Annotated in this window: 50 protein-coding genes (2 of these 50 cut by a window edge); 30 read left to right on the top strand and 20 right to left on the bottom strand. The window is 55.1% G+C overall.

The genetic code is table 11. The annotated features are described in order from the left end of the window. Positions 1-35, bottom strand: partial view of a hypothetical protein gene (locus VOI14_RS02540; protein WP_323750460.1) — the 5' end (the start) only. The gene continues 307 nt to the left of window position 1, outside the view; 35 of the gene's 342 nt are visible here — the first part of the coding sequence; its start codon is at positions 33-35; its stop codon lies off the left edge, out of view. Between the two features lie 556 nt (positions 36-591). On the opposite strand from VOI14_RS02540, the gene VOI14_RS02535 reads away from it, so the two are divergent. The 11 genes from VOI14_RS02535 (at position 592) to VOI14_RS02485 (ending at position 14157) form a co-directional block, all read left to right on the top strand. Then, complete coding sequence (locus VOI14_RS02535) at positions 592-1023, top strand: MerR family transcriptional regulator (RefSeq protein ID WP_323750459.1); 432 nt, start codon at positions 592-594, stop codon at positions 1021-1023. Positions 1024-1026: 3 nt separating this feature from the next. Beyond that, a complete protein-coding gene (locus tag VOI14_RS02530; RefSeq protein ID WP_323750458.1) occupies positions 1027-3621 on the top strand; it encodes a heavy metal translocating P-type ATPase in 2595 nt (864 codons plus the stop codon). A 123-nt stretch (positions 3622-3744) separates the two neighbouring features. Then, positions 3745-4194, top strand: a complete 450-nt coding sequence (locus VOI14_RS02525) for a DUF411 domain-containing protein (RefSeq protein WP_323750457.1) — start codon at positions 3745-3747, stop codon at positions 4192-4194. A gap of 124 nt (positions 4195-4318) precedes the next feature. After that, entirely contained in the window at positions 4319-6046 is a 1728-nt protein-coding gene (locus VOI14_RS02520) for a diguanylate cyclase (RefSeq protein ID WP_323750456.1), read from the top strand. 63 nt (positions 6047-6109) lie between these two features. After that, positions 6110-8089, top strand: a complete 1980-nt coding sequence (locus VOI14_RS02515; protein ID WP_323750455.1) for a VacB/RNase II family 3'-5' exoribonuclease — start codon at positions 6110-6112, stop codon at positions 8087-8089. A gap of 255 nt (positions 8090-8344) precedes the next feature. Further along, the gene (locus tag VOI14_RS02510; protein ID WP_323750454.1) at positions 8345-9892 is read left to right on the top strand and encodes a carboxyl-terminal protease-like protein; all 1548 of its coding nucleotides are present in this window, start codon (positions 8345-8347) and stop codon (positions 9890-9892) included. Between the two features lie 18 nt (positions 9893-9910). Next, complete coding sequence (locus VOI14_RS02505; RefSeq protein WP_323750453.1) at positions 9911-10552, top strand: penicillin-binding protein activator LpoB; 642 nt, start codon at positions 9911-9913, stop codon at positions 10550-10552. Beyond that, positions 10536-11780 carry a hypothetical protein gene (locus VOI14_RS02500; protein WP_323750615.1) on the top strand — a complete coding sequence of 415 codons (1245 nt, stop codon included), beginning with the start codon at positions 10536-10538 and terminating at the stop codon, positions 11778-11780. The genes VOI14_RS02505 and VOI14_RS02500 overlap by 17 nt, the downstream gene beginning before the upstream one ends. Continuing rightward, positions 11777-12232, top strand: coding sequence for a YcfL family protein (locus VOI14_RS02495; RefSeq protein ID WP_323750452.1), 456 nt, complete (start codon positions 11777-11779; stop codon positions 12230-12232). Before VOI14_RS02500 ends, VOI14_RS02495 begins: the two co-directional genes overlap by 4 nt. Beyond that, positions 12232-13050 carry a hypothetical protein gene (locus tag VOI14_RS02490; RefSeq protein ID WP_323750451.1) on the top strand — a complete coding sequence of 273 codons (819 nt, stop codon included), beginning with the start codon at positions 12232-12234 and terminating at the stop codon, positions 13048-13050. Before VOI14_RS02495 ends, VOI14_RS02490 begins: the two co-directional genes overlap by 1 nt. Before the next feature lie 117 nt (positions 13051-13167). Further along, positions 13168-14157, top strand: a complete 990-nt coding sequence (locus VOI14_RS02485; protein ID WP_323750450.1) for a S41 family peptidase — start codon at positions 13168-13170, stop codon at positions 14155-14157. Here VOI14_RS02485 and VOI14_RS02480 read toward each other — a convergent pair. After that, entirely contained in the window at positions 14151-15065 is a 915-nt protein-coding gene (locus VOI14_RS02480) for an acyltransferase (protein WP_323750614.1), read from the bottom strand. The genes VOI14_RS02485 and VOI14_RS02480 overlap by 7 nt on opposite strands. A 182-nt stretch (positions 15066-15247) precedes the next feature. Between VOI14_RS02480 and VOI14_RS02475 the strand changes: the two genes are divergently transcribed. The 6 genes from VOI14_RS02475 (at position 15248) to VOI14_RS02450 (ending at position 21508) form a co-directional block, all read left to right on the top strand. Further along, positions 15248-16399 (top strand): alpha/beta fold hydrolase, encoded by a 1152-nt coding sequence (locus tag VOI14_RS02475; protein ID WP_323750449.1) that lies wholly within the window; start codon positions 15248-15250, stop codon positions 16397-16399. A gap of 69 nt (positions 16400-16468) precedes the next feature. Beyond that, positions 16469-17380: a LysR family transcriptional regulator gene (locus VOI14_RS02470; RefSeq protein WP_323750448.1), complete on the top strand. Its 912-nt coding sequence runs from the start codon at positions 16469-16471 to the stop codon at positions 17378-17380. Positions 17381-17531: 151 nt separating this feature from the next. Continuing rightward, positions 17532-18755, top strand: a complete 1224-nt coding sequence (locus VOI14_RS02465) for a Bcr/CflA family multidrug efflux MFS transporter (RefSeq protein ID WP_323750447.1) — start codon at positions 17532-17534, stop codon at positions 18753-18755. Between the two features lie 154 nt (positions 18756-18909). Continuing rightward, entirely contained in the window at positions 18910-19410 is a 501-nt protein-coding gene (gene tpx / locus VOI14_RS02460) for a thiol peroxidase (RefSeq protein ID WP_323750446.1), read from the top strand. Positions 19411-19672: 262 nt separating this feature from the next. Beyond that, complete coding sequence (locus VOI14_RS02455) at positions 19673-20989, top strand: MATE family efflux transporter (RefSeq protein ID WP_323750445.1); 1317 nt, start codon at positions 19673-19675, stop codon at positions 20987-20989. Positions 20990-21316: 327 nt separating this feature from the next. Next, positions 21317-21508: a CsbD family protein gene (locus VOI14_RS02450; RefSeq protein ID WP_323750444.1), complete on the top strand. Its 192-nt coding sequence runs from the start codon at positions 21317-21319 to the stop codon at positions 21506-21508. Between the two features lie 76 nt (positions 21509-21584). Here the strand turns inward: VOI14_RS02450 and VOI14_RS02445 are convergent, their stop codons facing one another. Then, positions 21585-22010, bottom strand: coding sequence for a thioesterase family protein (locus VOI14_RS02445; RefSeq protein ID WP_323750443.1), 426 nt, complete (start codon positions 22008-22010; stop codon positions 21585-21587). Positions 22011-22287: 277 nt separating this feature from the next. Between VOI14_RS02445 and VOI14_RS02440 the strand changes: the two genes are divergently transcribed. Beyond that, positions 22288-23928 carry an MBL fold metallo-hydrolase gene (locus VOI14_RS02440; RefSeq protein WP_323750442.1) on the top strand — a complete coding sequence of 547 codons (1641 nt, stop codon included), beginning with the start codon at positions 22288-22290 and terminating at the stop codon, positions 23926-23928. An 8-nt stretch (positions 23929-23936) separates the two neighbouring features. On the opposite strand, the gene VOI14_RS02435 is transcribed toward VOI14_RS02440, so the two are convergent. After that, a complete protein-coding gene (locus tag VOI14_RS02435) occupies positions 23937-24095 on the bottom strand; it encodes a YqaE/Pmp3 family membrane protein (RefSeq protein WP_091998138.1) in 159 nt (52 codons plus the stop codon). A gap of 184 nt (positions 24096-24279) precedes the next feature. Between VOI14_RS02435 and VOI14_RS02430 the strand changes: the two genes are divergently transcribed. Together VOI14_RS02430 and VOI14_RS02425 are read left to right on the top strand one after the other, a co-directional pair. Continuing rightward, positions 24280-25722 carry a succinylglutamate desuccinylase/aspartoacylase family protein gene (locus VOI14_RS02430; protein WP_323750441.1) on the top strand — a complete coding sequence of 481 codons (1443 nt, stop codon included), beginning with the start codon at positions 24280-24282 and terminating at the stop codon, positions 25720-25722. Between the two features lie 40 nt (positions 25723-25762). Then, a complete protein-coding gene (locus VOI14_RS02425; protein WP_323750440.1) occupies positions 25763-26692 on the top strand; it encodes a DMT family transporter in 930 nt (309 codons plus the stop codon). Positions 26693-26708: 16 nt separating this feature from the next. Here VOI14_RS02425 and VOI14_RS02420 read toward each other — a convergent pair whose 3' ends face one another. Beyond that, positions 26709-27884 (bottom strand): PatB family C-S lyase, encoded by a 1176-nt coding sequence (locus tag VOI14_RS02420; protein ID WP_323750439.1) that lies wholly within the window; start codon positions 27882-27884, stop codon positions 26709-26711. A 101-nt stretch (positions 27885-27985) separates the two neighbouring features. On the opposite strand from VOI14_RS02420, the gene VOI14_RS02415 reads away from it, so the two are divergent. After that, entirely contained in the window at positions 27986-28873 is an 888-nt protein-coding gene (locus VOI14_RS02415; protein ID WP_323750438.1) for an AEC family transporter, read from the top strand. 79 nt (positions 28874-28952) lie between these two features. Continuing rightward, positions 28953-31457, top strand: coding sequence for an acyl-CoA dehydrogenase (locus VOI14_RS02410; RefSeq protein ID WP_323750437.1), 2505 nt, complete (start codon positions 28953-28955; stop codon positions 31455-31457). An 18-nt stretch (positions 31458-31475) separates the two neighbouring features. On the opposite strand, the gene VOI14_RS02405 is transcribed toward VOI14_RS02410, so the two are convergent. Continuing rightward, positions 31476-32423: a LysR substrate-binding domain-containing protein gene (locus VOI14_RS02405; protein WP_323750436.1), complete on the bottom strand. Its 948-nt coding sequence runs from the start codon at positions 32421-32423 to the stop codon at positions 31476-31478. A gap of 137 nt (positions 32424-32560) precedes the next feature. Between VOI14_RS02405 and VOI14_RS02400 the strand changes: the two genes are divergently transcribed. After that, complete coding sequence (locus VOI14_RS02400) at positions 32561-33523, top strand: DMT family transporter (protein ID WP_323750435.1); 963 nt, start codon at positions 32561-32563, stop codon at positions 33521-33523. On the opposite strand, the gene VOI14_RS02395 is transcribed toward VOI14_RS02400, so the two are convergent. The 3 genes from VOI14_RS02395 to rluF form a co-directional block, all read right to left on the bottom strand. Beyond that, a complete protein-coding gene (locus VOI14_RS02395; protein ID WP_323750434.1) occupies positions 33469-34044 on the bottom strand; it encodes a gamma-glutamylcyclotransferase in 576 nt (191 codons plus the stop codon). The genes VOI14_RS02400 and VOI14_RS02395 overlap by 55 nt on opposite strands. Positions 34045-34059: 15 nt before the next feature. Continuing rightward, a complete protein-coding gene (locus VOI14_RS02390; protein WP_323750433.1) occupies positions 34060-34692 on the bottom strand; it encodes a MarC family protein in 633 nt (210 codons plus the stop codon). A 97-nt stretch (positions 34693-34789) separates the two neighbouring features. Next, a complete protein-coding gene (gene rluF / locus VOI14_RS02385; RefSeq protein ID WP_323750613.1) occupies positions 34790-35812 on the bottom strand; it encodes a 23S rRNA pseudouridine(2604) synthase RluF in 1023 nt (340 codons plus the stop codon). Positions 35813-36099: 287 nt separating this feature from the next. Here rluF and VOI14_RS02380 point away from each other — a divergent pair, with 287 nt between their 5' ends. After that, positions 36100-37611, top strand: coding sequence for an acetyl-CoA hydrolase/transferase family protein (locus VOI14_RS02380; RefSeq protein WP_323750432.1), 1512 nt, complete (start codon positions 36100-36102; stop codon positions 37609-37611). 81 nt (positions 37612-37692) lie between these two features. Here VOI14_RS02380 and VOI14_RS02375 read toward each other — a convergent pair whose 3' ends face one another. Further along, positions 37693-38805 carry an NADH:flavin oxidoreductase gene (locus tag VOI14_RS02375; RefSeq protein WP_323750431.1) on the bottom strand — a complete coding sequence of 371 codons (1113 nt, stop codon included), beginning with the start codon at positions 38803-38805 and terminating at the stop codon, positions 37693-37695. Positions 38806-38895: 90 nt separating this feature from the next. On the opposite strand from VOI14_RS02375, the gene VOI14_RS02370 reads away from it, so the two are divergent. Continuing rightward, the gene (locus tag VOI14_RS02370) at positions 38896-39360 is read left to right on the top strand and encodes a helix-turn-helix domain-containing protein (RefSeq protein WP_323750430.1); all 465 of its coding nucleotides are present in this window, start codon (positions 38896-38898) and stop codon (positions 39358-39360) included. A gap of 160 nt (positions 39361-39520) precedes the next feature. Then, positions 39521-40183, top strand: a complete 663-nt coding sequence (locus tag VOI14_RS02365) for an OmpW/AlkL family protein (protein ID WP_323750429.1) — start codon at positions 39521-39523, stop codon at positions 40181-40183. Positions 40184-40262: 79 nt separating this feature from the next. Here the strand turns inward: VOI14_RS02365 and VOI14_RS02360 are convergent, their stop codons facing one another. Further along, the gene (locus VOI14_RS02360) at positions 40263-41570 is read right to left on the bottom strand and encodes a DEAD/DEAH box helicase (RefSeq protein ID WP_323750428.1); all 1308 of its coding nucleotides are present in this window, start codon (positions 41568-41570) and stop codon (positions 40263-40265) included. A gap of 347 nt (positions 41571-41917) precedes the next feature. Here VOI14_RS02360 and VOI14_RS02355 point away from each other — a divergent pair, with 347 nt between their 5' ends. Beyond that, the gene (locus tag VOI14_RS02355) at positions 41918-42751 is read left to right on the top strand and encodes a TlpA disulfide reductase family protein (RefSeq protein WP_323750427.1); all 834 of its coding nucleotides are present in this window, start codon (positions 41918-41920) and stop codon (positions 42749-42751) included. Positions 42752-42846: 95 nt separating this feature from the next. Here the strand turns inward: VOI14_RS02355 and ahpF are convergent, their stop codons facing one another. The 4 genes from ahpF to VOI14_RS02335 form a co-directional block, all read right to left on the bottom strand. Next, the gene (gene ahpF, locus VOI14_RS02350) at positions 42847-44412 is read right to left on the bottom strand and encodes an alkyl hydroperoxide reductase subunit F (protein WP_323750426.1); all 1566 of its coding nucleotides are present in this window, start codon (positions 44410-44412) and stop codon (positions 42847-42849) included. Between the two features lie 229 nt (positions 44413-44641). Continuing rightward, complete coding sequence (gene ahpC, locus VOI14_RS02345) at positions 44642-45205, bottom strand: alkyl hydroperoxide reductase subunit C (RefSeq protein ID WP_323750425.1); 564 nt, start codon at positions 45203-45205, stop codon at positions 44642-44644. A gap of 220 nt (positions 45206-45425) precedes the next feature. Further along, entirely contained in the window at positions 45426-48221 is a 2796-nt protein-coding gene (locus tag VOI14_RS02340) for an EAL domain-containing protein (protein WP_323750424.1), read from the bottom strand. Further along, complete coding sequence (locus VOI14_RS02335; RefSeq protein WP_323750423.1) at positions 48218-49300, bottom strand: hypothetical protein; 1083 nt, start codon at positions 49298-49300, stop codon at positions 48218-48220. Before VOI14_RS02335 ends, VOI14_RS02340 begins: the two co-directional genes overlap by 4 nt. A 170-nt stretch (positions 49301-49470) precedes the next feature. Here VOI14_RS02335 and VOI14_RS02330 point away from each other — a divergent pair, with 170 nt between their 5' ends. Next, entirely contained in the window at positions 49471-50955 is a 1485-nt protein-coding gene (locus VOI14_RS02330) for a ShlB/FhaC/HecB family hemolysin secretion/activation protein (RefSeq protein ID WP_323750422.1), read from the top strand. Positions 50956-51036: 81 nt separating this feature from the next. Here the strand turns inward: VOI14_RS02330 and VOI14_RS02325 are convergent, their stop codons facing one another. Continuing rightward, positions 51037-52074, bottom strand: a complete 1038-nt coding sequence (locus VOI14_RS02325) for a nitronate monooxygenase (RefSeq protein ID WP_323750421.1) — start codon at positions 52072-52074, stop codon at positions 51037-51039. Continuing rightward, a complete protein-coding gene (locus tag VOI14_RS02320; protein ID WP_323750420.1) occupies positions 52071-52730 on the bottom strand; it encodes a glutathione S-transferase in 660 nt (219 codons plus the stop codon). Before VOI14_RS02320 ends, VOI14_RS02325 begins: the two co-directional genes overlap by 4 nt. Before the next feature lie 186 nt (positions 52731-52916). Here VOI14_RS02320 and VOI14_RS02315 point away from each other — a divergent pair, with 186 nt between their 5' ends. Then, positions 52917-54914, top strand: a complete 1998-nt coding sequence (locus VOI14_RS02315) for a bifunctional diguanylate cyclase/phosphodiesterase (protein WP_323750419.1) — start codon at positions 52917-52919, stop codon at positions 54912-54914. Positions 54915-54984: 70 nt separating this feature from the next. On the opposite strand, the gene VOI14_RS02310 is transcribed toward VOI14_RS02315, so the two are convergent. Further along, complete coding sequence (locus VOI14_RS02310; protein ID WP_323750418.1) at positions 54985-55863, bottom strand: DMT family transporter; 879 nt, start codon at positions 55861-55863, stop codon at positions 54985-54987. A 57-nt stretch (positions 55864-55920) separates the two neighbouring features. Next, a complete protein-coding gene (locus VOI14_RS02305; RefSeq protein ID WP_323750417.1) occupies positions 55921-56508 on the bottom strand; it encodes a TetR/AcrR family transcriptional regulator in 588 nt (195 codons plus the stop codon). Between the two features lie 112 nt (positions 56509-56620). Between VOI14_RS02305 and VOI14_RS02300 the strand changes: the two genes are divergently transcribed. Further along, positions 56621-57163 carry a carboxymuconolactone decarboxylase family protein gene (locus VOI14_RS02300; RefSeq protein ID WP_323750416.1) on the top strand — a complete coding sequence of 181 codons (543 nt, stop codon included), beginning with the start codon at positions 56621-56623 and terminating at the stop codon, positions 57161-57163. A 454-nt stretch (positions 57164-57617) separates the two neighbouring features. Here VOI14_RS02300 and VOI14_RS02295 read toward each other — a convergent pair whose 3' ends face one another. Beyond that, positions 57618-57671 carry the 3' end of a hypothetical protein gene (locus VOI14_RS02295; RefSeq protein WP_323750415.1) on the bottom strand. The gene runs 348 nt beyond the window's last position, so only the last 54 of its 402 coding nucleotides appear in the window; its start codon lies beyond the right edge, outside the window — the gene reads right to left on this strand; its stop codon occupies positions 57618-57620.

The raw sequence follows: 57671 nt of genomic DNA, 5'->3' as shown, positions 1-57671 counted from the left end.
AACTGAGTTTCGAAGATCTTTTCCTCAATGCCCATGTCAACTCCTCAGATTTTGATTAATCCCAAAAAGGTAGCAGGTCACTCATTTCCTGCTAAAAGTTACTGGCTAGCAGCCTCCCGAATGCGAGAAGCTCGGCCACCTCGTGATTACGGAAAATTATTGAACATGTGATTTGCCAAAATGCGATAAAACAATAGCGTAGCTGCGCATTTACTGCACTGTCACGCCATTATTTGCAGAGGTCTAGCTGCATCGACCGGCGCTACTCAAATAATCAAGATTTTTCTCGAGCTGAAATCCTCGATTACAGATTTTGGATCTCACCTTAGGTTGGTAACTTTGGGTTTAAGCTGTCCGTCATTCGGGTAAAAAACTTATAAATTCAAATAGATAACGCTACCAGACATGACGAGATCGAATATCAGTCTCGAATTGGATTGACATGCGTTCTAAAAACTCTTCTTCCTGAAACCTTTGACCTGTGAGTTGGTCACAGGTTTTAGTCTATCCTTCAAGTAGCGTGTTTTCCGTGCTGGCTTAATTCGTGGATTCACCTGAATCCTGCGGGTCATTGTTCACTGGGTGCCGCCTATGAAAGTCAAAGAACTCGCCACAGCTGCCGATGTCACCCCCGACACCGTTCGGTTTTACACCCGGGAAGGTTTGCTGCGGCCCAGCCGTAATCCGAACAACAATTACCAGTACTACGATGCTGAGGACCTGCGTCGATTGCGGTTTGCCCGCAAGGCTCGACAGTTGGGTTTTTCGTTGCCCGAGATTCGGCAGATTCTGGGCCAAGCGGATGAGCAGCATTCTCCGTGCCCGATGGTGCGGGATGTCTTTGAGCAGCGGCTGGCTGAGGTCGAGCGGGAACTTGCGGAGTTGCAGCAATTGCGCACGCGAATGGTAGCGGCGTTATCGGCCTGGCAGGAGATGCCGGATGGGACTCCGGACGGACATACGATTTGTCGTTTGATCGAGCATTGGGACGACCCCGCGACTTCTTCAAATAAGGAGCATTGAATCATGAGCGAAGCACCTGTTTTGAAAACGGCACTGAGTATTTCCGGAGCTTCGTGTCAGGGTTGTGTGAAAAAGATTCGTAACGCTCTGGAGCCGTTAACCGGAGATCCTGTGCTGGTTGAGGTGGATCTAGACAAGCAAACGGTCGCTCTGCCTGAAAACGTCGAAGTGGCAGAGGCTGCGAAGATCGTGACGGATATCGGGTATCCGGCAGAGCCGGTGACAGCGCCCGAGGAGAAAACAGCTGGCGGTTGTGCTTCGAAGGAAAAAGACTTCGGTGATAAAGGCGCAGATCTCCCGGGGCACGAAGAACCGGCTGACGATGCTCAGGCAAAGGCACCCGCGAGTTCCGACGGTGATCAGGTGCATTTATCGGTGACGGGCGCAACCTGCGCGTCCTGTGTAAATACCATCGAGAAGGCGCTGTTGTCCGTGCCCGGCGTTTCTCAAGCGCACATGAATCTGGCTGACAATACCGCAACCGCCACCGGCGCTTCTGACACCGCCCGTCTTATTCAAGCCATTGAGAGCGCGGGTTACGGAGCCAGTGAGATCGAGGACGAAGACGCCGCCGACGATCGCAAGCAAGAGCAAGACAAAAAGCAGTACAAAGCCCTGCTGGTCAAGATGGCCATCAGTCTGGGGTTAGGTATCATCTTGATGATTTGGGGAATGGGTTTTGGCTCGATGACGGTAACGGGTGAAAACCAGATTACCTGGCTCAATCTCGGCATCCTGACGCTGGGCGTGATGATTGCGACCGGGGGCCATTTTTATGCCGGCGCCTGGAAGGCGTTCAAGCATCACAACGCCAACATGGATACCCTGATTGCGCTTGGCACAGGCACCGCCTGGTTCTATTCCATGGTGGTGGTGAGCATTCCGGAGGCGCTGCCGGAGATGGCGCGGCATGTGTATTTTGAAGCGTCGGCAATGATCATTGGTTTGATCAATCTGGGTCAGGCACTGGAGCTGCGCGCCAAGGGCAAAACCTCCGAAGCGGTGCGACGGCTGTTGGATCTGCGGGCAAAAACCGCTCGGGTGATTAGGAACGGCGACGAGCAAGACATCCCGGTGGAAGACGTTCAAAAAGGCGATCGCATTCGGGTTCGCCCCGGGGAAAAGCTGCCGGTGGACGGTGTGATTGTTGAAGGCTCGACTCGCATCGACGAGAGCATGCTCACCGGTGAACCCATGCCGGTGAACAAAACCGATGGTGATGAAGTGTCTGCCGGCACCCTGAACACCCACGGTTCGGTTATTTACGAAGCCACCCGGGTGGGCAGCGAAACCGCGCTGGCGCAGATCATCAAACTGGTGAAGAAGGCTCAAGGCTCCAAGCCTGCCATCGGCCGACTGGCCGACAAAATTTCTTCGGTGTTCGTACCCTCGGTGATGCTGATCGCCGTGGTTTCGGCGCTGATCTGGTACAACGTTGGACCGGAACCGGCGGTGGTGCACATGATGGTAGCCGCCACCACGGTACTCATTATCGCTTGCCCTTGTGCGCTGGGTCTGGCCACCCCTATGTCGGTGATGGTGGGGGTTGGCAAAGCGGCGGAATACGGTGTCCTGATTCGCCAGGGCGATGCCCTGCAAACCGCCGGCAAGATTGATCTGGTGATTCTCGATAAAACCGGCACGATCACCGAAGGCCATCCGGCGGTGACCCGGGTTCACCCACTCGACAACAACGAGGACAAACTGCTGGCGCTCGCCGCGGGGCTGGAGCAGCACTCCGAGCACCCCCTGGCGGAAGCGATTGTCGCCAAGGCCAGGCACGAAGGCATTGCCCCTGACTCGGTAACCGGTTTCGAGGCCCTGAACGGCAAGGGGGTTCAGGGACAAGCTAATGGCCAGACCCTGCGCTTGGGCAACCGCCGCTGGCTGGAAGCCGAAGGATTGTCGGTTGACAACCTGTCCGACGCCGCGAAAGGCATTACCGATGAGGCCGGCACCCCACTCTATCTGGCACTCGGCACTGAGTTGCTCGGGGTGATCGGAGTGGCTGATGCCATCAAAGCCGATTCCAAGGCAGCCATTGAGCGCCTGCATGGAGCCGGCATTAAAGTCATGATGGTGACCGGTGACATCGAAGCCACCGCCCGGGCTATCTCGGGTTCTGCCGGTATTGACGATTTTCGCGCCGAGGTGCTGCCGGAAGACAAAGCCGATGTGGTCAATGAAATGCGCGATCAGGGCTATACCGTCGCCATGGTCGGTGACGGCATCAACGACGCGCCGGCGTTGGCGGCTTCCGATGTCGGCTTTGCCATTGGCACCGGCACCGATGTCGCCATCGAAAGCGCCTCAATCACCCTCATGCGCGGTTCGCTTCACGGTGTGCCTGATGCCATCGAAATCTCTCAGGCCACGGTCACCAACATTCGGCAGAACCTGTTCGGCGCTTTTGTCTACAACACCTTGGGTATCCCCGTCGCAGCAGGCCTGCTGTATCCGGTCTGGGGCGTTCTGATGAGCCCGATCCTGGCCGGCGCCGCCATGTCATTGTCGTCGGTCACCGTCGTGTCCAACGCTAACCGCCTGCGTTTCTTTAAAACCAGCCAACAACCCGAACAACACAAGGAATCGAACTGATGGCAACTTTTCTGGTCAATATCGGCGGAGTCACACTGATGGCCGCCATTGTGTGGTGGTTCTGGCTGTCCGGTTCGAACAAAAATTCTACAGACGACCAACATCAGCACTGAGGTAACCACTATGAAAAAACACTCTCTGGCCTTCAGCTTGATGGCTGCTCTGGGGTTCTCCACCACGGCTCTCGCCGGCGGCTCAGCTCCTGGCATTCACGTGTACAAATCCCCGACCTGTGGCTGCTGCGGCGATTGGATAGACCATCTGAAAGAAAACGGTTTTGATGTAACCGCTACCAACAGCAACGATATGGGCAGAATCAAAGCCGAAGCAGGCCTGATCCCGGGTTTAGGCAGCTGCCACACCGCAACCGTGAACGGCTACGTCATCGAAGGCCATGTGCCGGCTGATGACATCAAGCGCTTGCTCAGCGAAGCGCCCAAGGCCACCGGCCTGAGCGTACCGGGAATGCCGGTGGGCTCTCCGGGCATGGAAATGGGTGATCGAAAGGATCACTACAAGGTGATTCTGTTTAATGAGCAGGGCCAAACCCGGGTGTTTTCGGAACATCAGTGACCCCATCAATACGGTGCCGAGGTTCGGAAGTCCCGGCACAAACTGCCTATTTTTTCTACACTCAGGCAGCCTAGTGTTCTATGATTGAGGTTCACGCAGACAGACCAATAACAGGGACACGTTTTTGAGCCTCAAAACTCGGTTTCTAGGCATCGTAACGCTGCTGATCGTAATCGCGGCAACGGCATCTTGGTTGGCCTATCAACACTTATCTTCAAGCATTGTCGAGCGCTGGGGCAAACAAGTCGCCGAAATTCAGGTTCGCTACGACAGTGCTCGTCTTCTGCAATCTTTAGAACGGGAAATCGGCCTCGCCCGTCAAATGGCACAATCCTCAGCGATTGTCCGATGGGCAAAAAATCCCGAAGATGACCAAGCGAAAAAAATAGCCCTCAAACAATTGGAAAGCTTCAGGAATAACTTCCGGGGTAAGAGCTATTTTGCTGCACTCAGAAACAACGAACATTATTACTTCAACAACGCAGAAAACGAATATGCGGATAACCCGTTTCGTTATGTGCTCGATCCCAACAAACCCGATGACTCCTGGTTTTATCAGCTGATTGACGAGGGGCGAGACTTCCATATCAACATCAATCCGGATCAAGAGCTTGGTGTGACCATGCTCTGGATCGATGTGCTGATGCGCGATGAAAACAGCAATATCCTCGGCATGGTCGGTACCGGTCTGAATCTGGACAACTTTCTGGAAAACATCGTCGACCTGAACCAAGAGGGCATCACCACGCTGTTTGTGGATTACAGCGGCGCCATTCAGCTCTACCGAGACCGCAACTACATCGACTTTGCCAGCATCGTCAAACCCGAAGGCCAAAAAAATACCATCGATTTGCTGTTTGAAGCCTCCCAGGACAAGCAAAAGATTCTGGGCATGCTACAGATGCTCAAAAAACGCACACATGAAGATCGCCCGATTGAGAGTGGCTTCGTCACAATTGATGGAAAAAGGCACCTGGCTGGCGTCGCGTTTCTACCAGCCATCGGCTGGTTCGAGGTTACCCTGCTGGACTTAGATACACTTATCCCAACCAGTTTCCTCTGGCCGCTGATTGCTGTTTTTCTAGCCAGTCTGCTTATTACTTTGCTGGTTTTTCACCAAATTATTCAATCGCGCATCCTGAAGCCAGTGATGAGCTTGGAGCAAGGTGTTCAACGCTTAAAAGATGGCCGTTTCGATCTGCCGTACCTGTCTAAACCAGATAACGAGATCGGTCGGCTGGTCGATCATTTCGAAAAAATGACAACGGCCCTGCGGGACACCACCCACGATCTCGAAAGCAAGGTTATCCAACGCACAGAAGAGTTACACAAACTCGCACGTATCGATGCGCTCACAGGCTTGAAGAATCGCCGAGGCCTGGACGAGGCCATCAACTCCTCTATCCACAAATCCCGGCGTGAAGGCAAAGGCTTAGGTCTTATCTGGCTGGATATTGACCACTTCAAAACCATCAATGACACCGAGGGCCATCAAGCGGGGGACGAAGTCCTGCAGAATGTTGCTCGCTGGCTGGAAACCTCAGTACGCCCCTATGATCACCTCGGTCGCTGGGGCGGAGACGAATTTGTCGTCGTGCTGTCGCCATGCGATGAAGAGATACTGGAACAGATATCCCACCGCATACGAGCCTGTATTGAGCAGGAAAGTACTTACACCGGCATCCCGGTTACAGTGAGCGTGGGCGGCTATTTCTGCCAACCAGACGATAGTATGGACACCATCCTGCGCAATGCCGACAGTGCCCTGTATATCGCCAAGAATGAAGGTCGAAACCGGGTCTACATCCAGACCGGTATTGACGAAGAGATCCAGACCTCCCGACAAATCTGACTCACACTGGCAGAACCGTTATACTTCGCAGCATCATCCATTTTAAGCCCAGGTTACTTCTTCATGCTCAATGCCGACGCTCTCAATCAGTTGCGCCAGCTGAAAACCGATATCAAAGACAACAAGGTGGTTTTCCCCGGAACCGTTAAGTCCACCAACGGGCGTTTTGGGTTCGTAGCCCTCGATGAAGGCCGGGACGTATTCCTCCCGCCCGAGGAGATGCAGAAAGTACTCCCGGGCGATCGCGTGAACGTTGTTGAGCAGGAAGCCGACAAAGGCAAAACCCAAGGCGTTATCGACGAGCTTCTGGAAACCAACCTGACCACCTTTGTAGGCCGTTATCTGGTCAAAGGTAAAGGCCATTTTGTGGCACCGGAAACCCCGGGCATCAATCGCTGGATTTTCGTTCCGCCGAAAGAGCGCATGGGCGCTGAACCTGACGATTTTGTGTATTGCCAGATCCACCGCCACCCGATCAAGGACGGCAAAGGTCAGGCAAAGATCTTGCGCATTATCGGTAAAACTGGCGAACCGGGTATTGAACGCGCCTTCACCCTTGCCAACTTCGATCTGGCCGACGCTTGGCCCGAAGACGTGCAACAACAAGCCGACAAGCTGACGGAAGAGAGCATCACCGCTGTTACAGACAGCCGGGAAGATCGGACCGCCGAGCCTTACGTCACCATCGATAGCCCGGGCACTCAGGACATGGACGACGCCCTCAAGGCAACGCCAAACGCCACTGGCTGGACCCTGTCGATTGCCATCGCTGATCCCACAGCTTTGATCGAGCCAGACAGCCCAGCCGAGCAAGAAGCCTTTAAGCGGGCAACTGCGATCTACTTCCCCGGCGAGCCCCTGCCCATGCTGCCCGACAGCATCAGTACGCGCTTATGTTCACTGATGCCCGATGTGCCGCGACTGGTTGTGGTGTGCGACCTACAAGTCAACAACGATGGTAGCTTAGGCGATTACAGCTTCCATCAAGCCGTCATCCGCTCCAAAGGCAAACTCAGTTATGAACTGGTTGCCCACCTGATCGAAGGCCGGGAAGACGACGAGATCAACGCCCTTCCGGACGATGTTAGCAACAGCTTGGATCAACTCCACCAGGTAGCCACGGCCCTTCGCAAATGGCGCGCTGAACACGCACTGCTCAGCAGCGACCGCCCTGAGTTCCGTCTGCGACTGGATGAAAATCGTCGTATTCGCCTGATCGAGCCGTCGGTTCAGAACGAAGCCCACCGTTTGGTGGAAGAATGTATGGTCGCCGCCAACCGCTGTGCCGCCGACTTCCTGAGCCAGCAGAGCAAGGGCCTGTTCATCCAGCACCCGGGGCTGCGAGACGACCGTGCCGACAACATTCGTAAACTGCTGGAAGGCTATGCTCCGCAGATGGCGGATCTCGATGCCGGTACCGCAGATGGCTTCAAAGCGTTGATGAAACAATGCGAGCAACTGGAAGCGGAAGTCCCGGTGAAATCGATCTTGTCCCGACAGCTTGCTCGCGCTGAACTCAGCGCAGAGCCTGCGCCGCATCAGGGTATGGGGCTGACCGCCTACACCACGTTCACCTCGCCGCTGCGTAAGTTCTCCGATTACTACGTGCACCGGCTGATCAAAGCAGCGCTTTGGGATGCCCCCATCAAAGCGTTGAATAACACACAGCTGGAAACCCTGCAGACGACTCAGTTCAAGGCACGCCAAGCCGCCAACTCGCTGGAAACTTGGCTGAAGGCGGACTTTGCCAAGACGCTAACGGATGAACCGATGGAAGGCACCATCAGCCGCACCGTACCTCCCGGCTTCTTCGTACGCTTGGACTGCAACGGCCTGGAGGGCTTTGTCAGCTGCCGGGATCTGGAAGGAAAGTTCGGGTTTGACCCGATTACCCTGCGGTTAATTCACAACAAAAACGGTCGTATTTTCCAGCTCGAGCAACGGGTAAGCGTCAGTTTTGTGGGCGTGGACGACGAGCGAAGACAGATCAATTTCAAGCTGGTAAGTGCGAACGACGTGCCGACTGCCACTTCATCAACATGACCACACACCAGGCACGCTAACATAAAGTTACGAAACGAATCATTTAGACACAAAGTAAGCCCCTGTAGAAAAAGGGGCTTACTTTTAATAACTTACTCAACTAAATTAAAGCTCTACCCCCCCCCAATTCTGCCTAACAACATGCACTTGGCATCTTCGGCCTAACACCTTCATTAAAAGTTGGTTATAAAATCATCCTATTCATAATGGTTGGCCACGCTCTTTGGCTTCAATCTCTTAAATAGGATTTCAAGGATGACATCTCGTCCCGTTCATACCTCGTCCATGGCATCACGAACTTTCCTTCAGCGTGCCGGCAGGGCACTAATCGGTTTGAGCTTGATCGTTCTGCTCGCCGGTTGTCAGACCTTCAGTTTTGACCCCGACAGCGTTCAGGCTTCCACTCCAACAGCCCATGGGAACGCCCTGATTCCGTTTCATCTTATGGGAGATGATGAGCCGGACTGGCTAATCCCACCGGACAATGCAGCACCGTTAGTCACCATTACACGACAGAACAAGCTGGCCGAATATGACTTCAACGGGCTCAGTTTTTTATTTTACTTGGTCACGTTGACCTTAGTGCCCGCATACGAAGAACACACCTACATCGATAGCTATGAACTCAATTGGAAAGGCATGTCTTTAGTTAAAAGCGACATCGAGTACACCATAGATGGGTACTTTTCGGTTTACTTTCCGACCCCATTATTTTTAGGCAGCCTAAGTTCAGGCCCGGAATACCAAAAACAAATTGCCCAAGACTATTTATACGACTTTCATAAAAGCCACTTGCTGACGGCCATCGATCAGCAACGGGAGGAATTCGAGCGAATCGACCCTCAAACTCGGGAGGAACTAGCAGACTATTTGTTTGGACCGGGGCAAAGCTCGGTCTACCGCCCGTCGGCGCTCACACGTCTTGCGCAACTGGCTCCAAAAGACGAAGGGCTGGCGTACCACACCGAGCAGGCCTCTATACCAGGCTACATCGAGGTTCTTCCTGAATCAGAGCAGGCTTGGCTAATAGGCCCGGAAGGCCTGAAAGGTTTTGAGCTCAAGGCCAAACTGAATCAAGGCGCCGGCGCCGACGAATTGTTGGTTCAGGTGCTGAATGCCTATCCGGAGGACGAATACGCAATACCCGTTGTGGTAAACGGCCAGATAACCGATATCCGGGAATTCCCCTCCGGTTATTACAACGGCCTGACGGACAATCATCGCGAGATACTCAAAGCAGGTGGCCTGCCTGCTGGCTTGGTGGACCGTATGACTAATGAGGCGCCTGATCCACAACTGCTGGCTGCCGCCCGAAGTGGAAAACTCCGCGATGCCAACGGGAACATTCGCATTCCGACCGAAGACGAGCTGCTTGAACAGTTAGTGCGCCATGACAACCAGGGCCAATACATGAGCCCGTACACCAGTGACGACGTGCTCGCTGAGTGGGTCAATTCCGCCATCAACGCGAACATCGGCGCCACCGCGGGCACCGGCGTTGGCGCCGTCGCCGGCGCTTACCTGGGTGAGAAAGCGCTTGAGCAGATTCCGTTTGTGGGCGGCTTTTTGGGCGGCGCTGTTGGCGCAGAGATCGGCAAAAACGTAGGCCGCCAAACAGCCATCAGCGCATCAGGCGGCTGGGAAGCCATTCGCGCTTCCTCCGACCGCAGTTTTGATGACATTGCATCCATGGCGCGATATTTGAAAGCTAAATATGGCACAACGGAAAACTTCGCAGATGCCATGAACGCCACGCGACAAATCTACCCCGAACTGGCCGAAGTCCTCGCGCAAGTCCGCTAACATCCAATGGAGAACGAAATGTTTAGGAAAACCACGCTGAAAACGGTCTGCGCTCTGGCAACCGCCAGCCTTGTTCTGTCTGGCTGTGCCAGCAATATCGATAACGTTAAAGGCAAGCCTAGCGTTTACGAAGATGTGTCCACCACCGGCAGTGTGGGAGGGGTAGGCATCGAGAGTCAGGATGTGGTCGCCGTAACTGACAAAATGATGCGCGACATGCTGGCTAACCCTCTGCTGACCGGTCGTTCAACACCGCCACGCATTATTATCGACAACGAGTACATTAAAAACGAAAGCACGTCGGTCGTGAATACCAACATGCTCACCGATCGTCTGCGCATCGAACTAAACCGTGCTGCCAATGGCCGCATGATCTTCGTTGGTCGCCACTTCTCAGACATGGTCCAGAAAGAACGGGACCTGAAACGTGACGGCACCGTAGATGGCGGAACCATTCGCAAGACTGCGGCACAAGCCGGCGCAGATTTCCGTCTGGGTGGCCGGATTTCATCACTGGACGCCATCGACCGCAACACCGGTACCCAGTCCCGTTACAGTCAAATTAGCTTTGAAATGGTTGATCTTGAGCTCGGCACCATCGTGTGGAGCGGTCTCTATGAAATGAGAAAGGCAGCCCGTGACAATGTGGTCTATCGATAATCGTTTCTTGAAGCCTGCAATGGCCATGGCCATTGCAGGCACGTTGGTAGGCTGCGCAAGCGGCCCCAAGGTTTATGACCGCGCCGAGCTTGCTCCTTCGGAACAAGCTCTGGTGGCCAGCAAGCCGGCGCCGTTGCGTGCAGATTTTCAAAACCTGTTCGAAGAAGGCTCACGCAATAAAGTACTGAACCTGATGGAAATCGGTGTCAAAGCTTACCGGGCCGGCTACAAAAGCGAGGCTAAGAACACCCTCACTCAAGCTCGACTTGAAATCGAGAACGTTTACGCCGACACCGATTCCGCCAGAAAAGCACGAAGTATCTGGTACGAAGAAGCCGAGAAGGACTTTAAAGGCGAACCTTATGAACGGGCCATGGTGTACTTTTATCTTGGCCTGATTTATCTGGAGGAAGGCGACTACGGTAACGCCCGGGCAAGCTTTTTGGCTGGCCTGCTGCAAGATGCTTTCGCCGAAGAGGAACAGAACAGCGCCGATTTTGCTTTGTTACTGTACTTAGCGGGCTGGTCAGCACTGCAGATGGGTAGCGAGCAACTGGCCCAGCAACATTTCGAAGAGCTCAAGCTGTACCGCCCCGATGCCCCAATCCCGAACGCCACCGACAATGCCTTACTGATTGTTGAAACCGGCCACTCACCTCGAAAACTCGGCGATGGCGTCGGTCATTATCAGCTGGTGTACCGCCGAGGTAAGAATTTCAGAGATGTTGGCGCGGAGGTCCGCGATGGCGAACAGTGGTCTGCCGTATACCCTATGGAAGATATTTTCTTTCAGGCTTCAACCCGGGGTGGCCGGGCCATTGACCGAATTGTTGAAGGCCAAATTCAGTTCAAGGAAAACACCCGGGCTGTTGGCTCCGCACTCAGCACGATCAGCCAGGACAGCATGCTGGCTGGCGCTGGTGCCGCTGCCGGCGGGGTAATCGGCGCCGGTTTCGCTGCGGTAAGTCTGATCAGCGTAGCTGCTGACGGCCTCTCAGCCTCGGCCAATACCCGTGCTGACATACGTTATTGGGCCGGGTTGCCCGATACCGTACACGTACTGCCTGTCACCGCTACCGACGGACAATCCGTCACTGTCCGTTTTCTGGATAAGCACGGGCACCAAATCCCGGGGCTCAAGGACTCAACAGCGTTCACGTTTGATGGTCGCGGTGCAGGTTTGGCCTTTGCCACCTCGCGCCGACCAAGCCAAGGAGCAATACAATGAACTCTATCGTTAAGACATTTACCGCAGCCGTCATGGGGTTGGGCTTACTGGCGGGTTGCACCAACTTGCCTTCGGATAGCACCCGACTCACCGAACGCACCGCACCGATTACCATGAACTCCGTGGTGTTTAGCGACTACAACCTGAGCCGTACATGGGATGGCGGTATATTTGGCGATGGTGAACGCTACCGGCTCACCGTGACACAGCACGGCCAACGGGCAACAGCGACAGGCACCACCGAGGTTTATGCCGTGCTTCGTAACCACACCGACTATGACTATCAGGTCGAGGCACGCACGCAATTTTTCGATCAAGACGGTGTACCCGCCGACGTTAAACCGACCTGGCAACGTCTTACCGTTTCGGCGAACAGTCTTGCGACTTATCGTGAACTGTCCACCTCCACGCAACCCCTGCAATACCGCGTGGAAGTACGGGAGCTGAACTAATGAAACGTCTGGCCATGGCACTTTGTGTGCCACTGCTGGCGCCGGCTCTGAGTGTTGCAGCCAGCAACAGCCACGAGGCAGCGCCGATGATGGCGCCTGCCCAAAAACCCCTGACCGAGAGTGATCTGCAAGAAGAACTCTTCGCACCTCAACGGCAAGAAAGCGCAGAAGACATCCTCAAACGTTTCAGAGCCTCCTATGGCAGCAACATGCCAAGAGTGGCCGTGTTCTGGAACCGGGCTTTCGATGATCAGGTAAGTGACTGGAGTAGTAACAGCCGAAGCGTCGTATCGGCACGCGGCACTCTTAAAGGTGAAATCCCCGACGGCAAAGTCAATTTACAGAGCGCAAATCAGGCGGCGGCTCAATCAGAATACCGCTCAAACCGGAACAGGGGAGCTGCCAGCCCTGCCTTTGAGTTGCAAAGCGGTTTGGTCAGCCAGCTCACGGAGGCCGGCGTGACCGTCGTCGACCGCGATGCGATCATGAGGATTACTGATAACACACTGGAAACCGGTGATTTTTCTCGATTATCCCCGGATCAGCGCCGCCTTGAAATGCGAGCTCTCGGTGAACACGCAGATATGTTGATGGTCTTTAACCGCTTAACCGCGCGCGCGTTCGAAATTGAAGTACTGGAAGTTAGCAGCGGCGCCATTAAGGCCATGCTCAGTTCCAACGGAGTCCCTCCTGAAAAACAGAAGGCTTACCAATGGAAAGCAACCGATCACGGTTTCCAGAAAATAGAGCAAACCGTGACCCTGAGTGAAATCGGCGAGGAACTCGCGCTTCAGACGCTGGCAAAAGTAACTCGCTAAAGCTCTTTTTAACGGGAAAAAGGCTACATAACTTTGCAAATAAAACCTGTTTTATGGCTGCTTCCGTTAGCCGCTGCTTTGAGTGGTTGTGCGAGCGCTCCTTCGGACCCCGCGCTGATGAATTCATACCAGCGCACAGAAGCCAGGCTCACTCTTTGTATTCGACATACCCCTGTGGGTGAAAATATCCGGATTTACCCCAAAAAAGCAGCGGTAACCTATGTCCCCGATTCGTTCAATTACACTTGGTTGTGTCAAGACGAATGGCATGCCTTTATACACTCCGACGTCAGCAGCCATCCGATCGCCGAAGCAGATAAACCCGGCGACGGACTGATCGGAGCCTCTCTTAAAAAAACAGAGGAAGGGACCTTTATAACTTGGCTGGCACCGGATGGTCCTGCCCTTGCCAGTGGCGCACTGTCCGAGGGTGATCAGATCCTTGCCATGCGCCCCTCGCCAAACGAGCCAGTGCTCCCAGTGAACGACCTGGCGTTACGTGAGTTAGTTTGGATGATTCGCGGCGCCCCCGGCTCAGACGTTACGCTGACGATTCTACGCCCCGGCGAAGATTCACCCAAGGACGTCACGCTCACGCGAGCGCTAGGCACGGAAAAAAGCTATCTCGCTATGCAACAGCATCATGCTGAGATGAAACGTCAAGCGGAAGCTGAATCTCGTAAAGAGTTGGTCATCCAAAACAACACCGGCCAGTTCATGAGCCCATACACCAGTGACGGTGTCACCGCTGAGTGGGTCAACAAAGCAATAAATGCCAACATTGGCGCGACGACGGGCAGTGCCGTGGGAGCGGTAGCTGGCGCCTATGCGGCCAACAAAGTGCTGGAGTCCGTTCCCTTTGGCAGTTTCCTCGGCGGCATGATTGGTTCAAAAGTCGGCAAGGAAGTAGGGCGCAGTACTGCCATTGATAGCATTGGTGGCTGGGAGTACGTCCGATCAACATCCGACATGAGCTTCCGCTCACTTGCGGATATGGCTCGCTATCTTAAAGCGGAGCATGGCTCGGACCCCAACTTCGACGAAGTCATGAAGGCCACTAGTCAGATCTACCCCGAGTTCGCCCCACTTCTGGCCTACTCTCAATAATTAGCACCTTCGGAGCGACTGGCGAGCATCTTCGTCAGTCGCTTATCTTTCGCCTGCCAGATTTCGCCCAACCAAGTCTTCATGTTCTGACGGTGCTCGGCATCGTTGGTGTAATCCCGTCCGTTCAGATGTTCGGGGATATTCTGGGTTCGGATATCGATCCGGATTTCAGGCACCTGGCCGCACAGGAAACCCCAGAAAGTGGGCGCGCCGTTCGGATAGGCAATCGTCACATCCACCAACGTTTCGATGGAATCACCCATCGCATCCAGCACGAACGCGGCACCGCCGGCCTTAGGCGTCAGCAAGTACTGATAAGGTGAATTTTGCTTGTCGTGTTTGGCCTTGGTAAAGCGGGTGCCTTCGACAAAGTTCATCACGCTAACCGGGGTATACCGGAACTTCTCGCAAGCCTTACGAGTGGCCTTCAAATCCTCGCCACGCTTTTCCGGATGCTTGATCAGGTATTCCCGGGTGTACCGCTTCATAAACGGGAAATCGAGCCCCCACCAAGCCAGACCAATCACCGGCACCCAGATCAGCTGCTGTTTCAGGAAAAACTTCAGAAACGGTGCCCGACGATTAAACACGCGCTGCATGGCGAATATGTCTACCCAGCTCTGATGGTTACTGAGCACCAGATACCAGCTTTCCCGCTTCAGGTTGTCGGCGCCAATCACCTGCCAGTCAGTGCTTTGGGTCAGCTTCATCCAGCCCGTGTTACACGCCACCCAAGATTCGGAAATCCAGATAATCAGCTTGGTACACAGCACCCGGAAGCCTTTATGGGGAATCACCAGTTTTAGCAGTGCCGGGATATACAACAGCACACACCAGAACACCGTGTTGATCGCCAAAAGAATGGAGTTGATGACACCGATAAGAGGAGCAGGCAGAAAACTGAGCATGATGGTCCTGTTTTGATTCTTGTCGCCAAAAGAAACGCCATCATAGCAATCGACGGCGCCCTTGGGCAGTGGCTGGACGTGGCCATTTCGCCGGTACCGCATGACAACTTCGCCATGGACTGAATAATGATTCAGCCTTACGCTTGAGGTCATCCTGAATCTAGCGCACCAACGGACAACCTATGTTTAAGCCACTGAAGCTTGCCCTCAACACGGCATCGGACCTCTCCCGCCAAAGCCGCCACTACGCTGGCAACGCCTTCGATCGCGTTTTCAAGGCAGCCAGCCTGGTACAAGCCGGGCAGACACCGTTTGAAACCTTGTATACAAACGGACTCGTCAGCCTTCGTTATTACCCACCGCTGGAAGACGATTCGATTGAGTTAGAAGACACAATCGTCCCGGTCGAACGGACAACTCACAAAACCCCCATTGTCATCATTCCACCTCTGGCAGTGAACATGCTGATCTACGACCTGTTCCCGACGCGCAGCTTGGTACGCTTTCTCCGGGCCAAGGGCTTTGAGGTTTATTTGATCGATTGGGGCATACCTCAGCGGGAACATACCCACTACAATCTGCACACCTACGTGGCCGAACTACTACCCGACTATCTGAACCGCGTGCGCGAACACAGTGGCGAACAAGAACTATCGCTGCACGGTTGGAGTATGGGCGGCATGTTCACCATGTTTTATTCGGCCCTGAGCCGGGATCAGCACATTCGCAACGCCATTGTGGTCGGCCTCCCCATCGACAGCCATGCATCCGGCGTTCTCGGCATGATGTACCAGAAACTTGCCGATATTTCCGGCGCGGTATACCGGCACACCGGCTTCCACATCCACAAAGTAAAACCCCACTGGTTCCACACGCCGGGTTGGGCCAACACAATCGGTTTTAAACTCTCCAACCCCGTTGGCAGCGCGATGGGCTACTGGGAGTTGCTGGTACGCTTGGGAGACCGTGAGTTTGTCACCAACCACGCTACCACCTCAGCGTTCTTGGACAAAATGGTGGCCTACCCGGGCGGCGTCATTCAGGACACCCTGGTTCGGGTCTGGATCGATAACCAGCTGGCGAAGGGACAAATTCAAATCGGCGAAGACTTTGCACGTTTGGAGAATGTGAACGCCAATCTTCTGGCCATCGCTGGACAGAGCGATACCCTGGCGACACCCGGCGCGGCCAAGCGCATCATGGACCACGTCAGCTCCGGGGATAAAACCTTCCGGGTCGCGCCCGGCGGGCACATGGGCATTCTGGCCGGCAGCAAAGCCCCGAAAGCCAGTTGGCTGGAATTGGCGGACTGGCTGGCCGCCCGTTCTAACTGAGCCTTCGGCGCTGACCGCCATGAGCGGTGCCCCGTGACTTTCGGGGCACCCTCCCCTAAAATCCAATCGATGAAATCCGTTGATATATTAAATCTCGACCTGCGCTCGCTGGCCACCTTCATTGCCGTGCTGGACGAAAGTAGCGTATCCCGCGCTGCCGTTCGCTTAGGCGTCAGTCAGTCTGCGGTCAGCCACACCCTGGACCGCCTGCGCTTGGCTTTCGGCGACCCGTTGTTTGTTAAGTCAGGGCGAGGCATTGTGCCCACGGACTACGCACTGCGAACCGGCCCGCACATTCGCCATCTGCTGGATGACCTCCGTACCCTGCCCTCAGGCCCTCCCTTTGACCCGGCAACCGCCGAGTTCAGCTTCACAATTGCCGCCAACGACTACCAGCGGGATTTACTGCTTCCGGGCTTAGTGAAGATACTTCGTGAGCAGGCACCGGGCATTCATTTGCAAGTCATTCCCTCGGGCATCCCCAACCCCGACATGCTCAGAAAGGAAGCCTGTGATCTGGTGATCAGCCCGCACGCACCCGAAGCCACCGACATCATGCAACGCGGCTTGATGGCCGATCGCATCGTCGTGTTCTACGACCCGAACATACGCGAAGCCCCCGTAGGCATGGACGATTACGTTAAAGCCGACCACATCACCGTGCTGTTCTCCACCGGCGAAAAACCCGTTCTGGACAGCACTCTGGATACCCGGGGCGTTCAGCGCAGGAACACGGTGACGGTGTCTAATTTCTCGGGCTTGCCCGAACTGTTACGAGGCACCAGCATGCTCGCTTCGGCGCCCGAGCGTATGAGCACCCAGCTGATGCGTGATTTCGCCTACGTGCCGCTGCCGTTCGAATACAACCCCTTCACCCTGCTGATGCTTTGGCACCGCCGACACCAAACCGACCCCGCCCACCGCTGGCTTCGCAACCAGGTTAACTCCGTCGCCGCCACCATGAACGGCCTGAACGACTAATCAATCGATTTCATTCATATATCGAATGAAAATCTGACCGTTATTTTTTTTGGCGCATCCCCCTAGACTTCACCACCTCAGCAGATGGCAAGTGTGGGAGGTGTCCTTTCACGCTCGTCTCTCAAACATCAACGTGGCGCCTTGAATCGCAATGCTCGCACTGACAAGTATCTGGACAACTATATTACTGGCCGCTGCCGTTGCCCTCGCACCCATGGCAATCGACATGTATTTGCCCGCTTTCCCTCAAATCGGCAGCGACTTTGGTGCGGACACCGCTCAAGTACAGTTAACACTGAGCATTTACATCGCGGGCTTTGCCTTCGCCCAGTTAATCTGCGGCCCACTGGCGGACCGATTCGGACGCAAACCCATCATGATTGGCGGCATGTTGATATTCGCTCTGGCCAGCATTAGTTGTGCACTGGCGACAAATATCGAAATGCTGCAACTGTTCCGCTTTCTACAAGCCCTTGGTGGTTCCGCAGGGCCCGTACTCGCTCGCGCCATCGTAAGAGACGTTTACACCCCAAGAGACGCAGCAAAAATTCTCGCCATGCTGGCCGGCATGATGGCTCTGGCCCCCGCCATCGCCCCTACGCTGGGCGGCTCTATCGTTGCCATCTTCGATTGGCATTGGATCTTCATCGTCATGGCCGCCTACGCCCTGATCATGGTTGCCGTCATCGCCATCGGCATCCCCGAGCCCTTGCGACCGGAAAACCGCCAGCCGTTACGACTGTGCAGCCTGTTGCGCAACTACCGGCTGATCAGCACCGATCCAACCTTTATTGGTTACGCCCTGACCAGTGCAGCCATCTATGGCGGCCTATTCGCTTACCTATCCGGTTCTGCCTTCGTGCTGATTGACGTCTTCGGCGTAGCCCCGGAACACTTCGGCCTCTATAACGCGGCCACCGCTGCTGGCTACGTCATCGGTAACATTGCCTCCATCCGCCTGGCGAGCCGGTATACACCCGACCAAATCCTGAGGTACGGCCTGTTCGGCAGCCTTGCCGCGAGCGTTATTATGACTCTGCTGGCCTACGGGCAGGTCTATAACCCATGGGCCGTCATTCTGCCCCAAGCCGCCTTTATGGCTGCACTGGGCATGATTCTCCCCCAAAGCATGGCCGGGGCACTGGCCAACTTCCCGAAAATGGCCGGTTCCGCCTCGGCCCTGCTCGGCTTCACACAAATGGCCGCCGCTGCCACTGCAGGCGCTCTGGTCGGCCACCTGCACGACGGCACTCCCATAGTCATGGCCATCATCATCGCCGCCTGTGCCGCTTTGGGCTTATTGGCCTACCAGCTTCTCGTGCAGCGTTATCCTGCGCAGGACTTCGAGGCGCAGAGAGCAGGCTCACAAAACTGAGGGGATCCGCCGATCTAAAACACGTGTCTGTGCATAAGGTTTGATCAGGGTAGGCTTTTAATACCCCGTCTAGTAAACAACAAGGATGAAAACTCATCCGATTTAAGCTAAACAGGGTAAGTACACAACCTCAAAACCATAAAGGGAGCAACACATGCCAAACAACGTCACCCTCGACGGAAACCCCATCGAACTCAGCGGCACCTTCCCAAGTGCCGGCGACAACGCCGCCCCCTTCACCCTGACCAGCAGCGGTCTGGAAGAAGTAAAGCTCGAAAACTGGGCCGGCAAACGCAAAATCCTTAACATCATCCCGAGCATCGACACCGGTGTCTGCGCTGCCAGCACACGCAAGTTCAACGAAAAAGCCGGCAGCCTCGAGAACACCGTCGTCCTCGTCGTCTCCGCCGACCTTCCCTTCGCGGCTTCCCGCTTCTGCGGCGCAGAAGGCCTGAACAACGTAGAAACACTCTCAACGTTCCGCAACTACAGCTTCCAGCAAGACTACGGCGTAGGCATCCAAAACGGCCCCCTCGCTGGCCTTTGCGCCCGTGCGGTTGTGGTTCTGGACGAAAACGACAAAGTTATCCACAGCGAACTGGTGAGTGAAATCAAAGACGAGCCAGATTACGAGGCTGCGCTGAAAGTTCTCTAATCGATTGAAAACAGCTGCACCCTAGCTCGCGCACCGGGGAAATATACTCCGGTGCCGAAGCATCCGTGCAGGGAGGGCCTTCCAAAAATGTGCGCAGCCATGGATGGCGTCACAGGGACGTGCCGAAGGAGCGTTTTTTGGAAGGCCCTCCCTGCATGGCTGCATGCACCATTAGCACGACTGGCCCTAACCACTGGCATGCCCCCCAACAAGACCTGTTAGAATCGACCCCAAATCCAGATCCGAAGGCCCCAAAACCAACGTGCAACAAGCCCTGCAAAACGCCTCCCTAGGCCGCCAGCTCTACCACATGACCTGGCCCATGCTGTTCGGCGTCCTCTCACTGATGACATTCCAACTCACCGACAGCGCCTTCGTCGGCCAACTCGGCCGCGACCCACTCGCGGCTCTGGGCTTCACCGTCCCCATGCAACAACTCGTCAGCGGGATGTACGTCGGCCTGGGCATCGCCACCACCGCCATCATCTCCCGCACCTTGGGCCAAGGCGACAACCAACGCGCACAACGCCTGGGCGGCCTCGTGATCGCCATCGGCGCCGCCCTCGCACTGATCTTATGCATCTCAGTGTGGCTGCTACAAACCCTGATACTCGACCTGCTTGGTGCCGACGACACCCTGCGCCCGGTTATCCGTGAATACTGGGCACCCTGGCTCACCTCCGCCTGGGTCGGCGCCATGGTGTATTTCAGTTACTCCATCAGCCGCGCCAACGGCGACACCCGATTACCCGGCTACATGATGATCGCCACCAGTCTGCTCAACATCGCACTGGACGCCCTCTACATCTTCGTTTTCGGCTGGGGCCTGCCCGGTGCAGCCTGGGCCACCATCACCGCCTTCAGCATCGGCGGCCTGGTCATGTACCCGATGCTGCTTAAACGCCAGTGGCTCCGGTTTGACTTACTCCAACTGCAATTACTGAAAGCCACCAAACAACTGGGCGGCATCATGGCGCCCGCCATGGTCAGCCAACTCATGCCACCACTGGCCGCGATACTGGCCACCGCTCTGGTCGCCGGATTTGGTTCAGCCGCCGTAGCCGCTTGGGGGCTAGGCACCCGACTGGAGTTTTTCTCCATCGTAGTCGTGCTGGCACTCACCATGTCCATGCCCCCCATGGTCGGGCGCTTGCTGGGGGCCGGAGAAATCGACCAAATCCGCAAACTGGTGCGCATTGCCGTGCGGTTTATCATCGGCTGGCAGCTGTTCATCGGACTGGTCTGGCTTGGCGCTTCCGGCGTGGTGTCTACATTGTTCAGCTCGGACGCCAACGTACAAGAAGTACTGGTCAGCTACTTGCTCCGCGTACCGTTGAGCTACAGCGGTTTGGGCGTGTGCATACTGATGGTCTCCATCAACAACGCTTTGGGCATGTCGATGCGGGCATTGCTGATCTCGGTACTCCGGTTGTTCGCCTGCTACCTGCCCCTGCTCTGGCTAGGTTCACAGATCGGCGGACTACCCGGGCTGATGACCGGGGCGCTGATCGGCAACCTGCTCGCCGGCATCATGGCCTACAGCCTGTACCGCCAGGGTCAGAAAGCGCTGGCATGCTAACGCTTTCTGAACCGACCTTACAAGAAGCTAATAAAGCCGTAAGGAACAAAAATAATGACCGAATTTTAGTCAGTTACAAACAGTCCTTTTGAATAGCCGGAATCCACTCCGGGCTTGAGCATTGTCAGCTCATTACACCTATGCCAGCCTGATTACCGAGCTACATTGCTCGATAGCACAGCAACATTGTTTTACTTGGAGCTAGAGGCCGTGACCTTCTCAAAACGTCACTCCGAGAACCGACACGGACCAACGGTATAGGGTTAAGAAACACCTGCCCCTTTAGCTCAGAATTCATGCAATTATTTTCGAGACGAGGATAAGGTTATGAATAACGACATTCTGGAAGGCAACTGGAAACAGCTGAAAGGTAAAGTGCGCGAACAATGGGGTAAGCTGACCGACGATGACGTTGATGAGATCGGCGGCAAAAAAGACAACTTTATCGGCAAGCTTCAGGAAAAATATGGTCTGAAGAAAGACGAAGCCGAGCAAGAGTGGAACAAACTCTCCAACTGATCATTATCTCCGCTCCCAGATCCCGAACCGATGGTGCGCCCCGCGCCATCGGTTGCCCGCCCACTAAACCCTCTGATTACGCAAACCGCTCGCGAAAGCTCTCGGGCATTGGGGCGACTTCACGTGTTTTGTAGTTGAAGAACACAAAACCATATTTCGCCTTGGCAACGGGCTGATCACTATCCGCTTTGCTCACTCGGAACACGAAATCCCCACCGTATTTGTTGAAATCCATCAATCCTACTTCGAAGCGCAGCATGTCCGGGTAAAACGACTCGTTCTGGTACATGGTGGCGAGATCGGTGACGATGATGCCGATGCCACTTTGATCGGTTTCTGCAATGCCGCTATCCACCAGGAACTGCGCTCGGGCTTCGGACAGCATAGATATCAGGGCATCGTTGCCCAGATGGTTGGCACCGTTAATATCGCTGATTCTGACGGGAATTCGGGTTTCAAAGCTGAAGGCATCGTCTGGAAAATCCAGTTTGATTCTTGCCACGGTGGTTTCCTGTTTTAAGATCGTTTTAACGAGCGTGCATCATACCCTTGCGCATGTGACTTCTCATCCTGTACCTGTATCGGGTATCTTGGCTTCTGCTCCTGCGTCCTATCTCAGGAGTAGGTAGGGCTTGGGGGAAGGCTTTCCAAAAATGTGCGGAGCCACGGATGGCGGAGCAAAAGCGTCACATGGGTTCAGCCGAGCGCTTTTGGAAAGCCTTCCCCCAAGCCATACCGGTAACCTATGCACGTCCCGAAAATAACGAAAAGAGTGATCTATGAGCATTCGTCCTGCGGCCACTTTGGCTCTGACTCGTGATAGCGAGAACGGTATTGAAGTCCTCCTGCTGCAACGCACTTGGGAAGCGATTTTCCTGCCCGGTTATTTTGTCTTCCCCGGCGGCGCCGTAAACGAACAGGAGCCCGAATGCCGGGATCATGCCATCGGTGTGGAAGACTCTGCCATCAGCCAGACCATGAGCTTGGTTGAAGGCGGCGGCGTGGATTACATGCTGGCAGCGGTTCGGGAATGTTTTGAAGAATCCGGAATTCTGCTGGCGCTCGATAAAACCGGAAAACTGGTCGGTGCTGACCACCCTGTGCATGGGGATCGCGATGCGTTGTTTCAGGAAAGGATATGCCTGGCAGAGCTATGTCAGAAGCATGAGTTAACCTTGCCGCTGGACCACTTGGCGTACCTGAGCCATTGGGTGACACCACCGGGGCCGCCCCGTCGGTTTGATACCCGGTTTTTTATTGCCGCAGCGCCCGACGGGCAAATCGCCAGCCACGACGGCTCAGAAACCATCGATCATGTCTGGATTTCACCGGCGCAGGCATTGGCTGAACACAAAGCCGGGCAACGGTTGTTAGGACTACCGACCATACGAACCTTACGCGTGCTGTGTGACTTCAACACGACCTCCGAGTTGATGCGATACGCTCACGCCAATCCGCCAGAGCCCTTCCCGACCGACCCGTGGCCGGCGATTCGCAAGGGCCAGCCGGTACTTCTGGAGCCTAACGCTCCAGCCTACGAGGAGGCCGTGAAGCTGGACCCGGAAGGGGCCGGTACGGTGCAGGCCCAGATTACGCCGGGCGAACCGGTTGAGGTAGCCGCCGGAGTAATCAGGCTGACTGCGCCGAACCCGGGGATGATGACCGGGCCCGGCACCAACACATACATTCTGGGCTTTGAGCGCTTTACCGTGATCGACCCCGGGCCCGCCAATGCGGCTCACATCGAACGTATTCTCGAAGTTACCGGCGGTGCGGTGGATCAGGTGGTGGTCACCCATACTCACCACGACCACTCGCCCGGTACCCAACTGTTAAAAGAACACACCAATTGCCGGGTATTTGGTTGGTCGGCGCCAGAAAATGCCGGGCAAGACACCGCCTTCAGTCCGGATGACATCCCCGAGGATGGAGAACTGATTGCGACGGAAGCCGGTGTACTGAAAGTTCTGCACACCCCCGGCCACGCCTCGAATCACCTCTGTTATCTGCTGACGGATCAGGATTTGCTGTTTTCCGGTGACCACATCATGCAAGGCTCAACGGTGGTCATCAATCCACCGGACGGCGATATGAAAGCTTATGTGGAATCGCTGTACGAATTGCTGGAAGAGAAGGTTCAGTTCATTGCCCCGGCACACGGGTTTCTGATGGGACAACCCGAGTCGGTGGTGGATTATCTGATTACCCACCGCCTGTCACGGGAGCACAAGGTGTTCCGGGCACTGGAAGCGCTGGCTCCGGTTAACCTGAAAAATTTGACCGCGAAAGCCTATGACGATGTGCCTGCGGCAATTCACGGGCTGGCAGCCCGCTCGGCGTTGGCACATCTTCTAAAATTGGAAGCCGAGCACAGGGCATTCCAGAAAGAGGATCTCTGGCATACCGTAGGCCCGGCTTAACCGCCGGGCTATTTTTTAGCAATCACCCAGACCGCGTGAACAATGCCCGGAATGTAACCAAGAAGGGTCAGCAAGATGTTGATCCAAAAATGTTTTCCGATGCCTACCTGTAAAAATACGCCTAGTGGCGGTAACAAAATAGCAATCAAAATTCGCAAAAGATCCATACAGTTCTCTCCTTAGTCTCGGTATAACAGTATCTATGATCACAAGATAGTTCAGTTATACACAATCAGCTGTCTGAATGCGGCGCCGAATTATGAAAACGGCATTACAGCTTCTTCACAGCCGTATTCATTAGTCGCTGCGAGCCCTATCCTAGGGCCGTTTGGTCAAAGTACTCGAGGATTTATGCTGTTTCAACGTCATCACAACCGCACCACCCACACATGGTTCACCTGTTTTTTCCTGTCACTGACATCGGTGGGCGCGGTGGCTGATAGCCAACATGCACAGGCGGATTCCGAACCTCCGGCTGCTTTGGTTGCGCAGCTGGCCGAAGACGAAAGTGTTGAGGATGTCGTTCATTCCGAGCCCCGGCACGACACCCAGAAGGAGGCAGCGCCCAAAGCCAAAAAATCAGCCAAGCCCGAAACAACAAAGGCCGCTGAACCGGAAAATCAAAATAAGCCCACATCAGAACCCTCTGCTACCCAACCCAAGCAGCCGCGGAAAATTGCACCCAATGTGGACCTGAAAGAAGTCGCACCGATGCCCGAGCCCGAACCGGAGCCCGCGCAAGACGAGGCAGCAACAACCAAAACCGCAGAGCCTCAGGAGCAAGCTCCAACGCCGGAAAGCGAATCAGAGCTGGCTGAAGCCGAGCCCATTCCCTCGGAAACCTTTGCCATACTTGGCAAAGAAGTGCTGCCCGGTACCTCGACTCGTCTTGCCTGGTCTCCAAATATCCAAATAGCCGGCCTGTCCCAGATCACACCCGTTCTGGTGGTCAACGGCGCCCACGCCGGACCCACCCTGTGTCTGACCGGCGCGGTCCACGGTGACGAGTTAAACGGCATCGAAATCGTGCGTCGTGCCATGTACGACCTCGACCCCGCCAAACTGAGTGGCCAAGTCGTCGGCGTACCCATCGTGAATCTCACCGGTTTCCAGCAGGGCACCCGTTACCTGCCCGACCGCCGTGACCTGAACCGTTATTTCCCGGGTCGACCCGATGGCACCTTGGCCGACCGAATCGCCCATTCCCTGTTCAATAACGTCATCCGTCACTGCGACATGCTGGTGGACATTCACACCGGGTCGCTCAAGCGCACCAACCTGCCCCAACTGCGCGCCGACATGAACAATCCGGAAGTGGCTGAGTTTACCAAGGGTTTTGACCGCATGGCGGTGGTGCACAGTTCGGGCTCTGAAGGCATGTTACGAACGGCCGCGGTTAACGCGGGCATCCGTGCCGTGACGCTGGAAGCCGGGGAGTCTCTGCGCATTCAGGAGCACCAGATCAAAGCCGGTGTGAACAGCCTGAACAGCCTGATGGAAAAGCACGGCATGATCTCCCGGATGTTTGTCTGGGGTGATCCTCAACCGGTGTACTACGACTCCCTCTGGATTCGCACCCAGCACGGCGGCATTCTGTTCAGCGAAGTGGCTTTGGGCGATCGCATTTCCGAAGGCGAGATTCTCGGTTATGTGTCTGACCCCATCACCAACGAGCAGTACCCGATTCGCTCCAACGCTAACGGCCGTGTCATCGGGATGGCCGTCGACCAGGTGGTGATGGCGGGGTTTGCCGCCTACCACGTTGGTACCGAGGCAGAAGTTCCGGGAGAGTAGTATGCTAGGCGTTTAATGCAACGGGCCTGAAGGAATGGACGTGGCTGCAGAGAACGCCAGAATCGTGTCCCGAACACCGGGGCTGGCCTACATCGGTTTAGTACTGACGCCCCTGTTCTGGGCCGGTAACGCGGTGGTCGCTCGAGGAACGGTGGACAGCATTCCCCCGCTCTCCATGTCGTTCTGGCGCTGGATCATTGCCCTGTGCATTTTGCTGCCTTTGGGCCTGCCCGGCATCTGGCGCCACCGGCGGGTGATTCGCCAGCATCTCGGCTCCATGCTGGCGCTGGCCACCTTCAGCGTGGCCGCGTTCAACTCGTTGCTGTATTACGCCGCGTTGACCACCACCGCCACCAACATTGCTTTGATCAACGCCACCATACCCATTTTTGTGGCGCTGCTCGCCTGGTTGCTGCTGGGAGACAAAACCCGCCCTCTGCAGGCGTTGGGCATTGGCTTGGCCATTTTGGGCATTCTCACGGTGGTGGCCCAAGGTGATCCGGCCGTTCTGATCAACCTGCAAGCCCAACCCGGGGATTTGATTATGGTGGCGGCAGTGGCCAGTTGGGGGCTGTTTTCGGTACTGCTTCGGCGCCAGGCTGTACCGCTGCCACCGCTAACCTTTCTCACCACCCAGATTTTGCTGGGCAGCTGTGTGCTGTTTCCGTTCTATCTGATCGACTTATTGTTCTTTTCCGGCGGTTTCACCTGGTCTGGCAGCACCGCTTTACCGCTGCTGTACTTCGCCATCTTCCCCGGCATTCTGGCGTATGGCTTCTGGAATTACGGCGTGCAGCAGATTGGCCCCGCCAAAGCGGCTATTTTCATGTATCTGGTGCCGGTGTTTGCCTCGATTCTAGCCAGCATTTTTCTGGATGAAGCGCTGGGCGGCGCCCATCTGATTGGCGGTGCGCTGATTCTGTCCGGGCTGCTGCTGGCAACCCGGGTGGGCCGACGCCCCCCGGTTTAGCCGAGATAGCGCCACCTCAACGCTCCGCCAGGGCCACCTCCACACGGGCCAGCACCTGTTCCAGAACCACCCGCGCGCAGCCAATGTTCAGCCTCATAAAACCGCTGCCCGGCTCGCCAAAGGTAATACCAGGGTTCAAACCAACACCCGCCTGCTGCACAAAGAATCGTTTCAGCCCGGCATCGTCCATCCCCAGATCCCGGCAGTCCAACCACATCAGATACGTGCCTTCCGGCGCGGTCACTCGGATACCCGGCCAACGCGAAGCGACCTGCTCCAACACATAGTCCCGATTGGCTTGCAGATAACCCATCAGCTGATCCAGCCACGCTCCGCCATGGCGATAACCGGCTTCAAAGCCTGTCACACTGAACGGATTGCATTGCGGCAGGTGCAGGGAATCAAACACTGCCTTTATCGCTCGGCGACGCTCCGGGTCGGGAATCACCAGTGCCGACAACCCCAAACCGGGCATGTTGAAACTTTTGCTCGGAGCAATGGCGGTCACCAGAGCATCCCCCTCACCCGCCAGCCGGGCCAGCATGGTGTGAGCGGGTTTGTCCGGGTACACCAAATCACAATGGATCTCGTCGGTCAGCACCACCAACTCATGCCGGCGCGCGATCTCAAGAACCGCGTTCAGCTCGGCCTCAGACCACACCCGGCCAACCGGATTGTGAGGCGAGCAAAACATCAGAATACGAGCGTCCGGCCGAGCCGCGCATTGCTCAAGATGGTCCAGGTCCATGCGGTATTGGCCGGTCTCGGGGTCCTGAACCAACGGGTTCTCGATCACCGTTCGGCCGCTCTGCTGCACCGAGCTGAAAAAGGGTGGATACACCGGCGGCTGGATGATCACGCCTTCACCGGGCGCGGCATAGGCCATACAGGCGGCATGAAGCGACGGCACTACGCCCGGTGCCATCAGAATCCAATCTTTCTCGATACGCCAACCGTGGCGCTCGGAAAACCAGTCAATCATTGATTGGTAAAGGCTGTCCGGGAAAATCGTGTAACCGTAAACCGGATGCTCAGCCCGGGCCTTCAACGCCGCTGTCACCGCCTCGGGAGCGGCGAAATCCATATCCGCGACCCATACCGGAATCACGTCGTCACGGCCAAACACCGCCTTGCGCACATCAAACTTCACAGAAGCGGTGTTTTCCCGCTTTATCGGCTGATCAAAATCCATAGGCTCAGTCACTCTCCATTGACGCTACCAACAGCTACTTGTCGAAACCGGTCAGACTTGCGAACCTGCCTAATTTCAACACAGTCTGCACCGGAAATTTTATGATCGCCCAAATACTAGCCACTATGCTACCCGTATTCCTGATCGCCGGCTGCGGTGCATTGTACGGACGTTACCGGACCCCGGACATCCAGGGCCTGAACCTGCTCAACATGGAGCTTTTTGTGCCCATGCTGGTGTTCGCGGTATTAGCCGACCAGCAAGCGCCCTTGCAGGACTATGGCTGGCTGGCACTGGCAGCAACCGTGGTGGTGCTGGGTTCAGGCCTTATCCTGTACCCGTTAGCCCGGGTGCTGGAGCTGAACCTGAAAACCTTCCTGCCACCGATGATGTTCAACAACTCCGGCAACATGGGCATTCCGTTGCTGGTACTGGCCTTCGGCGAAGCGGCGCTGCCGGCGGCCATCGTGCTGTTCATTGTGGAAATGCTGCTGCATTTTTCCGTAGGCCTGTACATGCTGGACCGGCATACCTCCGTGCTGAAACGCCTGCGCCAACCCATCGTCTTTGCCAGCATCGCCGGCCTTGCGGTGAACCTCAGCGGCGTGGCCCTGCCCAGCTGGTTGCTTGAGGCCCTGAACATGCTGGGCGGCGTGTGCATTCCGCTGATGTTGTTTGCCTTAGGGGTGCGCATGCTGGACGTGGACTTCAGCGACTGGAAGCTGGGCATGATCGGCGCCGTCGCCTGCCCCCTCAGCGGCCTGGTGCTGGCGTGGCCGTTAATTGCCCTGCTCGACCTTCCGGGCTTGCAAGTAGCCGCATTCTGGGTGTTTGCAGCCCTGCCTCCGGCCGTTCTGAACTACATGGTGGCCGAACAGTATCGCCAAGAGCCTCACAAAGTGGCATCGCTGGTGCTCATCAGCAACCTCGGCAGTCTGGTGGTGATGCCTATCGTATTGGGACTGGTGTTTGCGGCTGGTTACCTTTAGGCAACTTGCAACAACGCTTTTTATGGCCGATGGTTAGAATTCAGTTTGCTGATTTCGTAACCGGTACGGAGGTCTTCCCTTGAGCGTTCTGCTTCTTGTTCTCAGTGCGTTGGTGCTGATTTACTTCAGTGTAGGCGGGAAAACCGCTGCGATCGTGATGTCCGTAGCCACCCTGGTCGGCGTAGCGCAAGACGATTGGCACATCCTCAGTTTTCTAATCGGCGGCCTGTTACTGGCACTGGCCTTGCTGATCGTAATCCCCAGCAAACTGCGCCGGGAAAAACTCAGCCGACCTCTACTCGGCTGGGTTCGAAGCCGCCTGCCCAAGCTTTCATCCACCGAAGAAGAAGCCCTGAAATCCGGTTCGGTAGACTGGGACGGCGAGCTGTTCTCCGGCAAACCGGAATGGAACAAGCTGTTGGACGCCGCACCGGCGCACCTCACGAGCGAAGAGCAAGCGTTCCTCGACGGCCCGGTGGAAGAACTGTGCAAGATGCTGGATGACTGGCAGATCACCCATGAAAATTATGATTTGCCCGACAAAGTCTGGTCGTTTATTCGAAAGAACGGCTTCTTTGGCTTGGTAATCCCCAAAGAAGACGGCGGCAAAGGCTTCTCCAATACCGCCCATTCCGAAATCGTCATGAAAATTTCCACCCGCAGTGTGTCGGCCGCGGTCACCGTGATGGTGCCTAACTCTTTAGGCCCGGGCGAGTTGCTGATGCACTACGGCACCGATAGCCAGAAACAACATTACCTGCCCCGCCTCGCCGGCGGCGAAGAGATTCCCTGCTTTGCCTTGACCTCACCGATCGCGGGCTCCGACGCCGGCGCCATCCCGGACAAAGGCATTGTCTGCAAAGGGGAATGGAACGGCGAGGAAGTGATGGGCCTGAAGGTGACTTGGAACAAGCGTTATATCACGCTGGCTCCGGTGGCCTCTCTGATAGGCCTCGCCATCAAGGTTTACGACCCGGAACACCTGCTCGGCGAACAAGACGAGATCGGCGTGACCTGTGTGCTGGTGCCCCGCGATACCGAGGGCGTGCACGCAGGCACTCGCCACCTACCAATGAACACCGTCTTTATGAACGGGCCCACTTGGGGAACCGAGGTGTTCATTCCTATGGATCAGGTCATTGGTGGACAGGACATGCTCGGCAAAGGCTGGACCATGTTGCTGGAATGCCTGTCCATCGGCCGGTCAATCTCACTGCCCGCGCTGGGCACTGGCGCCGGCAAACTGGCCAGTCTGGCCACCGGCTCTTACGCGTTCACCCGGGAGCAGTTTGGCCGCACCATCAGTCAGTTCGAAGGGGTTCAGGAAGCTCTGGAGCCCATCGCTGGCTACACCTACATGATGGATGCCGCCCGCTTGCTCACCGTGGGTATGCTCGACCGGGGTGTTCGCCCAGCGGTGCCTTCGGCGGTCTTGAAGTACCGCAACACCGACCTGATGCGCGAAGTCATCAACCACGCCATGGACATTGTGGCGGGCCGTGGTGTCATCACCGGCCCTCGCAACTTCCTGGCCCGGGCCTACCAAGCCGTGCCCATTGGCATCACCGTGGAAGGCGCCAACATTCTGACCCGCAGCCTGATGATCTTTGGGCAAGGCTCCATTCGCTGCCATCCGTTCATCGTTGATGAAATCGAAGCGGCCGGTATGGAAGATGAGGAAGCCGCGAGCGAGAAATTCGACAACATTTTCTACACCCACCTGGCCCACACCACCCGAAACTCTTTGCGTGCGTTCGTACTGGGGTTAAGTAAGGGCTGCTTGGAAACGGCCCCCAGACAAGGTGAGATCCAACGCTATTATCGCCAGCTCGGGCGCTTTTCCGCCGCCTTCGCCATGATGACCGACGTGACGCTACTGACCGTAGGCGGAGGCTTGAAAGCCCGGCAGCGGCTGTCCGGCCGCATGGCTGACTGTCTGGTGCAGCTGTACTACGCGACCGCCGTTATCAAACAGTGGCACGAAGAAGGGTATCCGGAGGATCAACGCGACTTGGTGGAATGGAGCCTGCAAACCTGCCTGCATGACCTGCAAAATTCCATGCGCGAAGCCATCATCAACTTCCCGGTCCCCGCACTTCGCTGGCCTTTGCGAATCCTGGTCTTCCCGCTCGGCGCGACGGGCCTGAATGGCCCGAACGACAAGCTGGGCGCGAAAGTGGCTGCGACCATCGTGGACGACACGCCCGTTCGTGAACGGGTGAGCCGCGGCACCTTCACCACTCAAGACCCAGACGACCCGTTAGGGCGTGTGCTGAATGCCTACCGACTGGCCAACGAAACACACGAGATGCGCCAGCGTCTGCACGAAGCCATTCGCAACCGCGATGAGGATGAATTGGATGGCATTGCCCTGCTCATGGGCCACCAGCGCAAAGAACTGGTGGACTGGGCCTGCGCTCAGGGCATTGTGACGGCCGACGAGTGCCCGAAACTGGAAGAGGCCCTGACCGCGCTGTACGACGTGATTCGAGTCGATGCGTTTGAGGCCGATGGCCTGAAGTCTCTGGCTAAAACTGCCAAGGGCAAACGAAAAGTGGTAGAAAGGCCCAAGAGAAAGCACTAACCCTTGATTGAGGGGCGTTCACTCGCCCCTCAAGCCACCCCGGATAGCCTCATCCACCAACCAGCGCCGCAAGGTCTGGATTCCCCGCTCCCGCCGACGACTGGTCTTCCAGGCGAAATAGAACTTGTCCCCGGTTACCACCGCATGAGCCGGCAGCCGAACAAAATCCTCTGAGTCCTTACGGGTACTGAGCATGTAGTCGTTGGTCAGAGCGATGCCCTGATTGAAGCGCGCCGCCTCCAGCGCCAGCAACATATGACTGAAGTGCTGAACACGAGTACCGCTCGGCAACGACTGATCCACCGCACGGAACCAGGCGTCCCAATCACCGGCCTGCTTGTCGAAAATGCTGTGGGTCGATAACAGCGGAAACCGGGCTATCTGTTCGGGCAAAATTGCCAGCTCGCCACGGGCGTCGGGCTCCGTGTCCCAGCCCATTTCCCGCCGTATCCGCTGCCAATAATCCTGACTGCACACCGGGAACAAGCGTTCGGTGTACAGATGTTCGTAACTGTATGCCGGAGCCGAGGTGAAAATGGTGATGAAGCAATCCGCCACCCGGTCTGACAACACCGGATTCTGACTGCTCATCTCCAGTGCCAGATCAATCTGCGGGTGCAAACGCTGCAACTCGGGCAAGCGGGGCACCAGCCAGCGCACGGCAAAAGAGCTGAACACCGACAACCGCAACCGCGATTCTTCATGCCCCAACAACTGCTCACTGGCCCGCTCAATCTGCAACAAGGCCGAACCAATGGCATCAAAATACTGACGGCCTTCATCAGTCAAAGTCACCATGCGCCCCGAACGCCAGAACAACGACTCACCGAGATAGCTTTCCAGCTGCTTGATCTGATGACTGACGGCACTTTGGGTAATCGACAGCTCATCGGCTGCGGCGGAAAAACTGGTCAACCTGGCAACAGCTTCAAACACCGGCAGGGCTTTCAGGGGCGGAAGTCTCATCTATCTAATTTTCTAATAGCTAGTGAATAATGATCATTTTATCGGATAGTAAATCATAGATAGGCTTATGTTCACAGGTCACCGGGGGATTCAGCCCCTTTTCACGATTCAACGAATTAACATCAAGGGAGGATTGGATGTCAGGTAAAACCGTCAATAGCGCTATCTTGTTACTGGTCATGGGCAACGCTATGGCGATCCTCTCGGATATTTTCATCAAAACGTTGGAGCCGGGCGGGTCTGTTTTTCAGTTCGCTTTTTTGCGCATCGTTATCACGTTCGTGTTCTTACTGCCGTTGATGCGCAAGCTGAATCGTGACCACCTGTTCAGCGGTTTCCGCATCCACGCCATCCGTGCCCACGTGCATCTGGCCGGCATACTGGTGATGGTCATCGCGCTGACCAACCTGCCTCTGGCCACCGCGAACGCGCTGTTTTATGCCGCGCCCATCATGGTCATGGCGTTGTCTGCCGTGTTGTTCAAGGAAAAGCTCACCGGCTTGAGTATGGCCGCCGTGATCAGCGGCTTTGCCGGCATCATCATTATCCTGAGGCCGGTCGAATTCAACTGGGCCGCCATCGCGGCACTGGTGTCCGCGCTGACACTGGCCATCAACGCCGTGCTGGTGAGAAAGTTGCCGCAAGAACAAAGCACCGTACACAAGCTGTTTTTGAACTATCTGTTGATCATACCGGCAGCGGGTGCGCTGGCCCTTTGGGAAGGCGCCGAATGGCACCCGGAAATGTTGATCAGCGCCGCAGGATCAGCGTTCTTCATTCTGGGCTACAACATTGCCGTGTTATTGGCATACCATCAGGTCGACGCCAATCAGGTGACCAGCGCCGAATACACCGGACTGATCTGGGCGGTGGCGATTGGCTGGATGTGGTTTGGCGAAGTGCCCGATTTGTGGTTCATTGTGGGCAGCCTGATGATCATCGTGCCGTTGCTTCTGATCGGTCTGCGCAACCGCAAGCGTTCACCGGCGCGGGGCTTTAACCCCGCACCGCGAGACCCTGAGCACTCGGCCAGTTCCCAGGCACATCAACGCTCTGAAGAGAATTGTTCTTTCAAGCAGGATTCAATCGCAAAGGTGTGATCGCAGTCGTCACCCAGTGCACGGAGTGACTCGGCGAGTCGAAGAAGGTAATCGGTGTTGGGGCCACTGGGCCCCAATGCTTGGGCAATCTGCCGGGCAATGTCTTCTGCCGGGGCTTCGCCCAGAAACGCGTCGTTATCTTCCGTGGCGATGTACACCAACCCTTCGGTCTGACCGCCATCATCAAAGGTCATGGTGGTGCTGAAGCGCAGGTAGCCATTCTTTTCCCGCACGTCGAGATGTTCGAACACCTTCGGCGCTACCCGAAAGGCCATGCCCTTGCACACCGCCCCGGGCTGCTCAATCAACGTCACCACCCGACCCGGCGCCTCCGGGGTGCCGCGATGATCGTGGGAGCCTTGCCAGAAACGCCTTACCCAACCGCGAATGGTCGCAGGCTTCTGCTCCAGAAACGGGAAATCAACCTTGTAGATCAACGAACCATAACCAAACAGCCACACCGATTCGATACCATCAAAATTCTGGCGGGTCCGATTATGGTCAATGGTATTGGCGGGCATGCTTATCCTCGTGTCTCAGGCTGCCTGGGTGCTGGCAATAAAGCCCGCAATGCCGGTCAGGACAATTTCCGCCGCCATGGCGGACAGGATCAAACCACTGATTTTCGACATGATGTTCAAGCCGGTTTTCCCCAACACCTTCTCCAGGTAGCTCGACAACCTCAGTAAAATACCCAGAATAACCAAACTGGATACCAGCCCCAACAGGCCACCGGCTACCTCTGGCACCGCTTTTAGCTCGGCACCGTATACCAGAATCGCACCAATGGTCGCCGGGCCAATCATCACCGGAATCGCCAAGGGGACTACCGCGACGTCTTCACGCTCTTCGTCTGGCAGACTGGTTGCGTGATTACGCGTACCACTGGTCACCAGACTGATGGCGGTCAAGAACAGCAAAGCGCCGGCACCAATCCGAAAGGAGTTCAGGGTAATACCAATCGCACTGAACAGCAGCGGGCCCGCAAAGAACAAGATAAGGCCGAGGATTAGCGCAGACACACAGGCTCGGCGAATAATCGATGCCTTCTCCGAAGCGGGCAAGCCCCGGGTCAGCGCCAGGAACATGGTCACCACGAAAAACGGTGCAATCAGGAATAAAAAACGGATGGTGCTGCTGATGTAAGTGGAAAGAAAGGTTTCAAGCATCCAAAGAAATCCGGCAGAGAATTGGTGCCGATAAGGATAGCGCCTGCCACGTCATTCTGCCGTAAGGAAGAGAACCTATTTCCAGCCCATCAAGGACTTAACGCTTGATGGACGGCTTACGCGGTTTTTTCGGTTTTGCTGGCCGCCCCTTCGGACCCGCAGGATTGCGCCCGCCCGCTTTCGGGCCATCACCCGGCTTGCCACCGGGTCTGCCCGGCCGTTTTCCGGGCCCCGGGCCTTTACCTCGACCTTTGCCGGGCGCTCCACCCGCGCCCTTTCCGCCTCGCCCAGCCGCCGGCTTGCCTCCGGGCTTGGCACCCGCTCGTGCCGGTTTTACGCCAGCCCCCGAACGGGCAGGTTTCTTCTTCGGCTTGCTTGCGGCAGGCTCGGCTGCCTCGGATGAGGAGTCCCGCACAGCATCCAGCAAAGAGGTCAATTCTTTTTCGGTCAGATCACGCCATGCGCCGACGGGCAAACCGCTGAGGTTCACGTTCATGATCCTCACCCGCTCCAACCGGGTGACTTCGAACCCGAAGTGCTCAGCCATACGCCGAATCTGGCGGTTTAACCCTTGTACCAGAGTGATGCGAAAGACAAACCGAGAGACTCTTTCCACCGGACAAGGCTTGGTGACTGTGCCGAGAATCGGCACACCACTGCTCATCCCCTTAATAAATTCTTTCGTCACCGGCTTATCAACGGTAACGATGTATTCCTTGGAATGGTTGTTACCTGCACGCAGGATCTTGTTCACCAGATCGCCGTTACTGGTCAAAAAGATCAGGCCTTGGGAATCTTTGTCGAGCCGGCCGATCGGGAAAATCCGTTCACTGTGACCAACAAATCGGACAATGTTGTCTCGTTCGGCGCTGTCGGTGGTGCTCACCACACCCACGGGCTTGTTCAGCGCAATGAATATCAGGTCTTCTTCATCTCGCGGCTCCACCACCTGTCCGTTCACCTTCACGGTATCGCCCGGCATCACTTGATCACCGACCTGCGCCCGGCGCCCGTTGATGTGGACGTTGCCTTGCTCAATGTAACGATCCGCATCCCGTCGGGAGCACATCCCGCTCTCGCTGATGTATTTGTTCAAACGGGTGGATGTTTTGGTGGCCATGAAGTCCTGCCGGAGATGGTGGTTGAAGTAAGTTGCAAGAGCGCAGTCCGCACAGAGGGCATCATCCCATCGAGATGCAGACACGGCAACCGCCTGCCCGAACGATAAAGCCCAAGATATAGAAGATCCCCCATATTAAGACTAATTGATTACGTACTTTCCCCATGATTTTAACGATGGCTTACCAATTCGCTGCTAAAATAGAGCGCTTTTGTATTTCTCGTGCATAGCCGGCATCTCTTTCGCGATACCCCTACATAGCCGTTTGCCAAAACGTGAGGTCGATCATGTCCACCGAATCCCGAATTCGTTGTCCGAAACTCCGCCAACGCATCATGAGCGCTGAGGACGCAGCCGCCCTGATTCCCTCCGGCGTCAATGTCGGCATGAGCGGATTTACCGGCGCCGGCTACCCAAAAGCGGTACCCGGGGCGTTGGCGGAACACATTCGGGCAGCGCGAGCACGGGATGAGAACTTCCGGATCAGCGTGTGGACTGGCGCTTCCACCGCACCAGAGTTGGACGGTGCGCTGGCCGAGGTCGACGGCATTCAAATGCGCCTGCCGTACCAAAGCGACCCGTTATGCCGACAGAAGATCAATGATGGTCAGATGGAATACATGGACATTCATCTGTCCCATGTGGCTCAGCATGCCTGGTCCGGCTTCTACGGCAAGCTGGACATCGCGGTCATCGAGGTGGTCGGCGTTACGGAAGATGGCCGATTGATCCCCTCCTCCTCGGTCGGGAACAATAAGACCTGGATCGATCAGGCTGACAAGGTCATCCTCGAAGTAAACCAAGGCCAAAGTGCCGGCCTGGAAGGCATGCATGACATCTACTACGGTACGGCCCTGCCGCCACGCCGGAAACCGATTCCCCTGACCCGGCCAGAAGAACGCTTCGGCGAGAAATATCTGATGTGTCCTCCCGAGAAGGTCATTGCGGTCGTAGAAACCAACGCACCGGACCGCAATTCCCGGTTCAGCCCTCCGGACGAGAACTCACAACGGATCGCCAACCACCTGTTGGAATTTTTCGCCCACGAAGTGGAAGCGAAGCGCCTGCCACCCGAATTACTGCCGCTGCAGTCCGGCGTTGGTAACATAGCCAATGCGGTGATGGCCGGGTTGAACGAAGGCCCATTCAATAACCTGACCGCTTTCACTGAAGTACTGCAGGACGGCATGTTGGCTATGCTGAAATCCGGCAAGCTGGCCAAAGCATCCGCCACCGCGTTCTCCCTAAGCCCAGAGGCGAACGAAGAACTGGCTAAAAACATCGATTTCTACCGCGACCGCATCGTTCTGCGCGCACAGGAAATCAGCAACCATCCGGAAGTGATTCGGCGTCTGGGCGTGATCGCGTTGAATGGCATGATTGAAGCCGACATCTACGGCAACGTGAATTCCACCCACGTGATGGCGTCACGCATCATGAACGGCATTGGTGGCTCGGGTGACTTTGCTCGTAACGGTTATCTATCCGTATTCATGACCCCTTCCACCGCCAAAGACGGCAGCATTTCCACCATCGTGCCCATGGTGTCGCACGTTGACCACACCGAACACGATGTGCAAATTGTCGTCACCGAACAGGGTCTGGCAGACTTGCGCGGCCTACCACCCCGCCAGCGAGCATTGAACATTATCGAAAACTGCGCACATCCGGATTTCCGGCCCCAGTTGCGCGACTACTTTGAACGCGCCTGCAACAGCAAGCGGGGCATGCACACTCCGCACCTGCTGGACGAAGCCCTGAGCTGGCACCACAGGTACGAAACCTGTGGACACATGTAAGTGAACGGTTAAACCAGCCAAAAAAAAGCCGCGGGCCCGAAGGCGCGCGGCTAAGTACGATCGCAGAATCGAAGGGAGCGATCAGTAAAGCTTGGCCAGTGACTTCTTGGCGAAAGCATCAACCTCATTCAAGCGGCCTTCTTGCACTTTCACCAGCCATTCCGGGTCTTGCAGCAGCGCCCGGCCGACCGCAATCAGCTCGAACTCGTTGTTGGTCATACGCTCGACCAGCTCATCAATACCAGACTGCTCAACGGCCTCTTTCTTGCTGGCAAAGGTGCCGCTGATGAAGTCTTCAGTCAGGCCAACACTGCCCACAGACATGGTCGGAATGCCGGTCAATTTCTGTGTCCAGCCAGCAAGGTTCAAGTCGGAACCTTCAAATTCCGGCTCCCAGAAGCGGCGTGTGGATGCGTGGAAGATATCCACACCGGCGTCTGCCAAAGGCTTCAGGAACTGTTCAAGCTCTTCAGGGCTGTTCACCAACCGAGCTTCATAATCCTGCTGCTTCCACTGAGAGAATCGCAGCATGATCGGGTAATCAGGGCCCACGCGGTGGCGCACTTCTTCAACAATCTCGACCACAAAACGCAGGCGGTTTTCCATGCTTCCACCGTACTCGTCGTCACGCTGGTTGGTGCCTTCCCACAGGAACTGGTCCAGCAGGTAACCGTGAGCACCGTGGAGTTCCACGCCGTCGAAACCGAGCGCCTTGGCGTCTTGAGCGGCATCACCAAACGCTTTGACCACGTCCTGAATGTCTTCTTTGCTCATCGCCTTGCCGTTAGGCTTACCCGGCGCAAACAGACCCGACGGGCTGTAACCTGGTTCGGACGGATCAGGCTCGGTGCCTTCTTTGCGCACAGCGCCCACGTGCCACAACTGAGGGAAGATCGCGCCGCCCGCTTCGTGTACGGCATCCACTACTTTCTTCCAGCCGGCCAAGGCTTCTTCGCCGTAAAACGCAGGGACATTCGGGTAACCGTTAGCGCCCGCATGGTTCACAGTGGTACCTTCGGTGATGATCAAACCAACCCCGGCTTCTGCCCGGCGACGGTAGTAATCCACCACGTTTTCGCCCGGTACACCCTTCGGTGAAAAATTCCGCGTCATCGGAGCCATGGCTACGCGGTTGCGCAACTTCAGGGTATTGAGTTCAAACGGTTCAAACATCGGGCCTAGATTCATGTTCATACTTCGGTGCAACCTCGTTAATTTGGTTTCTTAAAGCAACCCTATTAAAGTTGGTTTCACAATGCAACCCTATTCGGTACACTTACATACATGGCCAGAAAACGTTTTGATGACTCCAATTGCTCCGTTGCCCGCGCTCTGAATGAGGTCGGCGACTGGTGGTCCCTGTTAATTGTGCTGCATGCAATGTACGGCACCCGCCGGTTCGTGGATTTTCAGCAACAGCTTGGGATTGCAAAAAACATCTTGTGTGACCGCCTGAGCAAATTGGTGGACAACGAAGTGCTTCGTAAAGTTGAAGCCGGCGAGCACGGTTCCCGCTTTGAATACCGACTCACCGAAAAAGGCCGAGACCTGTTTCCCGTTGTGGTTGCCCTGCGCCAGTGGGGCGACAAATGGAATCCTGCGCCCGACGGAGAACAGCTGGACCTGCGCGACCGCGCAACGGGTCAACCCATACAGCCTGTGACCGTGCAAAACCGCGATGGCGAGCCCTTGACCATTCGCGACGTATTGGTTGCCGAAGACCTGCAGGCCAAAAAAAGCGCCGGCTGAACAGTGTAGAAAGCCGCATTCCGTGCGGCTTTTTGAGCTACATCAATATCTTACTCCTCGCTTCCCCTCTGCGCTGAGTTTATTGCGCTAAATCAAAAACACGCCCCCCATCACCGGTAAATTGGAGCCATCAATTAATGGCGCAATTTTGGAGATGGTTATGTCTCGTGGTTTCAAACTTAGTATTTTGGCAGCTGCCGTAATGGCCGTTGCACCGGCCGCTCAGGCGTTCGAAGCGGGTGATGTTGTTCTGCGTGCAGGCGCTATACATGTGGCGCCCGATGATTCCAGCGACGTTATTACCGTTGGCTCTGTCGCAGCATTGGGCGCAGATGCCCGTGTCGCGGTCGATAGCAACACGCAGCTGGGGCTTCGTGGTACCTACATGCTCACCAACAATCTGGGCTTAGGATTGCTGGCAGCAACGCCGTTCAAACACAACATCAGCGGCGCCGGCGATATTGCCGCCTTGGGGGATATTGGTGAAACCAAACATCTGCCACCGACGCTGACGCTGCAGTACTTCCCCATGAAAAGCTCATCCGCTGTCCAGCCTTATGCCGGGATCGGCGTGAACTACACGACCTTCTTCGAAGAGAAAACCATGCTGGGTGAACTGGATCTGGATGACAGTGTTGGTGTCGCGGTTGAATTTGGTGTGGACTACATGCTGAATGAAGAATTTGGCCTGAACGCCGCCGTGTGGTGGGCGGATATTGATACCGATGCACAGGTAACGATGGCTGACGGTACTAAAACTGACAAATTTGAAGTCGAGATCGACCCCATGGTTTACATGGTCGGCTTCACCTACAGGTTCTGATCAGGAATACTTTCCCGGAACCCACAAAAAAGCGGGGCTGAAAAGCCCCGCTTTTTAATACCCGGATGACCGGTTCAACTTATGCGGTCTGGCGCTGAGCCGGACGGCCACTTCGGCCTTGCCCTTGGCCCTGGCCTTGACGGCCACCACTACGGCCAGCCGGCTTAGACCCAAAGCTCTTGCCATTACCGCCTTGAGGGCGACGGTTACGAGCCTTACTTGGATCCGCTTTGGCTTTCGGCTTCAGCGGCAGGTTGTTCTTCGGCTCGAAGCCTTCGATTTCCGTACGCGGCAGCTGCTTTTTAATCAGTCGCTCGATACCCGCCAGCATTTTGCCTTCATCGGCACTGACCAACGACAAGGCATGGCCTTTTTCACCGGCACGACCGGTGCGACCAATACGGTGCACGTAGTCTTCCGGAACATTCGGCAACTCAAAGTTCACCACTTGCGGCAGCTGCTTAATGTCCAGGCCTCGAGCAGCGATGTCCGTCGCCACCAGCACACGGACTTCACCGGCCTTGAAATCAGCCAAGGCACGGGTACGCGCGCCCTGAGATTTGTTGCCGTGAATAGCCGCAGCGGTAATGCCGTCTTTTTCCAGCTTCTGGGTCAAGCGATTGGCGCCGTGTTTGGTGCGGGTAAACACCAGCACCTGCTCCCACGCGTTGTCACGCACCAGCTTGCTCAGCAGTGCAGTTTTCTGGCTCTGATCCACCGGGTAGACCGACTGCATAATGCTGGCCGCAGACGTGTTACGTGCCGCAACTTCTACCTGAACCGGGTTATCAAGCAGGCCTTGAGCCAAACCACGAATTTCGTTCGAGAAGGTGGCCGAGAACAGCAGGTTCTGACGCTTGGCCGGCAACAGCGCAAGAATCTTGCGAATGTCGCGGATAAAGCCCATGTCCAGCATCCGGTCGGCTTCGTCCAACACCAGAATTTCCACTTCGTTGAAGCGCACAGCGTTCTGCTGGTACAGGTCCATCAAACGGCCCGGTGTCGCCACCAGAACGTCCAGACCTTTGCGCAATTTCATCATCTGTGGATTGATCTTCACACCACCAAACACCACTGCGGCTTTGGTAGGAACGTATTTGCTGTAAAGATTCACACTGTCGTGAACCTGTGCTGCCAGCTCCCGGGTAGGCGTCAGAATCAGCGCGCGGGGGCCTTTGCCAGCGCGCGGCTTCTCAGACAAACGCTGCAACAGGGGCAAAGTAAAACCGGCCGTTTTGCCGGTACCAGTCTGGGCCGCAGCCATCACATCTTTACCAGACAGAACCGCAGGAATCGCTTGTTGCTGAATGGGAGACGGGGTTTCGTAACCCTGATCGGAAGTGGCACGGACCAGCTGCTCGGACAAACCGAGGGAAGAAAAACTCATAAACAATTTACTCTTGATTAACTCTGCCTCCACGAACACCGTCGTTGGCGAATGCGGGCAGATGCCATGAAAGTTCATGGAACAATAGACGACTACGGTCACGCGCCGATAATGGGGTGACGTCCTCTGACAGGTCGTATGGATAGTTCGCAAAGCGGCTTGAAGCCAAAAACTGCGGAATCCCTAGAGGCAGGATGCGAGCACGGTAACAGAGCACTCTCGAAATAGCCATAAGTGTTTATTGTTAGGGGCCGCACTATTTACCCTCCCGCCTGGAACTCCCGAACCGCTCTCCGGTCAGTACCCGCCATACGCTCATTACTTAATAAATGGACACAGGAGATCTCATGATCAGCGTCGGCATCGGCCCACTTAGTCTCTCGATTGAGCACCTGCTTCTGGTACTAGCCTTTGTGGTCGCGTTAATCGTCGGTGCCCTGACTGGCCGTAAACGGCAAACGCCAGTGTCCGGTACCCTGGCCGATATTTTTCTGGTGGCCATGGTCACGGCCCGCCTTGTTTTTGTGGCACGTTACTTCGAGCATTATCAGAACGATTGGTGGGGCATTATCGATATCCGTGACGGCGGCTTTGATATGGTCACCGGTCTGATTGCGGCACTGCTGTTCACCGCTTACCGGATGTGGAAACAGGCGGCTACCCGCCGTGCACTGGGTTCTGCCGTGGCGGCTGGTCTGATCACCTGGGGCTTTACCACCGGCGTTATCGGCCTTATCAACCAGCAAGTTCAGGGTTTACCGGAAGTCGCGCTGACCGACTTGAACGAGAAGCCCGTGAGCCTGGAAGCCATCGCCCAGAATCGACCCACGGTGGTGAATCTCTGGGCCACCTGGTGCCCACCCTGCATTCGCGAAATGCCGGTACTGGAAGAAGCCCAAGAGCGACACCCGGACATCAATTTCGTGTTTGCCAATCAGGGAGAGCACCCGGAAACCATCCGTAAGTTTTTGATGGAACAAAACCTGAACCTCAGCCACGTTCTCAGCGACCGCCAAGGCCAGTTCGGACGTGTTGTCGGCAGCTACGGCTTGCCCACGACCCTGTTCTATAGCGCACAGGGCAATCTGGTGGATACTCATTTGGGCGAACTGTCCCACGCCAGCCTGGCTCGCAGCCTCGAACGCTTTGAGACCGCAGAGCCATCCCCCGGGAACAATTAAAAACTCGGTTCGGGCCGTCATAAAAAAACCGGTAGCCGCATCCTGCGGGTACCGGTTCCAGGGGGTCAGCCTGAGACAATCAGACTTGCGTAAACTTACTCCACCGAGTTTCGGATCAGGAAGTCAAAGGCACTCAGAGACGCTTTTGAGCCCTCACCCATCGAGATCACAATCTGCTTGTAAGGCACCGTGGTGGCATCTCCTGCCGCTAACACACCCGGAATAGAGGTTTCGTTGCGATCGTTGATGATCACCTCACCGTGCTGGCTCAATTCAATGTCACCCTTCAGCCACTCGGTGTTTGGCACCAGGCCGATCTGAACAAACACACCTTCCAAGGCTACGTGATGCTCTTCACCGGTGGTGCGATCCTTATAGTTTAGGCCGCTGACCTTGCCATTTTCGCCGACGATCTCGGTGGTCTGGCCAGAGGTAATAATGTCTACGTTGTTCAGGCTGCGCAGTTTCTTCTGCAGCACTTCGTCCGCACGCATCTGCTCGCCGAACTCGATCAAAGTCACGTGGCCGACCAAACCGGCCAAATCGATGGCCGCTTCCACACCGGAGTTACCGCCCCCGACAACCGCCACACGCTTTCCTTTGAACAGGGGACCGTCACAGTGCGGGCAATAGGCCACGCCCTTATTACGGTATTCTTCCTCACCCGGCACGCCCATCTGGCGCCAACGAGCGCCGGTCGACAGAATCACCGTTCTGGATTTCAACGAGGCGCCATTGGCCAAACGTACTTCGTGTAAACCACCCTTGTTGGCCGCCGGAATCAACTTTTCGGCACGCTGCAGGTTCATCACATCCACGTCGTATTCATTGACGTGCTGCTCCATGGCAGACACCAGTTTCGGGCCTTCGGTGTAAGGCACAGATATCAGGTTTTCAATCGACATGGTGTCGCCCACCTGACCACCGAACCGCTCGGCGGCAAGGCCAGTCGCGATGCCTTTACGAGCGGCGTAAATCGCTGCTGCGGAACCCGCCGGACCACCGCCAATGACCAACACGTCGAAGGCATCTTTCTGGTTCAGCTTCTCCGCTTCCTTCGCGCCGGCGTTGCTGTCCAGCTTGGCGACGATCTCTTCCAACGTCATACGGCCCTGGCCCCAAGGCTGGCCGTTCAGGTATACGCTGGGCACGGCCATCACTTCACGCTGCTCGACTTCGTCCTGGAACAGAGCGCCGTCGATGGACGTGTGCTTGATCTTCGGGTTCAGCACGCTGATCAGGTTCATCGCCTGCACCACGTCCGGGCAATTCTGACAGGACAGCGAGAAGTAGGTTTCGAACTCGAACTCACCGTCCAGTTCCTGAATCTGCTCGATCAAATCCTGTGACGCCTTGGACGGGTGACCACCCACCTGCAGCAGCGCCAGTACCAGAGACGTGAACTCGTGACCCATTGGAATACCGGCAAATCGAACACTTACATCGGTTCCGACCCGGTTGATGGCAAAAGACGGGCGACGCACATCCGCAGACTCTTCATCCCGCAGGTTGATGTTGTCTGACAGGCTGGCCAGTTCTTCCAACAGCTCTTTCAGCTCCTTGGACTTGTCACTGTCGTCATACGCTGCCACCAATTCAATCGGCTGTTGCAGCTTATCCATGTAGGCGTTTAACTGTTGCTTGATATTGGCGTCTAACATATTGGCTCTTCCCTTCAACTCAGGTGAAATCAGATGTTTGCATGATTAACGGTCGCAAACTGAATATGTCTCTAAGATAAAGACTCACTATCAAAAGCTCAAATTAATTAGCCATAAACATTTGATAGTAAATACCTATAAAACGATATCCTGCGATACCCAACCGATTGCCCAATAAAAAAGGCCCGCTGGGCGGACCTTTTCGTTAGCTTTACCGTTAAGGCAAAACTTAGATCTTGCCAACCAGGTCCAAAGACGGAGCCAGAGTCGCTTCACCTTCTTTCCACTTAGCCGGGCAAACTTCGCCAGGATTGTTGCGAACGTACTGAGCGGCTTTTACTTTGCGCATCAGATCGTCTGCGTCACGGCCAATACCTTCAGCAGTGATTTCCATCGCCTGGATCACGCCATCCGGATCGATCAGGAAGGTAGCGCGGTCAGCAAGGCCTTGGCCTTCACGCATGACACCGAAGTTGTTGGTGATGCTGCCGTTCTGGTCGCCAACCATGTAGTAGTTGATCTTACCGATGGTTTCAGAAGCGTCGTGCCATGCTTTATGGGTGAAGTGAGTGTCGGTAGACACAGAGAACACTTCTACGCCCAGCTTCTGCAGCTCTTCGTACTTGTCTGCAACGTCGCCCAGCTCGGTTGGGCAAACGAAGGTGAAGTCCGCAGGGTAGAAGAAGAAGATCGCCCACTTGCCTTTCACGTCTGCTTCAGAGATTTCTACGAACTCGCCCCGTTTGAAGGCGGTTGCGTTAAACGGTTTGATTTCGCTGTTAATAATTCCCATCTCAGAATATCTCCTGTTGGTACACGTGCGTGTTGATGAATCTACGATGCCTAGATTAAGCAACGAGACGCTTTTAGTAAAATTGATAATTCAAAAGATCAGGATAGATGTGAACTATCTGATGATTCAATGTCAGCGTAATGGACTATGGTAGGAGCTTCGAAAATATTAGCAATAGGGATAGTAACCACTAGACCCATTGATTCGTGGCAGCGCTGCGTCAGGAGGAGGCCATACGCCTGGCTCGGGCGTGCTTTCGGTCCGCCAGCCAGTGGTCAAAATCCGGCAATGCCATCGGCTTCGCGTACAGATAACCCTGCACCAGATCACATCGACTCTCCCTCAGGAACCACTCGTCTTCGGGCGTCTCCACGCCTTCTGCCACAACGGTCATGCCCAGATTATGAGCCATGTTAATGGTTGAACGCACAATCACCTGATTGTTCGGGAAATCCTGAATGTGTGATACGAACGATTTGTCGATCTTTAGAACCGATGCCCGCAAACTCTGCAGATAGGCCAGCGAGGAGTATCCGGTGCCGAAATCGTCAATCGCAATGGTGGCACCGCATTCTACCAACTCACTAACCATCGCCTGTGCGAAGCCTTCGCTGTCCAATAGTGCCGTTTCCGTTATTTCACACTCAATGTCGAAATAACCGCCGCTGGAGCGCAGCAAATCTTTCAGGCCATCAAAGAATACCCGGTCCTTAAACAAGCGCGGAGACAAATTGAGTGCCAGGTGTCGAGGGCGACCGGCTTTTTCCCACTCGGCTTCTTGGGCTAGCAAGGTTTCCACCACCCAGCGAGTTAACGGTACGATTTGCCGCGAATTCTCCGCCACCTCTATCAACTGGGTGACCGGTATAGACTCCCGAGCACTTTTCGGCCACCTCAACAACGCTTCACAGCCTATCGGCGTCAGCGTATTGAGCTCCAGCTTGGGTTGATACACCAAGTTAAAGGCGTTGTGATTAATGTGCGTTCGTATCGCCGGCACCAGTTTCAACCGCTGCAAGGCCGCCTGCCGGTCAAGCTGGCTGTAACAACGCACCGCCAGACCTTCCTGTTTGCCCAAACGCATGGCGTCTGTGGCCTGACGCAGCATAATTTCAGCGGGTGTCGCAGAGCGGTCATCACCGGCCTTATCCTCACCGTATTCTTTACTGCAATAATCCGCCGCACCACTGGTTGCCGACACCTCCACGGATGCTCCTGCAGCATGGGACAGCGGAAGTGGTCGCTCGAGATGCTCCAGCAGGCTCTCGCAGAACTGCGATCCCCCCGACGTAAAACGCAGGCCCGGCAACCACAAGGCAAAACCGTCGCCGTCTATGCGCGCGCAATAACCCAAGTTAGCGACATAACCGGTGATGCGTTCGGCGATCACGGTTAGCAGTTCATCACCCGCCGAATGGCCGTAGGTGTCGTTCACTTCCCGGAAATAATCAATATTAAGACAAATCAGGCACCCCGCGGGGCTGTCCTTGAGCGATTCATTGACGTTGTCAAAGAAAGCCGAGCGGTTTAACAGGCCGGTCAGTGCGTCGTAGCTGGCGCGGTATTCCAGTTCCCGCTCTCGCTCGACCCGCTCACTCAAATCCCGAAGCACCACCGTGAAAATCGCATCCCCAGACACGGCCACCCGGCTAACCGTCGCCTGAGCCGGTATGTGGTGCCCGCTTCGGGTTACCAGATGGGTATCGAAAGGCTGATCTGGCAACGTAATCACCCCATGCCGGGCATCGGGCATGATTTCGTCCAAGGCAGCGCTTTCCAGCTCGCTTTCAGAGAGGTCGCACAGAGTCTGGATGGCCTGATTCGCCTTGGTAATCCGACCATTGCGATCCACGCACAAAATATAATCGTTGGTGGTCGCAACAATTCGGTTTAGCAGTGCTTCGTTATCTCGCAGGCTCACTTGCAACCAGAACCGTTCCAACATAACGGTATCAAGCCGGGCAAGATTAACCGCCACATACACCAACGCAACTAACAAAACAGGCTTGAACACATCCAGCAACAGGTGCATGTCAACGTAGGCCCAAACAAAGACACCTAGCCAAACACCGATGGCCAACCCCAAGGTCAACAGACCGCGCCGCCAGTTACAGCGACTGAAGACTAGCGCGGCCGCCAGGAACACCAAAGCAAAAATGAGAAACGCCGCCAACGGCGAAAGGGCAAACAAGCCTCCATTACGCAGAGTTTGGGCCCCCAACGCTTGGATCACCACGCCCGGAAGCACCTGATGAATCGGTGTTGCCAGATTGTCGCCCAACTCAATGGCGGTGGAACCAATCAAGACATCCCTGCCACGCAGAACGTCCTCCGGTACCCGACCTTCTAACAGATCTATAAAACGGACATAACGAAAAGACTCTGGAGCAATGGTGTAATCCACCCAGGTTCCATAGTCCGCCTGTCCTGCCAACGCACTCCAGGCGCCGCGATAGAAGTCCTCTTGCCAACGGAATCCGACAGGGAGAGAGCGCACCAAACCATCGCCCGAGGGATGCATGTTCACGGAGACCAACTCAACGCTTTCAGCCAATTCGGGCTTTGGCCGGCGAATCATCAGCTCGGCTTCGGTCTGGCTACGCCGTTGAACAAACACCGGTAAAAAGGTGGGCACGGTTTGTCCAATGGCTGAGACGGCTTGCTCCAGTTGCGCCCCCCCACCCAGACTGGATTCTGCACTGAAATCCACATCAATCATCAGCGAGCGAATACCTGCGTCCGCAAGCTGGTTTATTGCCGTTGCGTATACACTTCGGGGCCAAGGCCACTGCCCCACCGCCTCAATACTGGCGGAATCAATCTCCAGAATCAGCAGATTGCTCGGCTGCTCCGTCATCAGATGACTGATAATGCGGTCTCGCAGCCCGGTTTCCGGGCGCTCCAGCATGCCTGGCCAAAGCAGCAGAAGGAAAATGGCAAGAGCCAAAAAGGCTGCAAGAACAACCTTCAGGGCCGAACGAAGTCGGCTGAAAATATCACTCCTTACAGAACTCATAGCATCGAATTCAGAGGCTTCAGAACATCCTCAAGCAAACCATTGTCGTCCTGGCCATCATCTTGGTCCTGATCAAAGCCATCGTCGACATCGAAATCATGACCATCGTCATTGTCGATGAAGGCCGGGCCATCTTCGAGGCCCAGGTCCAGACCAACATCCAGATCAAGGAGATTCTCTCCCCCCACATCTAGATCCACGCCTAGCCCGTCGCCCACACCCAAGCCGAGCCCCAAATCAAGAGCACCACCCACGCTGATGCCCGCATCGAGGCCTAAACCATCACCCGGCATGTCCCGCTCACCCTGGCCCATTTCAGCATCCGAATTTTCCGACAAGCCGCCACCCGCATCACCACCACGGGAGCCCATCATCGGCACATTACCCAGCTCAACCAGCTCTTCGAGCTGATCTTCGAACCTGGCTGGCTCCTGGACGACCACCGGCTTAACACTACTGGTGCTCTCGCCTGCCGCAGCCTTATTTTTCTGCTCGGACTGCTGGAACGTTTGAATGCCTGCCTGCACCTCACCCACACCCACCACATCACCGGGCGCCATCATCTGAGTTTGCTCGCTGGCAATATCGAGGACTTCGAGGGCTCCCTCGGTTAACGTGACCAAAGACGACGTTTCGGTCGTCACGATCACAAAACGGGTGCCTTTTACGGTAGAAACCAGAAACGGTGTCTCTACGCTAAACTCATCCGGCTGGCGTTCAATTCGATAAAACACCGTTCCGAACCATTGTTTTATGCGGTTAACCAGCCCGTCCGGCTCAGACGGGTTTGCGTGCAGCGCAATGCGAGCGCCACCTTTCAGCTCGAATTCGGAGCCTGCCTGGCTCAACAGCGCAGAACCATCCGCCAGAGCCTGAAACTCGACCGGCGCCTGGACAGACAATCCCTTTTCAGCTGGTTTCCAGGGATCATGATCATTCACCCGGTACTGGACCTGGCCGGAGACTGACTCAAGACGAACGGGCTCTAGGGCCATGGATAAGGTGGCGAGTAACAAAAGGGACACGCCCACAAGGAATCGACAAGCTTTGCTCTTGGTATGACTGAAAAGGGTACGCATAACTTCTCCCATTTTCTCAGTCGCGGTACTGAAACGGCTGATACTGTTCTATGCTTGGAGGGGATTTTCCTAACTATCATTCAGTAAAATACATTAAAGACCCAAACTCATTGGCTGTAAAATTTATGGACGCGTAACAATTGCGACAAAAGGTCAGACACGTTCTCATCTTGATCTTGGCGCTCTTCCTGCCCGTATCTCACGCTTCGGCAGAGGCGCCAATTTTAGGTGCGGTTATTTTCAAAGGTGTCACCACCTTTAGCCCACCTCAATTACTCTCGGTCTACTCCGACAGCCTGGGCCAGCCGACCGATTCACAGCAACGATCGCGGCTGCACACTCGCGTGCGCGACCACTACCTCGATCAAGGATTCCTCCCCCCTGCCGTGGTGATCGATTCACACCCCGATAGCGCTCACATCCTCGTCGTCAGTGTCACGGAACCGAAAATAGTCGACGTTCAACTAAGCGGTGGCACGCTTGATCAACGGGGGCAGGTCCGTACACGCCTGGCACCCTTGCGGGAACGAGCTCCAATTTCGCACCACGACATTAACCGGTTTACCCGAGCGCTCGAGCAAGCGATCGGTGTAGGGCTTAAAACGGCCATTGAAGAAACGTCACCGGGCCACCACCGAATCGCCTACATCCTGAAGCCACAAGTTCATGGCGAACTCACCTACAGCGCCGAGGGCAGTCAAACCCTAGGGAAGCACATGGTCGCCGGAAACGTCCGTGTCACAGGTTTAGGAGCTGGGATTAGTGAGATTTACCTGTTCGGCCTTCACACCCTTGAATCCAGTGGGTACCGCAACCTCGGCGCGGGCTTGTCTTATAACCCGACCGACACGGATACCGTTTATGCCGACGTCAGCAGTTCACGGGCCGTTCCGCAAAACCAACCAACCCAGCCTGATAGGGTGTACAAGCGAATCTGGTCCCAGCTTTTGTGGCGTCATCGGCTGTTGGACTCCACCACCTTCACACTGAGCCTCGACAGCAGCCTGATACTGCGGGATTACACTCGCGAATACAGAACCGATACCGAAGTGGACGAGCAACTGCGTATGGCCAGTTTAGGCACACTTGCCTATGCAAAAAATAAGAACCGATTATCGAGATTCGGCGTATCGGGCCGAGTGGGTGTGGATAACTTCGGCGCAAGGCGCAGTGGTTCCCAAACGAACGACGCGCTGGATCTCAACTTCCAGATTCTCCAAGCTTTCTACACGCTTTGGCAGGAATTGCCTGCTGAATTCTCCCTGAAACTTGACCTGTCCGGCCAATATTCCAGCGATAACCTGCCCTACTCTCAACGGTTCTCTATCGGTGGCAGTAACATCGCACTGGCCTATGAGCCCGGAGAATTCAGCGGTGACTCCGGGCTGGGCTCCAAGCTGGAATTACGACGCGGCTTCAGCAGTGAACGGTGGACACCTGGCACGCGCTGGGTGCCATACGTCTACTATGGCGTAGCCCGTGCCTACCAAAACCAAAGCGGTGATCGCGAATCCGGTGCCGCCACGGGCGCCGGGCTTCGCTTTCTGAACCGCAAGGTATCCGCCTATATCGAAATAGGCCAGCCGCTGACTGCCGCCTCGACATACAAAGACAACGACCTTCGCATGACGGGACGCCTCACCACCTACTTTTAAACAATTACGGCGTACGCAAGGCGCTGCTTGTGAAGAGGGCGTCGTGCAAAGCTTGGAGTCGCATTGGCGCAACGATGCGCTCTATACGCCCGTTGCCAACTCCTGAGTTAGATTAGCGGCTGAAATTTCCTTGCACCCACTGACATTCTGGCCCGCCCATAGCGGCGAGAAATCACCACAATTTTTTTGTTCCGCTTTAGCTCGCAGAGGAGCCAATGCAGCCGAGGCCAGCGGAAACGCCGGCGCAACCGGGCTTATAGGCCCAAGCTCTTTCATAACGCGGTTCACAATGCCCCGAGCCGGCCGCCCGGAGAACACATTGGTCAGCGCGGTCACCGCCGCTGAATCGCTCTTGATCGTCGCCCGGTGAACGGCACTCGTATTCGCTTCCGGGCACAACAGGTAAGCCGTGCCCGCTTGCACGCCAGCAGCACCCAAGGCCATAGCCGCAGCCACCGCTTTGGCATCGGCGATGCCTCCGGCCGCAATAACCGGTACCTTCACCGCCTGAACAATCTGTGGCAGCAACGCAAAGGTCCCTAGCTGGGTGTTGAGATCCTCAGACAGGAAAATCCCGCGATGCCCTCCGGCTTCCAAACCTTGCGCGATAATCGCATCTACTCCGTTCGCTTCGAGCCAGCGCGCCTCCTCCACCGTGGTCGCCGTAGAGAGGATTTTCGCGCCCCAGCCGCGCACGCGGTCCAGCAAATCCTGCGCAGGCAGGCCGTAGTGAAAACTGACCACGGCGGGTTCGAATTCCGCCAACACGTCAGCGGCTTCCGCACCAAACGGCAAACGCCCAGCCCCACCGGTAACGGCGTTTTCGTCGATGCACAATTCCTGATAATAGGGCAACAGGGCGGCTTTCCATGCCGCATCCTGTTCCGCATCCGGCTCGGGTTGCGTATGACAGAAGAAATTAACGTTGAAGGGCCGGCTTGTCTGCGCCTTGATCGCTGCCAATTCCTTGCGCATGGCATCCAGACTGAGCATGCCGCACGGGAGTGACCCCAAGCCACCGGCCTCAGATACCGCGATTGCAAGTTCGCTACCCTGCACGCCCGCCATTGGCGCCTGGATGATGGGAAGCTCTATACCTAGAAGTTCCTGAATGTTCATAGAGCGCCTCTTTCAGTTGGTTGCGGAAAGACCACGATGTCATCGCCTTCCTGCCACGGTTGATATTTGACCATGATCTGCTGAAACACCGGGTGTTCCAGCCAATCCCTCAGCCACTGCTGGAGATTCGGATAGGGCAAGCTGTAGAACACCTCACGATCAACATGGGCGAACTGGCGTACAAAAGGCATGACGCCAATATCGGCAATGCTAACGCGGGGGCCCAGCAAATAGGTGTTGCGGGTTAACAACATCTCCAGCTCCTGCAAAAAGGCTTCGCCCTGTTGCCGATACTCCAGTTGGCTTTGTTCGGGATGGCGATCCGCGTATTTATAACGATCCAGCCAGTGCTTGAATTCGTGATCGTTACGTTCAATCAAAGCATTCGCACGAACCAAATCGGTGTTTAGCAAACCGAGCGGGTCGTTTTGCTCCAGTGCCCATTCGAGAATATCCCGGCTTTCCTCGATCACACGCCTTTTGGCGCCACCACCCTCAACCAGCTCCAGAACGGGCACCGTGCCTTTGGGGCTGATAGCCAGCATCTGCGCCGGCTTGTTTTTCAGCACGATCTCCCGCAACTCGACCGCTAACCCAGCAAACACAATACCGAGCCGGGCGCGCATGGCGTAGGGACAGCGACGGAAAGAGTACAAGCGATTCTGTGATGTGGTAATAATGCGCTACCTAGCTAAATTAAGTTGGGCGCTCATTATAGAGAGCAGCGTTTTTTCAGATCAAGGTAACCGATCTTGATCTCGTCGCAAAAAACAGCGATAACGCCCCAGTTTCCTATACTCAGTACAAAACCAAACGTTAACAACGGAATGAGCAGCAGATACATGGTCATAAAGGGACTGCTTCCAAGTTGGGCTATCCAACGCCAGCAACCCGAGCTCACCCAACAATTGTACACAGAGCTCCGCGGCTATGAGTACTTGGGGACAAGCGCTGCGGTTCTGGTATTGCTGGTTTTCTGGGAGAAAACCGCCGCCAACCATCTTCATTTATTCTTGGTCATTTGGCTCGGCGTTATGTTTTGCCTCTACACACTCCAATGGAGGCTACTCCGTGAGGCCGGGCCAGAGCTGTCTTACGAAGCCACCAAACGCTGGGCACCGCGTAATCGCGTGATGGCCTTCCTAATTGCTGGTGGCTGGGCGGCGCTAGGGCCCCTGCTGATCTGGCAACTGGACCCGTGGCAAACCCTCGCCTTGGCCCTACTGCTGTTCTCCGTCCTAGCCATGCCCGTGTCTGCATACAGCAACGACTACCCTTCGGCGCTCTTGAGTGTGCTGGCCATCGCCGTCCCTACGCTTACCGTTCTGCTCATCAAACAATTCAGCCAGCCTATTGCTTCACAGTTCTGGCTTCTTGCCACCTTCGGCACCGGCGCCCTACTCTGCCTGTTAAGTGGCCATCGCCTTTCACAAGCCAGACGCCGCGCGATCAATGAACAAAACGAGCTGATCAAAGCGCGGGTCAACATCGCCAGCATTGAACGCGAACTCCGGCGTGAAAGGGACACCGATCCGCAAACAGGACTGGGTAACCGCCGCTGGTTTGAACACTACCTGCAGCAAAACTATGTAGCGCCCGCAACCCCCTTCTACATCATCGCCCTGAGTATTGACCGATTTTCCGACGTGACCCCTTCGTTTGGACGGCACGCAGCGGATTTCATTCTGCAAGATCTGGCTGGTCAGCTAAACCATCCCGAGGCGCTTCGACAACTGGCGGCCCGAGGTGATTCGGACTGCTTCCTGATTCTGTATGAAGGAATGGAGTCTGGTCTGGAGATCGAGGAGACCGTCAGCCAGCTGTTTAAACTCTTCAAATCACCATTCTGCTGGCAAAACCAGCCACTGACATTTACTTGTTCCCTCGGGGTTGCCGGCTGGCACTCGCACCTCGACGACAGCGCCCACGTGATCGAAAACGCTCTGCTTTCAATGCGCGAAGCCGCAAAAACCCCAGGCAATTCCTTTCGAATGCATGATTCGAAATTGCAGGAAAACGTAAAACGGCAAGCCATTCTTCGTCGGGAACTAGTCGAGGTTACCGAGCGCGACGAGCTGTTTCTCGCCCTGCAACCCAAGGTGATACTGGCGTCAGGGCAAGTCACGAGTGCGGAAGCACTGTTGCGATGGATGCACCCGGAGCTAGGCTTTGTCAGCCCGGCGGACTTCATTCCTCTGGCAGAATCGACGGGAGAAATCATTGTGCTTGGTCGGTGGGTCATCAACGAGGCGACACGCTTGCTGTTAAAGCAAGACATGCCCTCGGGCTTTTGCATGGCGGTGAATGTCTCCGTCCTCCAGTTCACCGACCCCGAACTGATTCCAACCGTGGCTCGTGCTCTGAAAAAACTGGAGGGCAGCGGCTGTACTCTGGAAATCGAAATCACCGAAAGCGTGTTCATGGAAGATTCGGCAAGGGTGATCAAAGCCGTCAAAGAGCTGATCGAACTTGGCGCTAAAGTAGCGCTGGATGACTTCGGCACCGGCTATTCTTCGCTGGCCACGATCAGCCAACTGCCTCACCACACACTGAAACTCGACAAGAGCTTTGTTGACGCTATAACCACCGATCAAAAACAGGCAACGATAGTCAAAGCAATTATCCAAGGCGCGTTGTTAATGGGTGTGGATCTGGTCGCGGAGGGCGTAGAAACCAAAGCCCAATGCGAACTACTGCGAGACTTTGGTTGTCAGTTGATACAGGGCTATTACTTCGCCCGTCCCATGAAAGAAGACGAATTTTTCTCCTGGATCAAGAATTACGGGCACGAACCCGATCTTGAGTCGCTGGAAAAAAGACTGTCCGTTAGCGTTACTTAAAGCCCTGCGTCACGGCGGGTTTGCAGCCTATCCAGGCAACCCGGAAAACTTCTCCATGCGTTTTGGTTTGTTATCTTGTTTTTGATGTCCGCGATACAAAATAGTTTCTACCCAAGATGACCGTTAGAATACCACCAAGAACTAAAGCTGATGACTCTACCAAGCGCAGAGTAATCAATTCATTGGTAAATATTACACCCCCTATCGCTGCAACTATCGGAACAAACAACTGAACAACAGCTGCCTGTGTTACAGAAAGCCCTTTAAGGGCGATATACCAAACCGCGTACCCAACGCCAGAAGCAATCGCGCCAGATAATACCGCCAATAGGACGCCCTCCTGAGATAGATTGGCGTCCTGTAAAGTGAAAATAAGTAAAACAAGAACAAATGGGGAGGTTCGTAAGAAATTATAAGCTGTGTCAGCAAGGGGTTGTGTGGAAGACCTTCCGATCAGTGTATAAAACCCCCACGCCATACCCGAAACCGTCATAAGAATGAAGCCCATTAATGATGGAGTGGTGACGCTGGGTATGATCAAATAAACAAAACCTGAAAACGCAATGAATACGCCCAACCACTCGGCATAATGCAGCCTGTTCCCTGATACCACACTAACGGCAATCATGGTGATCTGAACAGCAGCAAACAAGATGAGCGCGCCGGTTCCTGTGTCTAAAGAAATGTATCCATACGAAAAAGCCACGGCGTAAACAAACAACATGCTTGCGCCCAGCCAACTACCTGTAGATTGGGTGTTTTTCGTTTTTCTCGTCATTGCAACTGCGATCATTAAAATGAAGATTCCAGATAGCAGCCGTATGATCGTAAAGCTTGCAGCGTCAATCGACTTTTCACCCAAGGCTAATCGGCAAAGCACTGAATTTCCAGCAAAGGCTAAAAGCGCGAAAGTGGTGCACACAATGATTTTTATAGTATTTTTATTCATTAGATAAACATTTAACCTTCACATAAAAATCACTTAACAGTTATATATAAACCAATTTCATAATGATTTTATTAACACAAACATTTGACTGATCATGGGCTGAGCTAATTGCTCTACACCAGGACGATTAAAATAGCTGCGCAAACCTGTAAATTGAACTTGAAAGAAACGGGCATATTCAATCCCGGTAATATTTTTATTTAACTCACCATTATTTATTGCTTGCTCAAACAATGTCGACAAATAGTTTTCAAACTGAGCAGACAAATCCAAACCTAACTCGTGTAAGTTCGAGTCTTTATCTGAGAATTCACCGTTCGCTTTAACCAACATGCAAATAGCACTTGGGCTACAATCCTTTTCTTTAATTACAACACTTTCTACAAATGCACGTAATCCGCCAAGTACCGTCTCGGAGCCTGATAAAAAGCCTTCTATTTTGGCTTTCATTTGAACGGTGTAATCTTTCAATGATTCGCTGTACAGCCCTTCTTTTGAGCCAAATGCAGAGTAAATGCTACCCGGACGCATGTTCACCGCTTCCTGTAAATCACGCGTGGATGTGGCATGAAAACCCTTTTTCCAAAACAGCTCACTCGCAACGCGCACAACGTTCTCGCGCTCAAACTTGACCTTATTCGCCATACCATTTTCAACCAAAATGAACGATTGCTCAATTTTAACTTGAACGATCGCTCAAAATCAACTATCGTGCGTCTCGAAGTCACTCAGAACTGTTAATTGTTAGGAGCTACTAATGACAGAATTTACTCTATACACCAAAGAAAACGCACCGGAAGAAGCAAAACCGTTACTCGCGGATTCCATCGCTGGATTTGGTATGATCCCTAACCTTCATGCAGTCATGGCTGAAGCACCCACATTGCTTAAAGGTTACCAAGTACTGCATGATTTGTTTCAAAAGACATCATTCAATGCTGAAGAGCTAACCGTGGTATGGCAATCCATTAACGTAGAACACAATTGCCATTACTGTGTTCCTGCACACAGCGGTATTGCAGCAGCAATGAAGGTCGACCAAGATATTGTTGACGCTCTTGTAAACAAAACACCACTTGCGGATCCTAAGCTAGAAACACTACGTGAAACAACGTTAGCAATGACACGTGAGCGCGGTGTTATCAGCGATGAGCAAATTGAGAAGTTTTTTGTAGCGGGTTATGGAAAGCAGCAGCTACTCGAAATTATTGTAGGCTTATCTCAAAAGGTAATGAGCAACTACACGAATCACCTTGCTGATACGCCAGTAGATGCGGCATTCAAAAAATACGTTAAATAAATGCAGTTCTGTATAGTGAAAAAGGCAGCTCAAGCTGCCTTTTTCGTTAGCCAGGCAACTGGAGCTTAACGACGGATATCTCGCTTCAATATCACTCCGTTTCGGTTTCATCCAAGCTACATGTCGACGACTTGAACTCTAGCGGCGCGGCGGGCCCGGCCCATCCTGGCAGCTTTAGCGTTGCTCTTCTCTCGAATAGGGCTTCGCAGTCATTGTCAAAGTGCACAATGAACTTTTCAAAGTCGATCGATTTCAAAGTAGCCATAACTTTCCCATGACTTCTGGCAAAGTTAACCAACACCTCAAAATCTCTCTCGTTTTGATATTCTGGCGCTAATGCAGCCGCTGACGTGAGTGGCTGCAACATAATCACAATAAACAGAGTGATTGTTCTCATAGGCACCTCAATTAAAAGCCCGATTGTTTACCGGGTAACCGCAATGCAGCATTCGCTTTATTCCTCAACAATAATCACCTCGTATTTTTCGTCGTAGCTATTGACCGTGAG

Origin of the sequence: Marinobacter sp. (genome assembly GCF_034669625.1) — a bacterium.
GTDB lineage: Bacteria > Pseudomonadota > Gammaproteobacteria > Pseudomonadales > Oleiphilaceae > Marinobacter.
Note: the sequence above shows the minus strand (reverse complement) of the source record. Positions and strands in the feature narration are given on the sequence as shown.

Coding starts and splice junctions, on each gene's coding strand:
- VOI14_RS02500 (WP_323750615.1), top strand. CDS start 10,536: ATGTGGTCTATCGATAATCGTTTCTTGAAGCCTGCAATGGCCATGGCC.
- VOI14_RS02470 (WP_323750448.1), top strand. CDS start 16,469: ATGAAATCCGTTGATATATTAAATCTCGACCTGCGCTCGCTGGCCACC.
- VOI14_RS02395 (WP_323750434.1), bottom strand. CDS start 34,044: ATGCCCGCCAATACCATTGACCATAATCGGACCCGCCAGAATTTTGAT.
- ahpF (WP_323750426.1), bottom strand. CDS start 44,412: ATGTTAGACGCCAATATCAAGCAACAGTTAAACGCCTACATGGATAAG.
- VOI14_RS02440 (WP_323750442.1), top strand. CDS start 22,288: ATGAGCATTCGTCCTGCGGCCACTTTGGCTCTGACTCGTGATAGCGAG.
- VOI14_RS02465 (WP_323750447.1), top strand. CDS start 17,532: ATGCTCGCACTGACAAGTATCTGGACAACTATATTACTGGCCGCTGCC.
- VOI14_RS02480 (WP_323750614.1), bottom strand. CDS start 15,065: ATGCTCAGTTTTCTGCCTGCTCCTCTTATCGGTGTCATCAACTCCATT.
- VOI14_RS02505 (WP_323750453.1), top strand. CDS start 9,911: ATGTTTAGGAAAACCACGCTGAAAACGGTCTGCGCTCTGGCAACCGCC.
- VOI14_RS02365 (WP_323750429.1), top strand. CDS start 39,521: ATGTCTCGTGGTTTCAAACTTAGTATTTTGGCAGCTGCCGTAATGGCC.
- VOI14_RS02405 (WP_323750436.1), bottom strand. CDS start 32,423: ATGAGACTTCCGCCCCTGAAAGCCCTGCCGGTGTTTGAAGCTGTTGCC.
- VOI14_RS02300 (WP_323750416.1), top strand. CDS start 56,621: ATGACAGAATTTACTCTATACACCAAAGAAAACGCACCGGAAGAAGCA.
- VOI14_RS02315 (WP_323750419.1), top strand. CDS start 52,917: ATGGTCATAAAGGGACTGCTTCCAAGTTGGGCTATCCAACGCCAGCAA.
- VOI14_RS02485 (WP_323750450.1), top strand. CDS start 13,168: ATGAATTCATACCAGCGCACAGAAGCCAGGCTCACTCTTTGTATTCGA.
- VOI14_RS02490 (WP_323750451.1), top strand. CDS start 12,232: ATGAAACGTCTGGCCATGGCACTTTGTGTGCCACTGCTGGCGCCGGCT.
- VOI14_RS02475 (WP_323750449.1), top strand. CDS start 15,248: ATGTTTAAGCCACTGAAGCTTGCCCTCAACACGGCATCGGACCTCTCC.
- VOI14_RS02525 (WP_323750457.1), top strand. CDS start 3,745: ATGAAAAAACACTCTCTGGCCTTCAGCTTGATGGCTGCTCTGGGGTTC.
- VOI14_RS02360 (WP_323750428.1), bottom strand. CDS start 41,570: ATGAGTTTTTCTTCCCTCGGTTTGTCCGAGCAGCTGGTCCGTGCCACT.
- rluF (WP_323750613.1), bottom strand. CDS start 35,812: ATGGCCACCAAAACATCCACCCGTTTGAACAAATACATCAGCGAGAGC.
- VOI14_RS02450 (WP_323750444.1), top strand. CDS start 21,317: ATGAATAACGACATTCTGGAAGGCAACTGGAAACAGCTGAAAGGTAAA.
- VOI14_RS02530 (WP_323750458.1), top strand. CDS start 1,027: ATGAGCGAAGCACCTGTTTTGAAAACGGCACTGAGTATTTCCGGAGCT.
- VOI14_RS02325 (WP_323750421.1), bottom strand. CDS start 52,074: ATGAACATTCAGGAACTTCTAGGTATAGAGCTTCCCATCATCCAGGCG.
- tpx (WP_323750446.1), top strand. CDS start 18,910: ATGCCAAACAACGTCACCCTCGACGGAAACCCCATCGAACTCAGCGGC.
- VOI14_RS02305 (WP_323750417.1), bottom strand. CDS start 56,508: ATGGCGAATAAGGTCAAGTTTGAGCGCGAGAACGTTGTGCGCGTTGCG.
- ahpC (WP_323750425.1), bottom strand. CDS start 45,205: ATGGGAATTATTAACAGCGAAATCAAACCGTTTAACGCAACCGCCTTC.
- VOI14_RS02515 (WP_323750455.1), top strand. CDS start 6,110: ATGCTCAATGCCGACGCTCTCAATCAGTTGCGCCAGCTGAAAACCGAT.
- VOI14_RS02335 (WP_323750423.1), bottom strand. CDS start 49,300: ATGCGTACCCTTTTCAGTCATACCAAGAGCAAAGCTTGTCGATTCCTT.
- VOI14_RS02390 (WP_323750433.1), bottom strand. CDS start 34,692: ATGCTTGAAACCTTTCTTTCCACTTACATCAGCAGCACCATCCGTTTT.
- VOI14_RS02310 (WP_323750418.1), bottom strand. CDS start 55,863: ATGAATAAAAATACTATAAAAATCATTGTGTGCACCACTTTCGCGCTT.
- VOI14_RS02535 (WP_323750459.1), top strand. CDS start 592: ATGAAAGTCAAAGAACTCGCCACAGCTGCCGATGTCACCCCCGACACC.
- VOI14_RS02510 (WP_323750454.1), top strand. CDS start 8,345: ATGACATCTCGTCCCGTTCATACCTCGTCCATGGCATCACGAACTTTC.
- VOI14_RS02495 (WP_323750452.1), top strand. CDS start 11,777: ATGAACTCTATCGTTAAGACATTTACCGCAGCCGTCATGGGGTTGGGC.
- VOI14_RS02375 (WP_323750431.1), bottom strand. CDS start 38,805: ATGAACATGAATCTAGGCCCGATGTTTGAACCGTTTGAACTCAATACC.
- VOI14_RS02435 (WP_091998138.1), bottom strand. CDS start 24,095: ATGGATCTTTTGCGAATTTTGATTGCTATTTTGTTACCGCCACTAGGC.
- VOI14_RS02400 (WP_323750435.1), top strand. CDS start 32,561: ATGTCAGGTAAAACCGTCAATAGCGCTATCTTGTTACTGGTCATGGGC.
- VOI14_RS02415 (WP_323750438.1), top strand. CDS start 27,986: ATGATCGCCCAAATACTAGCCACTATGCTACCCGTATTCCTGATCGCC.
- VOI14_RS02340 (WP_323750424.1), bottom strand. CDS start 48,221: ATGAGTTCTGTAAGGAGTGATATTTTCAGCCGACTTCGTTCGGCCCTG.
- VOI14_RS02355 (WP_323750427.1), top strand. CDS start 41,918: ATGATCAGCGTCGGCATCGGCCCACTTAGTCTCTCGATTGAGCACCTG.
- VOI14_RS02380 (WP_323750432.1), top strand. CDS start 36,100: ATGTCCACCGAATCCCGAATTCGTTGTCCGAAACTCCGCCAACGCATC.
- VOI14_RS02420 (WP_323750439.1), bottom strand. CDS start 27,884: ATGGATTTTGATCAGCCGATAAAGCGGGAAAACACCGCTTCTGTGAAG.
- VOI14_RS02430 (WP_323750441.1), top strand. CDS start 24,280: ATGCTGTTTCAACGTCATCACAACCGCACCACCCACACATGGTTCACC.
- VOI14_RS02370 (WP_323750430.1), top strand. CDS start 38,896: ATGGCCAGAAAACGTTTTGATGACTCCAATTGCTCCGTTGCCCGCGCT.